General features: G+C 70.9%; 50 protein-coding genes (2 of these 50 running past the window's edge). 18 read left to right on the top strand and 32 right to left on the bottom strand.

Annotated elements, in window-relative coordinates; all coding sequences use genetic code 11:
* A protein-coding gene (locus RNB18_RS29540) for an acyl-CoA dehydrogenase family protein (protein WP_311717167.1) crosses the window boundary here: on the top strand, nt 1-933 show its 3' portion. It extends 177 nt beyond the left edge of the window; 933 of the gene's 1,110 nt are visible here — the last part of the coding sequence; the start codon falls outside the window, past its left edge; its stop codon occupies nt 931-933.
* An 82-nt stretch (nt 934-1,015) separates the two neighbouring features.
* On the opposite strand, the gene RNB18_RS29535 is transcribed toward RNB18_RS29540, so the two are convergent.
* The 4 genes from RNB18_RS29535 to RNB18_RS29520 all read right to left on the bottom strand — a co-directional run bounded on the left by RNB18_RS29535 (nt 1,016) and on the right by RNB18_RS29520 (nt 6,753).
* Entirely contained in the window at nt 1,016-2,452 is a 1,437-nt protein-coding gene (locus tag RNB18_RS29535) for an aldehyde dehydrogenase family protein (RefSeq protein WP_311717166.1), read from the bottom strand.
* Complete coding sequence (locus RNB18_RS29530; protein WP_311717165.1) at nt 2,449-3,981, bottom strand: GMC family oxidoreductase; 1,533 nt, start codon at nt 3,979-3,981, stop codon at nt 2,449-2,451. The genes RNB18_RS29535 and RNB18_RS29530 overlap by 4 nt, the downstream gene beginning before the upstream one ends.
* 185 nt (nt 3,982-4,166) lie before the next feature.
* A complete protein-coding gene (locus RNB18_RS29525; protein WP_311717164.1) occupies nt 4,167-5,498 on the bottom strand; it encodes an MFS transporter in 1,332 nt (443 codons plus the stop codon).
* A 364-nt stretch (nt 5,499-5,862) separates the two neighbouring features.
* Nucleotides 5,863-6,753, bottom strand: a complete 891-nt coding sequence (locus RNB18_RS29520; protein ID WP_311717163.1) for a LysR family transcriptional regulator — start codon at nt 6,751-6,753, stop codon at nt 5,863-5,865.
* A 148-nt stretch (nt 6,754-6,901) separates the two neighbouring features.
* Here RNB18_RS29520 and RNB18_RS29515 point away from each other — a divergent pair, with 148 nt between their 5' ends.
* The 4 genes from RNB18_RS29515 (at nt 6,902) to RNB18_RS29500 (ending at nt 10,404) form a co-directional block, all read left to right on the top strand.
* Nucleotides 6,902-7,348: a nuclear transport factor 2 family protein gene (locus RNB18_RS29515; protein WP_311717162.1), complete on the top strand. Its 447-nt coding sequence runs from the start codon at nt 6,902-6,904 to the stop codon at nt 7,346-7,348.
* 75 nt (nt 7,349-7,423) lie between these two features.
* Complete coding sequence (locus RNB18_RS29510) at nt 7,424-8,620, top strand: NAD(P)/FAD-dependent oxidoreductase (RefSeq protein WP_311717161.1); 1,197 nt, start codon at nt 7,424-7,426, stop codon at nt 8,618-8,620.
* A gap of 63 nt (nt 8,621-8,683) precedes the next feature.
* Nucleotides 8,684-9,517, top strand: coding sequence for an NAD(P)H-binding protein (locus RNB18_RS29505; protein WP_311717160.1), 834 nt, complete (start codon nt 8,684-8,686; stop codon nt 9,515-9,517).
* Between the two features lie 227 nt (nt 9,518-9,744).
* A complete protein-coding gene (locus RNB18_RS29500; protein ID WP_311717159.1) occupies nt 9,745-10,404 on the top strand; it encodes a DUF1772 domain-containing protein in 660 nt (219 codons plus the stop codon).
* A gap of 25 nt (nt 10,405-10,429) precedes the next feature.
* Here the strand turns inward: RNB18_RS29500 and RNB18_RS29495 are convergent, their stop codons facing one another.
* The 7 genes from RNB18_RS29495 to RNB18_RS29465 all read right to left on the bottom strand — a co-directional run bounded on the left by RNB18_RS29495 (nt 10,430) and on the right by RNB18_RS29465 (nt 18,468).
* Entirely contained in the window at nt 10,430-11,386 is a 957-nt protein-coding gene (locus RNB18_RS29495) for an AraC-like ligand-binding domain-containing protein (protein WP_311717158.1), read from the bottom strand.
* A 191-nt stretch (nt 11,387-11,577) separates the two neighbouring features.
* The gene (gene hpaD / locus RNB18_RS29490) at nt 11,578-12,582 is read right to left on the bottom strand and encodes a 3,4-dihydroxyphenylacetate 2,3-dioxygenase (protein ID WP_311717157.1); all 1,005 of its coding nucleotides are present in this window, start codon (nt 12,580-12,582) and stop codon (nt 11,578-11,580) included.
* Nucleotides 12,579-14,066, bottom strand: coding sequence for a 5-carboxymethyl-2-hydroxymuconate semialdehyde dehydrogenase (hpaE, locus tag RNB18_RS29485; RefSeq protein ID WP_311717156.1), 1,488 nt, complete (start codon nt 14,064-14,066; stop codon nt 12,579-12,581). Before hpaE ends, hpaD begins: the two co-directional genes overlap by 4 nt.
* Nucleotides 14,063-14,995, bottom strand: a complete 933-nt coding sequence (dapA, locus tag RNB18_RS29480) for a 4-hydroxy-tetrahydrodipicolinate synthase (RefSeq protein WP_311717155.1) — start codon at nt 14,993-14,995, stop codon at nt 14,063-14,065. Before dapA ends, hpaE begins: the two co-directional genes overlap by 4 nt.
* Complete coding sequence (locus tag RNB18_RS29475) at nt 14,992-16,437, bottom strand: fumarylacetoacetate hydrolase family protein (protein WP_311717154.1); 1,446 nt, start codon at nt 16,435-16,437, stop codon at nt 14,992-14,994. The genes dapA and RNB18_RS29475 overlap by 4 nt, the downstream gene beginning before the upstream one ends.
* On the bottom strand, nt 16,437-17,903 hold the full coding sequence (gene hpaB, locus RNB18_RS29470) for a 4-hydroxyphenylacetate 3-monooxygenase, oxygenase component (protein WP_311717153.1): 1,467 nt from the start codon (nt 17,901-17,903) through the stop codon (nt 16,437-16,439). The genes RNB18_RS29475 and hpaB overlap by 1 nt, the downstream gene beginning before the upstream one ends.
* Nucleotides 17,904-17,964: 61 nt before the next feature.
* Entirely contained in the window at nt 17,965-18,468 is a 504-nt protein-coding gene (locus RNB18_RS29465; protein ID WP_311717152.1) for a flavin reductase family protein, read from the bottom strand.
* A gap of 262 nt (nt 18,469-18,730) precedes the next feature.
* Here RNB18_RS29465 and RNB18_RS29460 point away from each other — a divergent pair, with 262 nt between their 5' ends.
* Nucleotides 18,731-19,276: a MarR family winged helix-turn-helix transcriptional regulator gene (locus RNB18_RS29460; RefSeq protein ID WP_311717151.1), complete on the top strand. Its 546-nt coding sequence runs from the start codon at nt 18,731-18,733 to the stop codon at nt 19,274-19,276.
* A 52-nt stretch (nt 19,277-19,328) separates the two neighbouring features.
* On the opposite strand, the gene RNB18_RS29455 is transcribed toward RNB18_RS29460, so the two are convergent.
* Nucleotides 19,329-22,094: a helix-turn-helix transcriptional regulator gene (locus RNB18_RS29455; RefSeq protein ID WP_311717150.1), complete on the bottom strand. Its 2,766-nt coding sequence runs from the start codon at nt 22,092-22,094 to the stop codon at nt 19,329-19,331.
* A 394-nt stretch (nt 22,095-22,488) separates the two neighbouring features.
* Here RNB18_RS29455 and RNB18_RS29450 point away from each other — a divergent pair, with 394 nt between their 5' ends.
* The 5 genes from RNB18_RS29450 to RNB18_RS29430 all read left to right on the top strand — a co-directional run bounded on the left by RNB18_RS29450 (nt 22,489) and on the right by RNB18_RS29430 (nt 27,417).
* Complete coding sequence (locus RNB18_RS29450; RefSeq protein ID WP_311717149.1) at nt 22,489-23,322, top strand: enoyl-CoA hydratase/isomerase family protein; 834 nt, start codon at nt 22,489-22,491, stop codon at nt 23,320-23,322.
* 210 nt (nt 23,323-23,532) lie between these two features.
* Complete coding sequence (locus tag RNB18_RS29445) at nt 23,533-24,348, top strand: oxidoreductase (RefSeq protein ID WP_311717148.1); 816 nt, start codon at nt 23,533-23,535, stop codon at nt 24,346-24,348.
* A 221-nt stretch (nt 24,349-24,569) separates the two neighbouring features.
* Entirely contained in the window at nt 24,570-24,920 is a 351-nt protein-coding gene (locus RNB18_RS29440; protein WP_311717147.1) for a DoxX family protein, read from the top strand.
* A 204-nt stretch (nt 24,921-25,124) separates the two neighbouring features.
* Entirely contained in the window at nt 25,125-26,405 is a 1,281-nt protein-coding gene (locus tag RNB18_RS29435; RefSeq protein ID WP_311717146.1) for an MFS transporter, read from the top strand.
* 175 nt (nt 26,406-26,580) lie between these two features.
* On the top strand, nt 26,581-27,417 hold the full coding sequence (locus RNB18_RS29430) for a helix-turn-helix domain-containing protein (RefSeq protein ID WP_311717295.1): 837 nt from the start codon (nt 26,581-26,583) through the stop codon (nt 27,415-27,417).
* An 11-nt stretch (nt 27,418-27,428) separates the two neighbouring features.
* Here the strand turns inward: RNB18_RS29430 and RNB18_RS29425 are convergent, their stop codons facing one another.
* From RNB18_RS29425 to RNB18_RS29415, 3 genes are all read right to left on the bottom strand, one after another.
* Nucleotides 27,429-28,253 carry an SAM-dependent methyltransferase gene (locus RNB18_RS29425; RefSeq protein WP_059207439.1) on the bottom strand — a complete coding sequence of 275 codons (825 nt, stop codon included), beginning with the start codon at nt 28,251-28,253 and terminating at the stop codon, nt 27,429-27,431.
* A 208-nt stretch (nt 28,254-28,461) separates the two neighbouring features.
* The gene (locus tag RNB18_RS29420; protein WP_311717145.1) at nt 28,462-31,782 is read right to left on the bottom strand and encodes a S8 family serine peptidase; all 3,321 of its coding nucleotides are present in this window, start codon (nt 31,780-31,782) and stop codon (nt 28,462-28,464) included.
* A 64-nt stretch (nt 31,783-31,846) separates the two neighbouring features.
* Entirely contained in the window at nt 31,847-32,674 is an 828-nt protein-coding gene (locus RNB18_RS29415) for a DUF3152 domain-containing protein (RefSeq protein ID WP_311717144.1), read from the bottom strand.
* A 97-nt stretch (nt 32,675-32,771) separates the two neighbouring features.
* On the opposite strand from RNB18_RS29415, the gene RNB18_RS29410 reads away from it, so the two are divergent.
* The 3 genes from RNB18_RS29410 to RNB18_RS29400 are packed head-to-tail and all read left to right on the top strand — an operon-like array spanning nt 32,772 to nt 35,463.
* Complete coding sequence (locus RNB18_RS29410; RefSeq protein WP_280855996.1) at nt 32,772-33,467, top strand: response regulator transcription factor; 696 nt, start codon at nt 32,772-32,774, stop codon at nt 33,465-33,467.
* Entirely contained in the window at nt 33,464-34,924 is a 1,461-nt protein-coding gene (locus tag RNB18_RS29405; RefSeq protein ID WP_311717143.1) for a sensor histidine kinase, read from the top strand. Before RNB18_RS29410 ends, RNB18_RS29405 begins: the two co-directional genes overlap by 4 nt.
* Complete coding sequence (locus tag RNB18_RS29400) at nt 34,921-35,463, top strand: hypothetical protein (RefSeq protein ID WP_311717142.1); 543 nt, start codon at nt 34,921-34,923, stop codon at nt 35,461-35,463. The genes RNB18_RS29405 and RNB18_RS29400 overlap by 4 nt, the downstream gene beginning before the upstream one ends.
* A 12-nt stretch (nt 35,464-35,475) precedes the next feature.
* Here RNB18_RS29400 and RNB18_RS29395 read toward each other — a convergent pair whose 3' ends face one another.
* The 3 genes from RNB18_RS29395 to RNB18_RS29385 form a co-directional block, all read right to left on the bottom strand.
* Nucleotides 35,476-37,254, bottom strand: a complete 1,779-nt coding sequence (locus RNB18_RS29395) for a SpoIIE family protein phosphatase (RefSeq protein WP_311717141.1) — start codon at nt 37,252-37,254, stop codon at nt 35,476-35,478.
* Between the two features lie 91 nt (nt 37,255-37,345).
* Entirely contained in the window at nt 37,346-37,633 is a 288-nt protein-coding gene (locus tag RNB18_RS29390) for a hypothetical protein (RefSeq protein ID WP_311717140.1), read from the bottom strand.
* Entirely contained in the window at nt 37,630-38,451 is an 822-nt protein-coding gene (locus RNB18_RS29385; RefSeq protein ID WP_311717139.1) for a phytanoyl-CoA dioxygenase family protein, read from the bottom strand. The genes RNB18_RS29390 and RNB18_RS29385 overlap by 4 nt, the downstream gene beginning before the upstream one ends.
* A 70-nt stretch (nt 38,452-38,521) precedes the next feature.
* Here RNB18_RS29385 and RNB18_RS29380 point away from each other — a divergent pair, with 70 nt between their 5' ends.
* On the top strand, nt 38,522-39,397 hold the full coding sequence (locus tag RNB18_RS29380) for an AraC family transcriptional regulator (protein ID WP_311717137.1): 876 nt from the start codon (nt 38,522-38,524) through the stop codon (nt 39,395-39,397).
* Here the strand turns inward: RNB18_RS29380 and RNB18_RS29375 are convergent.
* From RNB18_RS29375 to RNB18_RS29360, 4 genes are all read right to left on the bottom strand, one after another.
* Nucleotides 39,313-40,188: a metal ABC transporter permease gene (locus tag RNB18_RS29375; RefSeq protein ID WP_311717136.1), complete on the bottom strand. Its 876-nt coding sequence runs from the start codon at nt 40,186-40,188 to the stop codon at nt 39,313-39,315. The genes RNB18_RS29380 and RNB18_RS29375 overlap by 85 nt on opposite strands.
* Nucleotides 40,185-40,985 carry a metal ABC transporter ATP-binding protein gene (locus RNB18_RS29370; protein WP_311717135.1) on the bottom strand — a complete coding sequence of 267 codons (801 nt, stop codon included), beginning with the start codon at nt 40,983-40,985 and terminating at the stop codon, nt 40,185-40,187. The genes RNB18_RS29375 and RNB18_RS29370 overlap by 4 nt, the downstream gene beginning before the upstream one ends.
* A complete protein-coding gene (locus tag RNB18_RS29365; RefSeq protein ID WP_311717134.1) occupies nt 40,982-41,923 on the bottom strand; it encodes a metal ABC transporter solute-binding protein, Zn/Mn family in 942 nt (313 codons plus the stop codon). Before RNB18_RS29365 ends, RNB18_RS29370 begins: the two co-directional genes overlap by 4 nt.
* Nucleotides 41,924-42,051: 128 nt before the next feature.
* On the bottom strand, nt 42,052-42,579 hold the full coding sequence (locus RNB18_RS29360) for a CGNR zinc finger domain-containing protein (RefSeq protein ID WP_311717133.1): 528 nt from the start codon (nt 42,577-42,579) through the stop codon (nt 42,052-42,054).
* Between the two features lie 26 nt (nt 42,580-42,605).
* On the opposite strand from RNB18_RS29360, the gene RNB18_RS29355 reads away from it, so the two are divergent.
* A complete protein-coding gene (locus RNB18_RS29355) occupies nt 42,606-43,040 on the top strand; it encodes a GNAT family N-acetyltransferase (RefSeq protein ID WP_311717132.1) in 435 nt (144 codons plus the stop codon).
* On the opposite strand, the gene RNB18_RS29350 is transcribed toward RNB18_RS29355, so the two are convergent.
* From RNB18_RS29350 to RNB18_RS29335, 4 genes are all read right to left on the bottom strand, one after another.
* A complete protein-coding gene (locus RNB18_RS29350) occupies nt 43,024-43,923 on the bottom strand; it encodes an amidohydrolase family protein (RefSeq protein WP_311717131.1) in 900 nt (299 codons plus the stop codon). The genes RNB18_RS29355 and RNB18_RS29350 overlap by 17 nt on opposite strands.
* 128 nt (nt 43,924-44,051) lie before the next feature.
* Nucleotides 44,052-45,320, bottom strand: coding sequence for a vWA domain-containing protein (locus tag RNB18_RS29345; RefSeq protein ID WP_311717130.1), 1,269 nt, complete (start codon nt 45,318-45,320; stop codon nt 44,052-44,054).
* Complete coding sequence (locus tag RNB18_RS29340) at nt 45,317-46,537, bottom strand: AAA family ATPase (protein ID WP_311717129.1); 1,221 nt, start codon at nt 46,535-46,537, stop codon at nt 45,317-45,319. The genes RNB18_RS29345 and RNB18_RS29340 overlap by 4 nt, the downstream gene beginning before the upstream one ends.
* Nucleotides 46,538-46,604: 67 nt before the next feature.
* A complete protein-coding gene (locus tag RNB18_RS29335) occupies nt 46,605-48,017 on the bottom strand; it encodes a hypothetical protein (protein ID WP_311717128.1) in 1,413 nt (470 codons plus the stop codon).
* 121 nt (nt 48,018-48,138) lie between these two features.
* On the opposite strand from RNB18_RS29335, the gene RNB18_RS29330 reads away from it, so the two are divergent.
* Nucleotides 48,139-49,296 carry a cytochrome P450 gene (locus RNB18_RS29330; RefSeq protein WP_311717127.1) on the top strand — a complete coding sequence of 386 codons (1,158 nt, stop codon included), beginning with the start codon at nt 48,139-48,141 and terminating at the stop codon, nt 49,294-49,296.
* A gap of 3 nt (nt 49,297-49,299) precedes the next feature.
* Here the strand turns inward: RNB18_RS29330 and RNB18_RS29325 are convergent, their stop codons facing one another.
* The 5 genes from RNB18_RS29325 to manD are packed head-to-tail and all read right to left on the bottom strand — an operon-like array spanning nt 49,300 to nt 55,256.
* Nucleotides 49,300-50,274, bottom strand: coding sequence for a sugar kinase (locus RNB18_RS29325; protein ID WP_311717126.1), 975 nt, complete (start codon nt 50,272-50,274; stop codon nt 49,300-49,302).
* Nucleotides 50,275-50,309: 35 nt separating this feature from the next.
* Nucleotides 50,310-51,338 carry an L-idonate 5-dehydrogenase gene (locus RNB18_RS29320; RefSeq protein WP_311717125.1) on the bottom strand — a complete coding sequence of 343 codons (1,029 nt, stop codon included), beginning with the start codon at nt 51,336-51,338 and terminating at the stop codon, nt 50,310-50,312.
* Nucleotides 51,335-52,714, bottom strand: a complete 1,380-nt coding sequence (locus RNB18_RS29315) for an MFS transporter (RefSeq protein WP_311717124.1) — start codon at nt 52,712-52,714, stop codon at nt 51,335-51,337. Before RNB18_RS29315 ends, RNB18_RS29320 begins: the two co-directional genes overlap by 4 nt.
* A gap of 38 nt (nt 52,715-52,752) precedes the next feature.
* Nucleotides 52,753-54,042, bottom strand: a complete 1,290-nt coding sequence (locus tag RNB18_RS29310) for a mannitol dehydrogenase family protein (protein WP_311717294.1) — start codon at nt 54,040-54,042, stop codon at nt 52,753-52,755.
* 5 nt (nt 54,043-54,047) lie between these two features.
* Complete coding sequence (gene manD, locus RNB18_RS29305; protein ID WP_311717123.1) at nt 54,048-55,256, bottom strand: D-mannonate dehydratase ManD; 1,209 nt, start codon at nt 55,254-55,256, stop codon at nt 54,048-54,050.
* Between the two features lie 91 nt (nt 55,257-55,347).
* Here manD and RNB18_RS29300 point away from each other — a divergent pair, with 91 nt between their 5' ends.
* Nucleotides 55,348-56,058, top strand: coding sequence for a GntR family transcriptional regulator (locus RNB18_RS29300; RefSeq protein WP_311717122.1), 711 nt, complete (start codon nt 55,348-55,350; stop codon nt 56,056-56,058).
* 4 nt (nt 56,059-56,062) lie between these two features.
* Here RNB18_RS29300 and RNB18_RS29295 read toward each other — a convergent pair whose 3' ends face one another.
* On the bottom strand, nt 56,063-56,736 hold the 3' portion of the coding sequence (locus RNB18_RS29295) for a hypothetical protein (RefSeq protein WP_311717121.1). 100 nt of this gene lie beyond the right edge of the window; 674 of the gene's 774 nt are visible here — the last part of the coding sequence; its start codon lies off the right edge, out of view — the gene reads right to left on this strand; it ends in the stop codon at nt 56,063-56,065.

The following is a 56,736-nucleotide window of genomic DNA, read 5'->3' as shown; positions in this document are numbered from 1 at the left end:
ATCGAGCGGATGTCCGCGGTCGACGCATCGGCGGGCTGGGTCGCGAGCTTCGGCTCGTCGGCCGTCTACCTGGCCGCCCTGCCGCTGGAGACGCAGGCGCTGCTGTACGCCGACGGGCCCGATGTGGTCTTCGCCGGGGGCCTGTTCCCGGTCCGGCCCGCAGAGCGCGTCGACGGCGGTTACCGCGTCTCGGGCCGGTGGCGGTTCGCCAGCGGATGCACGGGCGCGGACGTCCTCGGCGTAGGCATCAAAGCCGGTGACAACGAGGCCGGGCGCCCGCTGACTGCCGTACTGCGGCCCGAACACGTCGAGATCGACGAGAACTGGGACGCCATCGGCCTGCGCGGCACCGGCAGCCACGACCTGGTGGTCCACGGAGTCGTCGTACCCGAGGAGTGGACCTTCGTGCGCGGCGGCAGACCCACTGTCGACGAACCGCTCTACCGCTATCCGACCGTCCCCTACGCCGGCCAGGTCCTGGCCGTGGTCGGCCTCGGTGTGGCCCGGGCAGCCCTCGACCATGTCATGGACCAAGGCGCCCGCTCCACGTACACGGGTGCCCCCAAGCCCGCCGACCGCGCCACCTACCGCATCGCCGTCGGCCAGGCAGAGGCCCAACTCCGGTCAGCGCGCGCCTTCTTCTACGAGAGCACCGAGGACGCCTGGTCCACGGTCGTGGCGGGCGATCCCACGACTCCGGAGCAGGCGAGCCTGTTGCGGCTGGCCTCCGCCCACCTCGCGAAGACCTCCCTCGACGTCGTCCGGGCCGCCTACCACCTGGGCGGCATCGCCGCCATCGCCGGCGGCAGCCCCTTGGAACGCCATCTGCGCGACGCCTCCGTCGTCCCGCAGCATGCCTTCCTGCAGGAAGGCATGTACGACGGCGCGGGTGCGGTCCTGTTGGGCGTGCAGCCGTTCCCCGGCTATCTCTGACCTGCCGATCCTGCCGATCCTGCCGGTGTCCAACGTCTCGTCAGTAGACGCACAGACCCGCGCCTCGTGACGGGCGGGCACCTCAGGCGAGCGAGGTCCACACGCTCTTGACCTCCGTGTACGCGTCGATGGCTCCGCTGCCCATCTCCCGGCCCCAGCCGCTGGCCTTGAACCCGCCCCAGGGGGCCGAGGCGTCCACCGGGTTGGGCATGTTGATGAACACCGTGCCCGCCCGGATGGAGCCCGCCACGCGGTGCGCCGCGCCCACGTCGCGGGTCCATACGGCCGCCGCCAGGCCGTACTCGGTGTCGTTGGCGCGGGCGACGGCCTCGTCCTCGTCGTCGTACGGAAGGACGGACAGCACCGGGCCGAAGATCTCCTCGCGGGCGATGCGCATGTCGTCCCGTACATCCGTGAACACGGTCGGCTGGTAGAAGAAGCCCGGCAGGTCGTCGACCGGGGCCCCGCCGGCGAGCAGCTGGGCGCCTTCCTGGACCCCGCTGCGCACGAGCGCGTGGACGTGGTCACGGTGTTCGTCGGTGACCAGGGGGCCGAGTTCGGTGTCGGGCGCGTTGCCCGCGCCGAGCCGCATCCCGCTGACGGCCTTGCCACAGCGCTCGGCGAACTCGTCGGCGAGGGAGCGGTGGACGAGGAACCGGGTGTAGGCCGCGCACACCTGGCCGCTGTTGAGGAGCGCGCCCTGAAGACAGCCCGCCACGGCCGCGTCCAGGTCGGCGCCGGGCAGCACGAGGCTCGGTGCCTTGCCGCCGAGTTCGAGCGTGACACGCTTGAGGTTGCCCGCGGAGGCCCGGACGATGTCCCTGCCGGTCTCGGTCGAACCGGTGAAGGAGACCTTGTCCACGCCCGGGTGCTCGACGAGGGCCCGGCCCGCCTCGGGGCCACCGGTCAGCAGGTTGATGGCGCCGTCCGGCACACCGGCCTCCCGGCACAACTCGACGAGCCGCACCGTGGTCATCGGGGTCTGTTCCGCGGGTTTGACGATCACGGTGTTCCCGCAGGCGAGGGCCGGTGCGATCTTCCAACTCGCGATCATGAGCGGGAAGTTCCACGGGGTGATCAGCGCGCACACTCCCACCGGCTCGCGCTTGGTGTACTGCAGCACGCCGGGGAAGGACAGCGGCGCCGTCTCGCCGTAGATCTTGGTGACCCAGCCGGCGTAGTAGCGGAAGTGCTCGGCAGCCGCGGCGACGCTGACCGCCATGGAGATGCCGAGCGGCTGGCCCTGGTCGCGGGTCTCCAACTCTGCCAGTTCCTCGGCGTGTTCTTCGATGAGGTCGCCGATGCGCCACAGGATCCGGGCGCGCCGGGCCGGGGTGAGTCCCGCCCACTCCGGGTTCTCGAGGGCGGCGCGGGCGGCCCGTACGGCCGCGTCGGCGTCCGCGGCCCCTGCCAGGGAGACCTGGGCGTGGGGCTGCCCCGTCGCCGGGTCCAGGGTCTCGAACTCCGCTCCGGAGGCCGCGGCTTGCCACTCGCCACCGATGAAAAGGGTGTTGGTCACAGCTGTGCTCCCAGGATGAGGTCGGCGCAGCGCTCGCCGATCATGACGGCAGGTGCGTGGGTGTTGCCGGAGGTGACGGAGGGCATGACGGAGGCGTCCGCGACGCGCAGCCCGGCCACGCCGTGTACGCGCAGCTGCGGATCGACGACCGCCGTACGGTCGATGCCCATACGGCAGGTGCCCACCTGGTGGTGATAGCTGAGGAGGGTCCGCTTGATGTACGCGGCCACCTCCACGTCCGTACGCACGTACGGTCCGGGTGCGACCTCGCGGGCCCGCCAGTCGCCCAGCGACTTCTCCTCGCCGATCTCCCGCACCTGCTGCACGGCCCGCACCATGGCGGCGAGGTCCGACGGCTCGGAGAAGTAGCCGGGATCCAGGGCGGGAGCAAGGGTGGGGTCGGCCGAGCGCAGCCGCAGGCGGCCCCGGCTGAGCGGACGGATCGTCCCGGCGAGGACCGAGAAGCCGTGACCCTCCTCCGGAATGCTCATGTCGGGTACCGGCAGTGGCAGGTGGGACATCAGCGGCTGCAGGTCCGGCACCGCCAGCGCCGGGTCGGACTTGGCGAAGTAGTGGGCCTCCAGTTTGTTGGCCGTACCCTGCGGCACCGGCCGTGCCGACTCCCACACCACCGGAGCGAGGGTGTGGTCGTGCAGGTTGGCGCCCACTCCCGGCAGGTCCGCGGTCACACCGATCCCGAGGGCCCGCAGCTCGTCCGCCGGCCCGACACCGCTGAGCAGGAGCAGCTGGGCCGATCCGATGGTGCCGCCGGACAGGATCACGTCGCCTTCGCAGCGGATCTCCGTCGTACGGCCCTCGCGCAGCAGCTCGACGCCCCGCGCCCGGCCGCCGTCCACCAGGACTCGCGTGACCGCGGCGCCGGTCATCACCGTCAGCAGCGCACTGTCGAGCACCGGCTCCATGAAGGCGGTCCACGCGCTGACCCGCCTGCCGTCGCGGATGTTGCGGTGCAGCAGGTTCACACCGAGCTGGTCCTGGCCGTTGCAGTCGTCGTTGTACGCGATCCCGTAGTCCTGGCAAGCCTCGATGAAGGCGGTGGTGACCGGGTTGGGGGAGTGGTTCCGGCTGACGGGCAGCGGGCCGCCGGCCCCGTGGTAGTACGACGCGCCGTCCTCGAAGTCCTCCGAGCGCTTGAAGTACGGCAGCACCTCGTCGTACGACCAGCCCGCAGCTCCCTGGTAGGCCCAGCTGTCGTAGTCGGCCCGGTTGCCGCGGACGTAGATCATGCCGTTCAGGGCGCTGGAGCCGCCGAGGACCTTGCCGCGCGGCCAGAACACCTGGGTGCCGGAGGAGTGCTGTTGGCGTTCGGTGGTGTACGCGTGGTCCTGCGGGGAGTTCCACAGTTCCCACAGCCGCCCCGGGTCATGGATGGCCGGGTTGTCGTCCCGGTCGCCCGCCTCGATCAGCAGGACGGTCCGGCCGGCGTCCACGAGTCTGCGGGTGAGGGCACAACCGCCGGAGCCGGCGCCCACCACGATGTGGTCGTAAACGGTGTGTGTTGCTCGCATGACGGGAGGGTCACAGGCGGACGGGCTGCCGGCTTGTGCGGCGGTGCACCGTGTCTTGTGGAGGCGGGCACGAACGGCTGAATGCGGGTCGGGACCGGAGCACAGCTCGTCCCCAGACAGCACGCGACGGCCAGGACCACCTCGGTGGTCCTGACCGTCGCGGAGTTCGTGGCAAAGGGGCCGAGTCAGGACACGGCGGCGGCGCTCGTGGTTCGCTCCGCAGCGCCGTCACGGACCGCCGCCGCGTTCTTCCTGCGCAGGACGGCGGGAGCCGTCTCCTTCAGCCCCAGCGCCAGCAGGACGACCAGCCCGGCACCCGCCGCCGAGATGTACATGGCCATCTGAAGCCCCCAGTTGTCGGAGGCCCACCCGGCGATCACCGGAGCGAGGAAACCGCCGGCGAGCTCACCGATGCCCATGACCAGGCCCAGGGCGGTCGCCAGCGCGCCACGGGGAACGGTCTCCGCCGGGATGGTCGCCATGAACAGGGTGAAGCAGCCGAGGCCCGTGTACGTGAGCACGACCACCGCGCCGAGCACCACGGGGCTGCTCACATACACCACGGCCAGGGGGCAGAGCGCGGCCATCACCGTGAAGACGATCAGAGTGTTCTTGCGGCCGAAGCGGTCCGAGATCCCCGGTGTGACGAAGCCCCACACGACCCACGCCACCCCGAGGCAGGTCACGACGCCGCTCATCGTCGCGGGTGAGAAGCCCTTGACCGAGGTCATGTAGACGGGCGCGAACGTGATGATGACGAAGAACCAGGTCATGTACGCGCAGGCGATCAGCACGCAGAGGATGATGTTGCGCTGCCGGAGGATGCTGCCGATGCTCGGCTTCGCCGCTGCATCCACGGCTTCCGCCACGGGCTCCGCCATCACACAGCCACCCGGCGGCTCCTCCCGTACCGACCGCCAGATCCACAGGGCGAGCAGCAGGCCCGGGACGATGGTGATGACGAACGCCAGTCGCCAGCTGTACTGCGTGGCGATCCACACCACCGCGAGCGGGCAGAGGATGCCGCCCAGCAGCCCGGCCGAGGACCCCTGCAGCAGGCCCATGTTCAGCCCGCGCCGGTGCTCCTGTGACGCCTCCACCATCAGGGACTGCGACGCCGGCAGTACGGCACCTTCCGCCAGCCCCATCAGCGCCCTGGCTCCCAGCAGTGCGGCGAATCCGGTGACCAGCCCGCTCGACGCCGAGAGGCAGGAGAAGAGCACCACCGCGATGATGATCACGGGCTTACGACGGCCGAGCCGGTCGGACAGGCGTCCGGAGATCATTCCGGACAGGGCCCAGGTCAGGGCGAGGACTCCGGAGAGCGTGCCCAGGGCGGTGTTCGAGAGGGGGATGTCCTTGCTGATGAAGGGGACGAGGAAGAGAAGTGCCTGCCGGTCGAAGAAGACCAGGCCGAAGCCCAGGAAGAGGATGACGAGCAGCTTGTTCTCGTAGCGGCGGGCGTCGGGGCCGGCGCCTCCGAGCGGAGGGGACGCGGCGGATCGCTTTCTCAGCATGAATGCCTCATTCGTCGGATGAGCGGGTGCCGGAGAGGCAGGAAGGGAGGGCCGTGGGGAGCATTGACAGCACGGGGCTGTCGATCAGCGCAGTGATGCGCTTCGGCCCCGGGGGAGGTCGGGACGTCAGCCCGTTCCTGTGTCCGTGGATGTTCCTGCGTAAGCCGCTCATGGGCGCCCGCCAGGCGGGCCCGTGAGGAGTGTGCGGCTCTCTCTCACGACCGGAGGGTGCACCCCGGCGGCTCACTCCGGCTTGCGTGTTGGTGCACCGGCCCTTGCCGGGGCGGGCACGATCGGCAGATCCGCTCAAGGGCAGCGAAACCGCGCGACCGCCGCTGAGCGCTCCAGCCAGTGCGAGCCGCTGTCACATGGAGATGGGGCCGAGGTCGGCGGCGGTCTGGGCCAGTGCGCGGAGGGTGGGGCCGTCGGCGCTGGATCGCCACGTGAGGGCAAAGTGGATGGTCGGGGCGTCGTGAACGGGGAGGAAGACGATGCCGGGGGGACGGTTGTAGCGGGCGGCGATCTCGCCCAGCGGGTGGACATACCGTCCGGAGGCGACCAGGGAGAGGATCTCGTGGAACGTCCGCGCGACGGGCCCGCGCGGGATGCGGCGGCCGAGCGGCGTACGCGTGGGGACCATGGTCGTGACCCAGTACTCGGGGGCGTCGGGGCCGAAGTCGACGACATGGTTGTCGCCGAGGTCTTCCAGTGACGCGGTGCCGCGCTCGGCCAGCGGATGGTCTGCCGCCACGGCGAGTACGCGTCCTCCGGTCAGCACGGTCGGGCCGACGGTGAGGTCCGGTTCGGCCACCGGAAGCCACAGCACGTGCGCGTCGTGCTCTCCGGTGCGCAGCGCGCCGAACGGGTCGTAGCCGTTGATCTCGCCGAACTGGACATCGCTGCCGGGGTGGCGGGAGCGGAAGGCCTCGATGAGGGGGCGCAGTTCGTGGCCGGCATGGCCGAACACACCCAGATGCAGGGTCTGCCCCGTCCCCGCGCCGGCCGCTTCGGCGCGGGCGAGCCCCTCCCGGAGAAGGTCGACGGCCTGCTGGAGGTCCTCGCGCAGACGCCGGCCGACCGGGGTCAGGGCGACGCGCCGGCTGGTGCGGTCGAACAGGACGACGCCGAGACGCCGTTCCTGTTTGGCGATGGCCTGACTGACGCGGGCCTGGGACACATGAAGCCGCTCCGCGGTGCGGCCGAAGTGCAGTTCCTCGGCCAAGGTCAGGAAGATCTCGATGTCACGCAGCTCCATGCACAACCCCCGTCCATGCATAACCGCCACATTATGAATAGCCCAAGAAACCTTACATTGTTCCGCCTGTCGCCCGCATCGATGCTGGATCCATCACCACCGGACAGGCGGCACCCGCCTGACGCACACATGGATGGGGAGGGAACCGATGGGCGACATGCGGGCCATCACCGATCGCGTGGAGATAGAGGCGCTGCGAGCCGAGCTCACGGACGCGGTGATGATGCGTCACTTCGAGCGCGCCGCCTCGCTGTTCACGCCGGAGGGCGCCATGCGCTGGCCGCACATCGACAAGGAGTTCGTCGGCCGCGAGGAGATCCGCGCGGGGATCGAGTGGGGCCAGTCGCTCTGGGAGTTCTTCGTGCAGAACGTCCACCCGGGCGTCATCCGGCTGGACGGCGACACCGCGGCCGGCCGGGCGTACGTCCAGGAGTTCGGACGGATGCGCGACGGCAGCTCGCATCTGAACCACGCCGTGTACCACGACCGTTACGAGCGCACCGCCGACGGCTGGAAGTTCAGCGAGCGCGCCTACGAGGTCCGGTACCTGGACTCCACCCCGCTCCGCGGCTCGGCGCCGCAGCGCCTCAGCTGATCCGTCCGGCACGCCGTCACGGCGTGCCGAGTCGACAACTCGCGTGCGAATCCCTGAAAGCGGAGGAGAGAAACCATGGCTGAGAACATCGAGGTCGTCGTGATCGGCGGCGGCTACGCCGGCGTCATGGCGGCCAACCGGCTGACACAGCGCGACGACGTGACCGTGACGCTGATCAACGCCCGCCCGGACTTCGTCGAGCGGATCCGACTGCACCAGCTGGCGGGCGGGACGCACCAGGCCGTCAACGACTACCGGAAGGTCCTGGGCGAGAGCGTCCGGCTGGTGGTCGACACCGTGACCCGGATCGACGCGACGGGGCGCGGGGTGCGGCTGGCGAGCGGCGGCACGGTCGGTTACGACTACCTGATCTACGCGGTGGGCAGCGGCAGCGCCGACCCGGGCGTGCCCGGAGCTGCCGAGTTCGCCCACCCGATCGCCACGTTCGAAGAGGCGCAGCGGCTGCGGTCGGTCCTGGGCGCCGCTCCCGCCACGGCCCCGGTGACGGTGGTCGGAGCCGGTCCGACCGGCATCGAGACCGCCGCCGAACTGGCGGAGGCGGGCCGCACCGTGACCCTGGTCTGCGGCGGGCTGCTCGGCCCATACCTGCACCCGAACGGCCGCCGCTCGGTCGCCAAGCGGCTGGCCGGCCTCGGGGTGACCGTGCTGCAGGGCCCCGGCACGAAGGTCACGGAGGTGACCGGCGACACCGTGCGGCTCGGCGACGGCCGTGAGCCGGCGAGCGAGGTCACCATCTGGACCGCCGGGTTCGGCGTGCCGGACCTGGCCGCCCGCAGCGGGCTCAGCACCGACACCCTGGGCCGCCTGCTCACCGACGAGACCCTGACGAGCGTCGACGACGAGCGGATCGTCGCCGCCGGGGACTCGGCGGCACCGTCGGACATGCCGTTCCGGATGAGCTGCCAGGCCGCCGGCCCGCTGGGCGCGCACGCCGCCGACACGGTGCTCAGCCGCATCGCGGGCAAGCGGCCCGCAGCGATCGACCTGGGGTTCGCCGGCCAGTGCATCAGCCTGGGGCGCCGCTCGGGCATCTTTCAGTTCGCCCACAAGGACGACACCGCCAAGCGGCTCCACGTCGGCGGCCGGACAGGCGCGAAGGTGAAGGAACTCGTGTGCAAGCTCACCGTCAAGCAGCTGGTGGACGAGGCACGCAAGCCCGGCTCCCACACGTGGGCCAAGGGCGAGCAGGGCCGTCGGCTGCTGCGGGCCCAGCGCCGCGAGACGGCGGCCACCGCCGAACAGCCCGCCTGAACCGCGATCATCCACCGCCCAGCATCGGTATCGGTACACGCACTAGGAGTTAGGGGTTCAGTCATGATCCTGATTACCGGGGCCACCGGCGTCGTCGGCCGGGAAACCGTCCGCCTCCTGATTGAGGGGGGAGCGAAAGTCGCCGCCGTCACCCGCGACCCGCACGCCGAACTCCCCGCGGGAACACAGCTCGTCCACCCCGCGAAGGTTCCCGCCATCGACGGTGTGGAGGCCATCCTGCTCAGCCCGCGTGCCGCCGGATCCACCGCTGTCGACCTGTTGGCCCGCGCCCGCGAGACGGGCGCGGCACGGGTGGTCGTACTGTCCTCCGTGACCGTGCAGTACCCGGCCGGGCACGCACGCTTCCGGCAGCAGTTCCACGCGGTTGAGGACATCGCCAAGGGGAGCGGCCTGGACTGGACGATCCTGCGCTGCGCCGATTTCGCCGCCAACACCCTGGCCTGGGCCGGGCAGATCCAGGCGACCGGGACCGTGCGGGGGGCCTATCCGCACGCGAGGACCTCGACCGTCGACGAGCGTGACATCGCCGCGGTGGCCGCCCTCGCCCTGACCCACCCGCAGCACCGCGCTCAGACGTATCTGCTCACCGGAGAGCAGTCGCTGAGCCAACCGGAGAAGGTCGCCACGCTCGGCACCGCGCTCGACCGGACACTGTCGTTCGTCGAGGCCGCACCGGACGAGATCCGCCGCGGCATGCTCGCCGCCGGCCTGCCCGACGAGGTACCCGACCGGCTGCTCGGCTCGCTGGCCGACTACGCCCGCGAAGCCGGGCCCACCACCGACACCGTGCGGCGGCTGCTGGGCCGCCCGGCACGCACGTACGCCACCTGGGCGCAGGACCACCGTGCCGCCTTCACCGCAGGCGGACCCCGATGACACTCACCATCGTGGCCGCCACCGGCCGTACCGGACGGCAGCTGGTCGAGCAGGCGTAGCCGGAGGGCATGACGTCACCGCCGTTCCCGCCGCCCACGTGAGCTGCCGGGCGGCCTCCGGACGGTCGCCGCCGACGCGGCGGTACGCGGTGCCGACGCCGTACTGTCCGCGCTCGGCCCGCGAAACCCGCGCACGGACGCGGGCATCACCTCGGCGACGGCTTCTTCATGCGCTACCTGGGAGTCCCGTTGACCCGGGCAATGTTCGGCCGGCACCACGCCGACCTCGCCGTCACCGAGCAGACCCTGCGCGACAGCGGACTGGAATGGACGGTGTCGCGCCCGCCCAGCCACGCACACACCTCGAGAAAGAGCGTGATCATGACGAAGTACGCCCGTTTCGTCAGCCTCGTATGCGCGGGACTGTTCGCCGGATTCCTCACGTCAGTCCTCGTCCTGGAACTCTCGCTGCGCGGCTTCGACAGCACCGTCTACACCCAGGTCCGGCTGGTCGAACTGGACTCCCTCGACAAACTCGCCGTCGCCACACTCCTGCCGGCGCTGATCGCCACAGCGGTACTGGCTTACCGGACCTACCGAACAACCACCGGATGGTCGACCGTGGCCGCACTCGCCCTCCTGGTCTTCGTTCTCGGCCTCACGCTCCTCGTCAACCTGCCCATCAACTCCGACCAGCTCCACTGGAACGCCCAGTCCCCGCCCTCCAACTGGACCGACGTACGGGATCGCTGGCAGATCGCCCACGCCGTTCGGACGGTGGCCGCGGTTCTCGCCTTCGCGGTCCTCGCCCTTGCGGCGCCGTTGCCTCGTACACGTCCTTCAAGCTCGCCGAACACCTCGACGCGGAGAGATCGGCTGCGCGCATGAGGTGAGGGTGTCCAACGTCGGCGCCCTAGGCGCCCAGCGCCGTGCGCCCGGCCCCGCGTGCCTCCGACGGGCTCATGCCGTAGGCGCTCTTGAAGGCGTGGCTGAAGTGGGCGGGGTCGGGAAAGCCCCAGCGGCTGCCCACGGTGGCGACGGGCATATGGGCGAGCGCGGGGTCCGCGAGGTCGCGCAGGCACTCGGCGAGGCGACGCTCCCGGAGCCAGCCCGAGACCGTGTATCCCCGCTCGGCCAGCAGCTTGTAGAGGAAGCGCCGCGAGATGTGGTGGGCGGCCGCGATGCGGTCGGGGCCGAGCCCCGGGTCGGAGAGCCGCTGTTCCATGTACGTGAGGATCCGCCGGGCCAGCAGCTCCCGCCCGTCGTCCTGTTGCGTCACCTCCACGGAGCACCGGTCCGAGAGCATCGCGCCGACCAGGTCGACCACGCTGTCCGCGAGCCGCGGCGTGCCGAGAGCGTCCAGTTGCCGCACCTGCCCGGCCAGTCCGCACAGGAACGGGTGCACCACGGGCCCCAGCCCGTCGCTGCACGACACGGTGGTGGCGATCATGCGGGCCAGGTCGCGCTCGGGCAGCCGGAGCATGACCCGCGGGAACATCAGCACGAGTGTGCGGTACCGCTGGTCGAAGTCGAGTGTGTACGGGTGCCGGGTGTCGTAGATGGCCAGCTCGCCCGGCTTGAGCAGGGCCTGGCGGTCCGCCTGGGTCAGCATGCACTGCCCGGCCAGCTGAAGACTCACCTTGACGAAATCGGCCGGGTCGGAGGCGATGTGCTTACGGGTGTGGGCGACGCCGTGCGGATCCGCGGCCACCACGGACACCTGCACCGCGCCGAGCTGGGCGGTGTGCAGGGAGGCGCGGAAGTCGGGAACCTCGCGCGGCAGCGCTTCCAGCGGCACGAAACTCTGACCGACCACATCCCGCCAGAACTCGAAGCGTCCTGCGGAGGTGTCGTCCGACGGAGTCGTCATCGAGGGCATGGGTCTCCTCTGCGTGCCCTTCGGCAAGCCGGCAGGTAGGCGTGCCGCCGGATACTAACTGTCGTATCCGGTTTTCACATAGTGCGATGAATGCGGTGAATGAGAAGATCCCGTGCCTGGCCAGGCGCGGTGAGGGGGTCCTGGAAGCGCGCGGCACCTCAAGGACCCCACCGCCCGTAGCGTCAGCCGAGGCCGTCCGCACCCACCTGAACCGCGGACTCGTCGAGGACGGTGTCGGTCACGGGCCGCGGACGGCCGTCCAGGTCGAGGACGGGCACGGCCTCCTTGTACCAGGACTCGATGACGGCGTTGCCCCAGAAGTCGCGGCGGCGGTCGTCGCGCACGTTCCAGCGGTACGTCTCGTGGTCCGGGTCACCGGTGTAGTAGTCCGAGGTGTAGATCTCCACGCGGTGGCCGTCAGGGTCCCTCAGATAGAGGTAGAAGGCGTTGGAGACGCCGTGCCGGCCGGGTCCTCGTTCGATGTGGTGCTCTTTGTGCAGCGAGCCGAAGATGTCGGCCGCGCGCAGTACCTGGTGGGACTCGTGGGTGGCCACCCCGACGTGGTGCAGGCGCGGCCCGGCACCCCCCGTGAAGGCGACGTCGTGGACGGTCTGCTTGCGGTACATCCAGGCCGCGTACAGCTCGTGCTCGTCACCCTCGATCGTTTCCGAGCAGCCGAAGCCGAGGGACCGGTAGTGGGCGTAGGCGGCCGGGATGTCGGGGGTGCAGATGTTGAAGTGGTCCAGGCGGGCGATCTCGGCGCCGTGGCGGATGTCGTAGCGCTGGATGAGGCGCTCGGCGCGCTCGATCTCGTGGAAGAACTCCACGGGGAAGCCGAGCGGGTCGATGACGCGGACCGCGTCGCCGACGCCGTGCGTTCCCTCGCCCTTCTTCAACCGCTTGACCGGGCAGCCGAGTCCGGCGAAGAACTTCTCCGCCTTGTCGACGTCCTCGGGAGTGCGGACGCGATAGGAGAGGTGGTCGAGGGCCGCCAGGTCGCCCTTGCGCAGCACCAGTGAGTGGTGGGTGAGTTCGTCCGTGCCGCGCAGGTACAGCGACTCGGCGTCCTCGTACTGGATGTGGAAGCCGAGCATGTCGACCCAGAACCAGCGGGCGGCACCGAGGTCGGTGACGGCGAGCTGGGCGTAGGCGGACCGGACGACGTCGGGGGCGTTCGAGGTGGTCATGATGCGGCTCCGAAGCGGGGAGTGTGCACCTCGGCGAGGGCGACGTGGACGATCTTCGATTCGGTGTAGAAGTCGATGGAGTGCGCGCCGCCCTCGCGGCCGACGCCGGAGGCCTTGACCCCGCCGAACGGAGTGCGCAGGTCACGGACGTTGTGGGAGTTGATCCAGACCATGCCGGACTCGACGGCGTGCGCGATGCGGTGGCCGCGCTTGAGATTCGAGGTCCAGACGTAGGCGGCCAGACCGAACTGCGTGGCGTTCGCGAGTTCCACGGCCTCGGTCTCGTCGTCGAAGGGAGCGATGGCCACGACCGGGCCGAAGATCTCCTCCTGGAAGATGCGGGCGTCGCGTTCGACGTCGGCGAAGACGGTGGGCTGGAGGTAGTTGCCGTCGGCGAGGTGCTCGGGGCGGCTGCCACCGGCGACCAGACGGCCCTCCTTCCTGCCGATCTCCACGTAGTTCAGGACGCGCTCGTAGTGCTCGGGGTGTACCAGCGCGCCGACCTCGGTGGCCGGATCGGAAGGAAGCCCGACGCGTACGTTCGCCGCCCGCTCTGCCAGTCGCCGGGTGAACTCCTCGTACAGCGGGCGCTCGACGAGTACGCGTGAACCTGCCGTGCAGCGCTCCCCGTTGAGGGAGAACACGCCGAACACGACCGAGTCCAGCGCGGCCTCGAGGTCGGCGTCGGCGAAGACGACGACCGGGGACTTGCCGCCCAGCTCCATCGACACCGTCTTCAGGTGCTCGGCGGAGGACCGGATGATGTGCCGGCCCGTGTCGGAGGAGCCGGTGAAGGAGATCAGCGGCACGTCCGGGTGGTCGACGAGGGCCTGGCCGGCCTCCTCGCCGATGCCGTGGACGATGTTCACCACTCCGGCGGGCACGCCCGCCTCTTCGAAGATCTCCGGCCACAGCGACGCGGAGAGAGGGGTCCACTCGGCCGGCTTGAGGATCAGCGTGCAGCCGGACGCCAGCGCGGGTGCCAGCTTCCAACTCTCCAGCATGAAGGGGGTGTTCCAGGGAGTGATCAGCCCGGCGACTCCCACCGGTGTGCGCACCACATAGCTGAACTGGTCGTCGCCCTGCCGGAACGCCTCCTCGCCGAGGGCCACGATGACATCCGCGAAGTAGCGGAAGTTCTCGGCGGCGCGCCGCGCCTGGCCGCGGGCCTGCGTGATGGGCAGCCCGGAGTCGTACGACTCGAAGGCGGCGAGCCGATCATGGCGGGCCTCGACGGCGTCGGCGATCCGGTACAGGACACCCGCGCGCGCCCGGTTGGACAGCCCGGCCCACTCCGGGAACGCGCCCCGGGCAGCCGTCACCGCCCGGTCCACGTCGGCCGCGGAGCCACGCGCGGCCTGTGCGTACGACGTGTTGGAGACCGGGTCGGCGACGTCGAAGGTGCGGCTGTCGGCCGCGTCCACCAGGTCGCCGCCGATCCAGTGCCGGATCACGGAGGGAAGGTGCTCAGGGGTGGTGCTCACTGCGCGGCTCCGATCTGCTGGGTGAGGTCTCCGCCCTCGCGGAGCAGCGCGCGGATCTTCGACAGGCCTGCGTCGGTGGGGGAGGTGAGCGGCGGGCGGACATGGGGCGACGCGATACGTCCCTGCTGGTGCAGGACCCACTTGGCCGGCGCCGGGTTCGTCTCGACGAACAGGAGGTCGACGAGCGGGTGCAGGCGGTAGTGGATATCGCGGGCACCGTCGAAATCGCCCGCCTCCCACAGCTCGTACATCCGAGCCACCGCGCCGGGCGCGAGATTGGCGACGGCCGACACGAACCCGGCACCGCCGAGCGCGAGCAGCGGCAGACAGAGCAGCTCGATGCCCGACCACACCAGCAGTGAGCGCCCGCAGGCGTGCAGCACGCGCGAGAAGTGCTCGAAGTCCTTGGTGGTCTCCTTGACGCCCACGAAGTTCTCGAAGTCGGTGAACAGCCGCTTCACCGTCTCGGGCGCGATGTCGACGGCCGTGCGGGAGGGCACGTTGTAGGCGACGATCGGCAGGTCCGGGAACTCCCGGGCGACGGTCGCGTACCACTGGTACAGCCCCTCCTGCGTGGGGCGCGCGTAGTACGGCGTGATGACGAGAGCGGCATCCGCGCCCAACTCCGCTGCGGCGGCGGTGAGTTCGAGGGTCTCGTCGAGCTTGTGGGATCCGGTCCCGGGCAGGAACGGGACGCGGTCGCCGATCTCCTCCACCGCCGTCCGCATCCCCGCGATCCGCTCGCCGACACTCTGCGCGCTGGGTTCGCCGGTGGAGCCGCCCAGCGAGATGCCGTGCGAACCGGAGTCCAGCTGGAAGCGGATCAGCGCGCGCAGGCTGTCGTGGTCGACGGCTCCGTCCGAGGTGAAGGGGGTGATGGCGGGAGCGATGGAGCCGCGGATGGCGGACGGGTCGCTGCGGAATTTCATGCGTGCTCTCCTTGCGTGCTGTGCTGCTTGCGCCACCGCTCGTACATCTCGTGCCAGTCGGGACCGAGGGGATACAGGCCGTCGATGTCGTGCCCGGCGCGCACCTGCTCGGTGATGAAGCGCTCCCGCTGTTCCTGCTCCCGGCAGTCGGTGATCAGGTCCTCGGCCAGCTCGGGCGGCACGACGACCACGCCGTCCGCGTCTCCCACCAGCAGGTCGCCGGGCTGCACGAAGGCTCCGCCGCAGGCGATCGGCACCCCCGTGTCCCACGGCACATGGCGGCGGCCGAGGACGGAGGGGTGGGCTCCGCCGTGGTAGACGGGCAGCCCCAGTTCGGTGACGGCGACGCTGTCGCGCAGACCTCCGTCGGTGACCACCCCGGCCGCGCCGCGCTGTTGGGCCCGCAGGGCGAGGATGTCGCCGATCGTGCCGGCGGAGGTGTCCCGGCGGGCGTCCATGACCAGCACATGACCGGGTCGCAGCTGCTCGATGGCCCGCTTCTGGGCGTTCATGCCGTTGCCGTACCGCTTGAACAGGTCCTCGCGCAGCGGCAGATAGCGCAGCGTGTGGGCGACGCCGACCATCTTCGTGTCCGGCCGTGTGGGACGTACCCCGTCGATGGACATGTGCGGCAGTCCGCGCCCCCGCAACTGCGCGCTGAGTGTGGCGACCGCGACCGAACGCAGTCCGTCCTCGATGCGTTCGTCGAGCAGTGGCTCGGGTGGGTACGCGGCTCCGTGGGCGGCCTCGCGTTCGGCCGCGTCCGTCCTCGGCATCGCTCCGTACGTCTCCAGGGCGGGCCCGGAGGCGATGGGGTTGCGCAGTCGCCCGGTGGACTGCCCGCTGCCGGTGACCTCGACCTCCACCGTGTCGCCGGGGGAGACGACGGACGCGCCGGCCGGAGTGCCCGTCAGGATCACGTCCCCGGGCGCCAGGGTGACCAGTCTCGACAGATCGGCGACGAGCTGTCCGAAGGGGAAGAGGAGCGTTTCGGTGGTGTCGTCCTGCACGAGTTCGCCGTTGACCCAGGTACGCAACTGGAGTGCGGCCGGGTCGAGTTGGCGCGCGTCCAGCAGGCGCGGCCCGATCGGCGTGAAGCCGTCCGCGCCCTTGGAGCGGAGGTTGGAGCCGCGGTCGGCGTACCGCAGGTCGTAGACCCCGGCGTCGTTCGCGGCGGTCACCCACCGCACGTGGGACCAGCCGTCCTCCGGCCGCACCCGCTGGGCCCGGCTGCCGACGACCAGGGCGATCTCACCTTCGAACCCGAGCAGTTCACACCCCTCCGGGCGGACGATGGCCTCCTTGGTGCCGGCCAGCGACGAGGGGGGCTTGAGGAAGTAGGAGGGCTGAGCCGGGATCCGGCCGCGCTCCTTGGCCCGGCTGGGGTAGTTGAGATGGACAGCGATGATCTTCGACGGGGGGTTCCCCAGGGGGTGCGTCATCAGGAGCGCTCCAGGCTGTGCTGATCCAAGAAGTCCTGGACCTTCGCCTTGTACGGCTCGCGGTCGTACGACTTCACGTACGCGCCGGCCATGCGTACGGGGTCGCCGAAGAAGTAGTACTCGTACAGGGACTGGCGGCTGGAGAAGGCGGAGATGCAGGTGTCCCAGACGAGACGGAACAGCTTCACGCGCTCGGCGCCGGTGAGCGTGGCCGACTGGAGGTAGGCCTCGATGTCGGCGGCCGCCGGGCCGGTGATGTCGAGTTCGGTCGGGGTGGCCATCAGGCCGGAGGCGCCGAGCTTGCGCAGGATCTGCGGGAAGCGCTGGTAGAGCTTGGGGTAGAGGTTGCGGGCGGCGTTGAGGGGGGCCCAGGCCGGGGTCAGCACCCCGTACTCGTTGACCTCGGCGTCGGCTTCCGCCGCGCGCAGGAAGGCGCGCAGTGTCTCCAGGGTGGTGATGATCTCGGCGATGTCCTCCTGGACGTGCTGGAACTGCTCGATGCCGATGGCCTCGGTCAGCAGTGTCACCAGTCCGAGGATGTACTCGGTCTTGGCAGTGGTGCGGGTGACGACCTGGTGGGTCATGTGCACCACGGAGGACGTCTGGGAGTAGAAGCCGTTGCACAGCTCGGCGTCACCGAGGGCGAAGCAGCGCTCGAAGGGCACGTGCACGTCGTCGAAAACGACCACACAGTCCGATTCCTCGAAGCGGGAGGCGAGGGGGTGGTCATGGCGCGGGCGGTCGTAGTCGAGGGGCTCGCGGGCGATGTAGCGCAGGCCGGGGGTGTCGTTGGGGATGGCGAAGGCGTACGAGTACGGCTTGTCCTCGGGGGTGCCGCGGAGCACGGTCGAGGGGAAGACGAGCATCTCGTCGGCGAAGGGGGCGATGGTGGCGAGCATGCGCGCCCCGCGGATCACCACGCCGTTGTCGTCCTCCTTCACGATGCGTGCCGCGAGCTTGCCGCCCGCCTGCTGGGTACCGGCCACCGCCCGGTTGACCTGCGGCGGGATCAGCGTGTGCGTGCACAGCAGATCCTCTTCGCGGGCCTTCTCGTAGTAGCGGCGGATGTTCTCGCCGAAGGCGGGGTCGGCCTGGGCGAACCAGTCGGCGGCCGAGGCGAGCGCCATCAGGGAGCTGTTCATGTAGTCGCCGGTGCGGCCCAGCATGCCGTTGCTGTGGTCGGCCCACACCTTGAACGCCTTACGGCGCTTGACGAGATCCTCGGGTGTGCGCGGAGTGAGGAAGGACGTGCCGACCGGCTCGCCGGAGGTGGGGGAGGCGTACGTGAGGACGTCCTTGTGCTCGTCGCTGTGCTGGAGGTCGTACAGCTCGGCGTAGGTCTGCACCACGTTGCGGAAAGCGGGGTGTTCCTGGATTCCTCCGGTGAGCGTCTCGCCCTGGATGTGCACGGTGGGACGGGACTGGGAGAGGCGTTCGAGGAATTCCTTGCCGGTGCGTGCGGCCATGGTGGTTCTCCTGGGGAGTGCGGTGGGGCCTGAGAGGGCGGTGGGCCGGGCGGAAAAGGCTTCAGAAGAGGTGCTCGATGCCGTCGGTCGACTCGGTCGTCGACGCGAAACGGCTCCAGGCGTAGGTCAGGGCGTCGCCGTCGCGGTGACCGAGGTCGGTGACGCGGCCGAGAACCAGGGTGTGGTCGCCGCCGTCGTACGTGCGCCAGGGCTCGCACTCCACCCAGGCGAGCGGGTCGGCGAGCCGCGGGACGCGCGCGCCCTCCGCCCAGCGGGGCTCCGCGGTGCTCGGGGCCCCGGCGAACAGCCGGGCCAGCTGCTCCTGTTCGGCACCGAGGATGTTCACGCAGAAGGGCCCGTCGGCCAGCTGGTCGTGGCAGCGGGCCCGGCGGGCGACGCTGACCAGCACGAGCGGCGGTTCGGCGGACACGGACGTGAAGGAGTTCATGGTGGCGCCCCGCGGACCGCTGTCGGTCGCGTACGACACCACCGTGACGCCGGTGGCGAAACGGGACATGCAGGCACGCAGTGCGCCGGGGCTGGGGGGAGCGAGTGCTTCAGGCATACGAGGCTCCTTGGGATCGATCGCCCGGGACGCACGGCCGGGAGGAGACCTGTCCCCTGACAGATCCAGGGGACAAAGCAGAACAAGTACTGCTCAGGGCATATAATCAATGCTTTGATTAATTGGGGACCGTACTCCCGTCGGCATCTGGGGGGAAGCCCTCGGGCGAAGGTTTTTCACGGTCCGGAAACCAGGACGGGGTGCCGACCTGTGCCCGCTTCCCGAGTGCGGTCCGTGCTGCCGCCCGACCTAGACTCCGACTGTGACCCAGGAACCGGAACCGCTGGATGCCGACCACCTGCACTTCTGGTCGTTCATCGATTACGCCATCGACCGGGCCTCGCGGGAACTCCCCGGCATCGACCCGCTCGCCATGCGGCTGGTGCTCACCCTCCACCGCGCGGCCAACATGCTCGTCTACGACCTCGAATCCGCCGTACACCGGCCGCGTGGCTGGTCATGGCCCGGCTTCCGAGTGCTGTTCGCCATCTGGCTGTCGGGCCCGGTCGAGGCGAAGAAGGTCGCGGAGCTGTCCGGCATGAGCCGAGCCGCCGTGTCGGCGCTGGTGAACACGCTGGAACGGGACGGCCTGGTGACCAAGGAGCGCGCCTCCTACGACGGGCGCGCGGTCCAGCTCGGCCTCACCGAGGCCGGCCTGCATGCGATCACCACTGCCTTCCAGGCACACAACGCACGTGAACAGGAGTGGGCGGGCGCCCTCAGTGAGGACGAGCAGCAGACCCTCATCGAGTTGCTCGGCAAGCTGACCACGCACTCCGCGCACTTCGACGTCCGGCACCGGACCTGAGGTTTTCCCAGGCCGCGTCGCATTTGGCGACCCCTTCACGGAAGGCGGCCGGTCAGCCGATCAGCTGCAACCCGTCCCCGAAGTCGATGCGCGCGAGGTCGGCGCGCGAGACGATGCCGAGCTTCGGGAACACGTTGGCCAGGTGATGACCCACTGTACGAGGACTGATCAACAGCTGTGCCCCGATCTCACGGTTGGTGAGCCCCTGCGCGGCAAGCCGTGCGACTCTCAACTCCTGCGCCGTGAGGATGGTGTCCCGGGCCGGTGCGGAGTCGCGGCGCAGCTGCTGTCCGGTGAGTTCCTGTTCGGCCCGGGTGCGGGCAAGCAGGGGCGCCGCGTCCAATCGCCGGAAGGTCTCCGCGGCTTCGGCCAGCTGTGTCCGGGCGTCGGTACGACGGCCGGCCCGGCGCAGCCACTCGCCGTACAGCAGGCGCGTGCGGGCGTGGTTGAAGGGCCGCGACTCGGCTCCGGGGACATCCAGCGCGAGCCGGAAGTGCTTCTCCGCCTCTGTTCCGGACGCCAGCAGGGCATGGACAAGGTGCGTCGCGGAGACGGCCCACGCCGCGCGGGTCCGTTCGGCCCACCGCCGCAGCAGCCGCGCCTGTTCCTCGGCCGTCGCCCGCTGCCCGGCCTGGAGGGCGGCCTCGGCGGTGTCCGGCGCGGCGAGCACCGCGATGGTGGCGTTCGCCGCGTGGTGCCCGGGCTCGCTCAGCCGGACCAGTCGGTCCAGCGCCTCCTCGGCCCGGCCGGCGAAGAGCGCCGACATGCCGAGGTTCCACTCCGCGCCGGCGCTGAAGACGAGCACCCCACGCGGCACCCATACCTCGATGAACCGGGCGGCGAACTCTACGACGGTCTGCTCATCGCCTCGCGCGGCTGCCAGCCATCCGAGACCGGCACGGCACTGCGCCGCCAAGTGGTCGTCGCCGGTCCCCTCGGCAACTTGGAGTCCCTCAAGGGCGTTCGCCTTGGCCGAGGTCCAGGAGCCTTGCACGATGTCGAGCGCCACGGTCTGGGCCAGCGCCTGGGTCAGGGCTGTGACCTGGTCCGTGTGCCGCAGCGTGTCGGACTCACGGAGGAGCGCCTCCTGCAGGGCGGATTCGATGCCCCAGGCCACCGCCAGCGGTGCCGGTGGCATCAAGAGCCAGGAACTGCCGCTGAGCCGGGTGAGGATGTCACCGACGGGGGCCACGACCTGGACGCGGTCATCGGCGCCGTCCGCTTGATCCTCCGCCCACCACTGACGCAGCAACGGCATCAGCTCGGCGTTCGGGAAGTCCCCTTGCGGGAGCCGCCGCTCGAGCCGCTGGAGCGCCTCGCGCTGAAGTGCGCCATGACTGGCCGCCCACGCCGCCCGCAGCGCCATGCTGCCGAGCCTGAACGCCTGCCCGGGATCGGCCACCCGCTCCATGTCGCGGGTCAGCTGACGGCAGGCGGTTTCCAGATCGCCGTGCGCGAACTCGATCAGCCCGCGCAACCCCTCGCTGAGATCCGCGACCGTGGCTTCGGAGGAAAACCCTTCGGCCCGCTCCAGCATCCCCCGTGCCACGTCGACGTGACCGGCCTCCCAGGCCGCCCTCGCTCCGTGCGCCAGCCGCCTGGCCGCGTCGTCCGCGGAGGGGGACAGTTTCGCCGAACGCCGCAAGGCACGGGCGGCCGTGGCACAGCCACCGCGCGCCCAGGACCGGTGGGCCGACTCTTCCAGCAGCCGGGCCACCTCCTCATCGGGCCTGCCCACGGCTTCCCAAGCCGCGGCCAGGTGCCAGGGGCGCAGCTCGTCTGCGTTCTCACCGGTCAGCACGGAGGCGAGCGCATGATGAACGGCCTGGCGGTTCGCGGGCGGCGCCTCCTCGTAGACGACCGCCTCCATCAGCTGGTGGCGGAAGCGGATCCGCCCGTCCGAGCGCGTGGTGAGCAGGCCCGAGTGCAGTGCCTCGTCCCACGCGACCGTGTCGAGGCCGAGCACATCACCGGCCTGGCACAGGGTGTTGCGATCGCTACGGTCATCGGCGGCGGCGAGAAGGAGCGCGGTGCGGGCAGGCGGGGACAGCTTCTCGATCCGGGCGCGGAAGGCGCGGCGCAGGCGTGGCCCGACGGCGATCTGCTCATCGGCAAGGGGGTGCGCCGATATGTCGCCGGCCGCCACGGATGTGGTCAGCTCCTGGAGCGCGAGGGGATTTCCGGCTGCCGCGCGGACCGTGCGGCGGATCGCTGACTCGTCGGCCTGCGGAGCGACGGCACGGGCGAGGAGCCGGGCGTCCTGGTCGCCCAGCTCCCGGACCTCCAGGGCCGCCAGTTTCTCCCAGGGGCCCTCGCCGGGGTCGTCGTGTCCGGTGAGGAGCATGACCACGGGCTCGTTGCGCAGTCTGCGCGCGACGAAGGCCAGGCACTGTGCGGACGGCTCGTCGAGCCATTGGGCGTCGTCGGCGACGATGAGCAACGGCCGTTCCTTGGCCAACTCGCCGAGGAGCGTCAGTACGGCCACGCCGATCAGGAACCGGTCCGCCATGTCGTTGCTGGTACCGAGCGCCCCGTTCAAGGCGTTGGCCTGCGGCTCGGGGAGTGTGCTGATCCGGTCCGTCACCGGCCACAGCAATTCGTGCAGACCGGCGAACGTCAGCCCCGACTCCAGGCGAGTTCCCCCGCATCGCAGGACAGTGAAGTCCGCGGCCGCGGACGCGGCCACGTATTCCAGCAGGGCTGTCTTGCCGATGCCGGGGTCGCCCCACAGCACAAGCGTTGCCCCGTCGCCTTGCCGAGCACCGTCAAGCATCCGGTCAAGGGCTGCCTGCTCCTGGCGCCGTCCGTATAGGTCCATTTGCTTGAAAGCTTAATGGGTTGCGGTCACCCGGAGCCACTGCCGGCAGCCCGAGTTCAACGACACAGACCAAATTTTGACGGAGGCGGAGACGGTGACGGACACGGTGACGGATCCGTTTTCCTCGCCTCCTTCGTAGCGTCGGGCGTGATCAGTGCACTCGCGCCCCACCGCAGGAGAAAGACATGGCGACGGCGATCCGGGGTTGGGAGCGTCGGCAGGGCAGCGGCCCAGCTCGCTGTGCCGGACGCGTTACGCCGCCCCGCCCGGACCTCGCCAAGCAGCGCTGCGCACCCAGCCGGCCGACTGACCCGCTCGTCCGTCAAGCCGATCGCTTGGCGCCCCGACGAACACGCATTCCTGACGAACCGTCAGGGTCACCCTTGGAGCGAACATGACGCAACCCAGCACGATCACCGTGGAGCAGCTGACACCAGGTATCCGCAAGGTCACATTCGCGAATCCACCGGTGAATCTCATCGTCGGGGAGACCGTGTCCCGACTGGTCGAGGTCGTCACGGAGCTGAGCGAGGACCCGCAGGTTCACGTTGCCGTCTTCACCAGCAGTACACCCGGCTACTTCTTCAACCACTTCGATCTCGACCGGGTTGCCGACTTCATGCCCTCCGATCCGGAGGCGACGCCGGCGTGGATCGATCTCGTGGTACGGCTGTCCACGGCTCCGTTCATCAGCATCGCGTCCATCCGCGGCAGGACCCGGGGCGGCGGGGACGAACTGGCCCTGGCCTGCGATCTGCGCTACGCCAGCCGCGAGCACGCGGTGTTCGGACAGCCCGAGGTCGGCGGCGGGATCCTTCCCGGCGGCGGGGGCACAGAACGCCTGCCCCGACTCATCGGACGGGATCGGGCTCTCGAAGCCATCCTCAGCAGCGATGACTACGACGCCGACACGGCGGAACGCTACGGATGGGTGACCCGCACCCTCGCCGACGCCGAGTTGGACGACTTCGTGAACGGTGTGGCAACCCGGCTGGCGTCGTTCGACAAAACGGCGCTGGCAGCCGCCAAGGCTCAGGTCAACCGGGCGACGCTCCCGCCCGAGGCCGACCTGCGAGCGGCCTACACGGAGTTCCTGAGCTCCCTGACCTGGCCAGGGGTCCAGGAATTCCTGCCCCAGTTCGAGAAGCTCACTGCCGAAACGGGTCCCGAAGAGCTGGAACTCCGCTTGGGTCACTACCTCGGCATCGCACGTCAGCAGAGCCGGTGAACACCGACGGCGAAGATCCGCTCGCGACCAGCGGGTGACGCCTCAGGGGTCCGCTCGTGATCTTTCCCGTGACGCACCCCGGGTTTCCGGCTCTCTCTCGGATCACTCCCGGATCGCCGGGCGAGACCACTTGCCATCGACCTGACGACTCCCCTATGGTCGTACGAACGTAAGACATACGAACGTACGTCAAAATCTAGGGAGCTCGTGATGGCGACAACTCGGCCGGTGGTGCTGGTGACCGGTGCCTCTTCGGGGGTCGGCAAGGAGACGGCCCGTGCCTTCGCCGCGGCGGGCTTCGAGGTGATCGGGACCGCCCGCAACACCGCGCGGGTCAGTGCGCCCGCCGGGGTGGCCTACCTCGACCTCGACGTGACCAGTGACGAATCGGTCGCCTCCGTGGTCAAGCAGGTGACCGACCGGTTCGGGCGTATCGACGTCCTGGTCAACAACGCCGGCGTCGGCGCCAACGGCGCCGGCGAGGAGTTCTCCGTCGCCCGGACGCAGGAGGTCTTCGACGTCAATGTCTACGGCATCATGCGGATGACCAGGGCGGTGCTGCCGCACATGCGCACGCAGCGCAGCGGACGCGTCATCAACGTCTCCTCCCTCAGCGGGTTCGTGCCCAGCCCGTTCATGTCCATCTACACCTCGACCAAGCACGCGGTCGAGGGCTACTCCGGGTCGCTGGACCACGAGGTCCGCGAGCACGGCGTGCGGATCCTGCTCGTCGAGCCCGGCCCGATCAACACCCCGTTCGGGGACCACAGCGTGCAGGGCGACACCCCGATGCCGCTCTACGCGTCGGGCCGGCGCACCTTCGACGAGGTGCTGGCCAAGAACCTCAGCGGCGGCGACGATCCCGCCACCGTGGCCAAGGTGATCGTCGCGGCGGCCACCGACCGCAACCCGAAACTGCGGCGCACCGCCGGCACGACGGCCGCCGGCATCAGCGTGTTCCACCGCGTCCTACCGGCCCGGATCTTCGACCGCATCGTCCGCAGGTTCAACCGGATGCCGAACTGACAGTTCGGCGCGGGTGGCCGCCGGTGTTTCCCAACGTCCCTTGCTCAGCATCGACGAGATCGCACGCTCCACAGACACCACCCGGCAGGCCTACACCGACGGCGCCCTGATAGACGCCGAACAGCACAACTGATCGCATCGACACCGTGATCGCGGCTCATCGCTTGTCGCCCTGAATTCCTGGACCCATCGACGGTCCCCTTCTTGCTCCGGAGCTCTCCGTGTTCATCGCCTATGCCGTCCTCGCCGTCGTGCTGTCCCTGCTGCTGGTCCTCTCTGCCGTTCCCGACATCACCCGCGACCCGAAGATCACAGAGGGGCTCAAGGCGCTCGGGGTGCCCGACAGTTGGTTCTTGCCGCTCGGCCTGGTCAAGATCGCGGGCGCTCTGGGGCTGCTCGTCGGCATCGCCTACCGACCGTTGGGCATCGCGGCGGCGATCGGCGTCGTCCTGTACTTCCTGGGCGCCGTGATCACACACCTCCGTGGAGGCGACAAGAAGGGAAGCGCCACCCCGGCCGCCATCATGCTTCTTGCCGTGGCGCCGCTGGTACTGGGGTGCGCGACGGTCTGATCGCGCTCCACGATCGCGTTCAGCGCGGAGATCCTGCCGCAGTGGACGCCGCGAGGCGCCCGGTGGCGGCACGGGCAGACGGGCCTTCGGCCGATGAACTGGCCGTCGGCTTGGGACAATTGTGGCTCTCGCTTTGCTCGTCATGCGTTGTTCGCGTCGTCGTCCGGACCTAGCCTCACCTGCGGAACCGTGGGAAGGGCCGACATGCTGAATACCGTTCGGGAACAGGCGAAGGGGCTCACCAAGGACCAGCGCAACGCGTTCGTCGCCGCCTATCTGGGATGGGCGATGGACGCGTTCGACTACTTCCTGGTGGTCCTCGTCTACAGCGAGATAGCCGACGACTTCCATGTCTCCCTCACCGACATGGCCTTCCTCACCACCGCCACCCTCGTGATGCGGCCGGTCGGGGCCTTCGTCTTCGGCATGTGGGCGGACCGCCGGGGCCGCAGGACCCCGCTCATGGTCGACGTGGTCTTCTACTCGATCGTCGGTTTCGCCTGCGCCTTCGCGCCCAACTACGCCGTGCTGCTGGTGCTGCGTCTGCTGTACGGCATCGGCATGGGCGGCGAGTGGGGCCTGGGCGCGGCGCTCGCCATGGAGAAGATCCCCGCCGAGCGGCGCGGCTTCTGGTCGGGCCTCCTGCAGAGCGGCTACTCGCTGGGGTATCTGCTCGCCGCCGTGGCGTTCTTCGTCATCGAACCCGTCTTCGGCTGGCGCGGGTTGTTCGCCTTCAGCCTGGTGCCCGCCCTGGTCGCCCTCTGGGTGCGCAGCCGGGTGGAGGAGAGCGAGGTGTGGGAGAAGAGCGTCAAGCTCAACCGCACCCCCGCGTACCAGGTGTTCAGGGACCCGGCCGTGCTGAAGCGCTTCGTGTACCTCGTGGCGCTGATGACCGCCTTCAACTGGATGTCGCACGGCACCCAGGACATCTATCCGACCTTCGTCAAGAAGGGCCTGGGTCTGTCCCCGGACACCGCCATCGCCATCGCCGTCGTCTACAACATCGGCGCCATGATCGGAGGCGCGCTGCTCGGTGCCTTCTCCGAGCGGCTGGGACGCCGTCGCACGATCATGATCGCGGCGGCCGGTGGTCTGGTCGTGGTGCCCTTCTTCGTGCTGTCGACGACTGTGGGCTGGCTGATGCTCTCCTCCTTCCTGATGCAGATGTGCGTCCAGGGAGCCTGGGGCGTCATCCCCGCGCACCTGACCGAGATGAGCCCGGACGCGATCCGCGGCTTCTACCCCGGTGTCACCTATCAGCTCGGGAACCTGATCGCCGCCCTCAACCTGCCCATCCAGGAAGCCCTCGCCGAACGGCACGGCTATCCGGCGGCGATGGCGTGGACCGTGGTGCCGGCCCTGGCCGTGGTGATCGTGCTGAGCGCCGTCGGCAAGGAGGCCAAGGGCATCCGGTTCGGCGGCTCGGGCACCGCGGGCACCCCGGGCGGCCCGACCCCGAGCACCGCGGCGGCCGACAGCGCGTAGGCACGCTTCCACGTACCGATACGTGCCGGGCCGTCAGCCCCTACGATGGCAACTCGCAGTGCCTGTACGTGTGCACAGTCGAGTTCCACCGCAGGGAGCAATGCCCATGGGCGCCCACAAGTCCGCAGGAACACCGATCGACAGCGGGATCCTGGGCGGGCGGTCGGCCGGGCCCATGGTGCCGCGGCTGCTGCTGGGCGCGCGGCTGCGCAGGCTGCGGGAGGAGCGGGGCGTCTCCCGTGAGGATGCGGGACATGCCATCCGCGGCTCACGGTCGAAGATCAGTCGCATGGAGGCCGGCCGTCACGGCTTCAAGCTGCGGGACGTGGAGGATCTGCTCACTCTCTACGGCGTCACGGGCGAGGCCGAACGTGCCACCCTGCTGACCTTGGTCGAGGAGTCCAACACCCCTGCCTGGTGGCAGTACTTCAACGATGTGGTGCCCGCCTGGATGCAGAACTACCTGGCGGCCGAACAGGCGGCGAGTCTCGTCCGCTGCTTCGAGGTCCAGCGTGTTCCCGTCCTGCTGCAGACCCCCGACTACGCCCGTGCCTCCCTCCGGCTCGCCCACGCGGACGCGTCCCCGGTGGAGATCGAACGACGTGTCGCGTTACGGATGTCCCGGCAGCGGATCCTGCACAGGCAGCCGGCGACCAGGCTCTGGGCGGTGCTCGACGAGGCGGCGCTGCGGCGGCCCGTGGGCGGCAGCTCCACGATGCGCGCCCAGCTCAGGCATCTCATCGAGATCTGCCGGCTCCCGCAGGTCTCCGTCCAGATCCTGCCGTTCCTCTCCGGCGGCCACTCGGCGGAGGGCGGCCCGATCACCATCGTGCGGCTGCCGGGCAGCGAGTTGCCCGACGTCGTCTACCTCGAACAACTCGCCACCGGCCTCTATCCCGACCGTCCCGCCGAGATCGAGTGCTACTGGGACGCCATGAACCGCCTGGCGGTCGAGGCCGAGTCACCGGACGAGACGCCCACGATCCTGCACCGCATCCTCCAGGACACGTGACCCCAGCGGTCTCAGCTCTTGCGAGCGACACCGCCGTACTGGTGCACCTCCGCGGGAAGGCCCCACGCCTCGGTGTCGGGGCGCCAGCGCGAGCACGACGCCACGCCCGGTTCGAGCAGTTCCAGTCCGTCGAAGTAGCGCGCGAGCTGCTCCGGGCTGCGGAGGATGTAGGGGATCGAACCGCCCTCGTTGTACTGCTGGATGGCCTGGACGTAGGCCTCGCTGGTGGCGGTGCTGTCGTACTGCACGAGGAAGCTGCCGGAGGGCAGCCCGGCCACCAGCTCCCGCACAATCGCGCACGCCTCGTCGTGGTCCTCGATGTGGCCGAGGATGCCCATCAGCATGAGGGCGACGGGCTTGTCGAAGTCCAGGGTCTTCCCGGCCTCCCGCAGGATCGTGGCGGGGTCGCGCAGGTCGGCGTCGACGTAGTTGGTGACCCCCTCCGGGGTGCTGGTGAGCAGCGCGCGGGCGTGGGCCAGCACCAGCGGGTCGTTGTCGACGTAGACGATCCGGGACTCCGGGGCCACCCGCTGGGCGATCTGGTGGGTGTTGTCGACGTTGGGCAGCCCGGTGCCTATGTCCAGGAACTGCCGGACGCCCTCCTCACCGGCCAGATGACGGACGGCGCGGGCGAGGAAGTACCGCGCCGCGCGGGCGCCTGTCTCGATGCCGGGGAAGATCTCGCGGAAGGCGTCACCGGCCACCCGGTCGACCTCGTAGTTGTCCTTGCCTCCCAGCCAGTAGTTCCAGATCCGGGCCGACTGCGGCACAGAGGTGTCGATCTTGGGCAAGGCCTCCTGCTCGGACTGCTCGGAGTTCTCTGCCTGATCAGCCATGGACGCTCCTGCGTGTGCGCGACGGGGAAACCCGCCGAACGGTTCGAACACCGGTCGTGGACATCCACGTTAATCCCCGAGGCTCGCCTCATGTGAATCATCGGCCCCAACAGGCCTGGATCTGCTGCCTGTTGGGGCCCAACCGCAGAGGTGTACCCACCTGCCCGGGACAGCGGCGAGGCCGTCCCGGGCAGGTGGGTACCGGGGGTTACGGGGTGGTCAGGTAGGCCCTTTCGATCGTCTGGGTCAGGGTGTTGCCCGCCCGGTCCGTCAGCTCCGCGCGCAGGGAGACGGAGCCTGCCGTCGCCGGGTGCTTCAGCGACAGGTGCGTGCCGCCGACGGACTTGGCGGGCTGCCAGGTCTTCCCGTCGTCGTAGGACACCTGGAAGGCGAGCTTCGCCGGGCGCTGTCCCGCCGCCGCGCCCTCGACGGTGAAGGGCACCTCGAAGCGCTTGCCCGCCTTCGCCGTACTGGCCAGGGTCAGGTCGGGGCTGAAGCGGACCGTCGACAGCGGCAGTGCGGTGAACTCGTCCTCCGGGGCCTTCGCCGAGCGGAAGGTCCACTCCGCGCGGACCCGGGTGCTGACCGGATACACGGCCGGGTCACGGGAGTTGTCCACGGTCAGCTTGTACGTGGTGTCCTCTGCCGGAACCGTGTACTCGGTGAGCCCGTCGGTCGGAGGGATGCCGTAGTCGTCGGCGATCTCCTTGCCGTTCGCCTCCAGTCTGGTCGTCACCGCGGTCGTGTTGCTGGTGCCCCAGTGTCCGGCGCCGTCGCCGAACAGCGGGACATACGCCCTGACGGTGTTCCCCATGCGGGCGACACCGGGGAAGCCCCTGGCCGGTCCGAACTGTCCGGTGCCGGCCAGTGCCGGGCCGAAGACGCCGACGTTGAAGCGCTCCTGGTAGCTGTGACCGGCCTTCCAGATCCGCGGCATCCTCATGAGGAAGTTCTCGAAGACCGACTCCCGGCCCTCGCCCGAGAGCTGCCAGGTGCGCAGGGACCACTTCACACCGTTGTCGAGGATGTACTCGGTGCTCCGGAACGGCAGGTCGCCCCGCATGTCGGTGAAGCCGAACACCAATTCGCCGTCGGGCAGGTGCGGGCTCACCTCGGCCTGGACGCGTCGGCCGTCGATTGCCTCGCCCACTTGGAGGTCGACCTTCGCCAACTGCTTCCGCTCGACCTTGGCGGTGAAGCCGTCCACGCTGCCCTTCCGGTACCAGGCCGCGTGGTAGTTGACCCGGTCGCCGTCCGTGCCCTGACGGCTCCAGCCGCCGGAGTACAGGGCGTTGAGACCGTCCACGGGCTCCCCGCCGCCGAGCCGCCCGAACCGCGAGCCCTTGAAGCTCGGCATCAGGTACTCGAGCGAACCGTCCCGCTTGCCCTCGCCGCGCCCGAAGCCGATCAGGACGGTGGCGTCGGTGTTCTCGGCCTCCGGGTCCGGCATCGTGATGTCCACCGGCTTCGCCTGCCGGGCGTCCACGGTGACGGTCTTGTCGCCGTCCAGCCGGAACCTCGGCTCCACCAGAATGCCGTGGCCGGGCGACGAGGTCTCCGGGTGGATGATCCCGCTGAGGATGTAGTCGCCCTTGGGCAGCCGTACCGTCAGCTCGCCGTCCTGCTCGTCGGCGTACTCGGCGTAGAAGTCGCCGTCGAAATCGGCGACGGCGGTGGCGGCGTCCCCGGTCGGCCGGCCGTTCTCGTCGATGTGCTTGAGCGTCAGGCTGTACGACTCCACCTTGCGCGTCGCGCCTATGGCGGACCGTACCTGGACCTTGCCGTCGGCCGACGCGGCCTGTACCGAACCGCCGAAGCTGCCGTCGGCGCTCCCCGCGCGGGTGTCCGCCGTGACCTCGGCGCTCGCGGTGCCGCCCGCCGGGACGGTGATCCGCTGCGGGGACACGCTGAACATGCCCTCGGCGGCGGGCTTCCCGTCCACCGCGAAGGCGTCGACGGACAGGTCGAGGGTGACCGGCTCGGTGCCGAGGTTGCGGTAGGTGAGCTGCTTGGTGGACGGCTTGTCGTCGTCGTGCGGCCACTGCTGCTCGCCGAAGTCGAGCGGGCCCTGCTCGGTGACGACGTTCTGTTCCAGCGCCCGGACCAGATCGGTACGGCCGGTGCCCTGCTGGAAGGAGCTGTACGTCCCCGGCTTCGCGGAGCCGGTGAGGACCGCCTTGAGTCGCTCGCCGCTCCAGTCGGGATGCTGCTGGGCGAGGAGGGCGGCGGCGCCCGCGACGTGCGGGGTCGCCATGGACGTACCGTCGAGGGTGGCGTAGCCGGGGACGCCGGAGGGGTACTCCTTCTCGATGATGCTGCCGGCCGCCGCCGCTGCCGTGATCTCGACACCGGGCGCGGTCAGGTCCGGCTTGACGCCGCTGTCCCCGACCCGCGGGCCGCGACTGGAGAAGTCGGCGAGCGCGTCGGACTTGTCGACCGCGCCCACGGTGAGCGCGGCGTCCGCGCTGCCCGGCGAGCCGACCGTGCCCTCGCCGAACTCGCCCTCGTTCCCCGCCGCCACGACGAAGAGCGTGTCGGATTCGGCGGAGAGCCGGTCCACGGCCTCCTCCATCGGGTCGGTGCCCGGCAGGTCGGTGCCGCCGAGGCTGAGGTTGACGACGTCCGCCTTCTGGGCCACCGCCCACTCCATGCCGGCGATGATCCCGGAGTCCGAGCCGAAGCCGGTGTCGTCCAGGACCTTGCCGTTGAGGATCTTCGCGCCCGGCGCGACCCCCTTGTACTTGCCCTCGGACTTGGCGCCGGTGCCGGCCACGGTGGACGCCACGTGCGTACCGTGTCCGAACTTGTCGCCGGTACCGTCGGAGCCCGAGAAGTCCTTCTCCTCGACCACCTGGTCCGCCAGATCGGGGTGGGAGGTGTCGACTCCGGTGTCCAGGACGGCGACCTTCACCCCGGTGCCGTCGTATCCGGCGGCCCACGCGGCAGGTGCGCCGATCTGCGGCACGCTCCTGTCGAGCGAGGCCTTGCGCCGGCCGTCCAGCCAGACCTTCTCGACAGCCCCGGACTCCTCAGCGGTGACGGTGTCCCAGAAGTCGGCCGTCCGCTTCTTCGCGGAACGCATCGACTTGCCGTTGACCACCGGCAGCGTACGGCCCATCCGGGCCCCGGCCTCGGTGAACGGGCTCATCGAGGGCGTCTTCTTGCCCTTGAACGTGACGATGAGCGGTACGTCGGACCGGCCCGCGTCGTCGTAGCCGTCCTTGAGCAGCTGGGTCACGTCGAACAGTCTGGCGTCCAACTTCCCCTGGGCGAGAAGCAGTTCGGCGTCACCGGGAACCACCCGGGTGTGTCCGGCGACCTCCCGGATCGAGAACGGCACGTCCTTTCGGCCCGGCGCCCGCTCCACTCCGGAGACCTGGCCCTCGTGACCGACCAGGACCCGGTCGCCGGTGACCAGCGTGACCGTCCGTACCGCGGCGGCCGTACGACCGCGCCCGGTGTCGACGGCGCCCGCGCCGGTCGGGAGACCGGCCAGGACCAGCGTCACGGAGGCCACTCCGGCGGCCATGGCCGCATGTCTGTGGCGTACGCGTAACTCCATCTGAACTCCTGACAGTTGGGGGAACAAGGCGTCACGGGACGGAGGGGCCCGTGAGGAGACGGCCGTCGCTGTCGTACGGCCAGACATTGGGGACGCAGCCGAGCAGGCCCTTGATCTGCTGCATCATCGCGGGGGCCGGCTGCCCCTCGCCGGGGCAGGTCACATGGCCGTGGCCGAGGAAGTGGCCCACCTCGTGGTTGATGATCAGCGAGCGGTACCCGACGACGTCCTTCGGGTAGAACTCGGTCGCCAGCACCCAGCGTCTGAGGTTGACCATCACGTTGTGGTTCACGCTGCAGTTGACCTTGCCGCCGGTGTCGAGACCGCCCTCGGCACAGAACTTGTCGACGGTCGCCGGGGTGGCGAGCCGGACCCGGAAGTCGGTGGGGCCACTGGACACCCGCTGGAACGCCGAGTGGCCGTCGGCCGTCCAGCCGCGCGGGTCCGCCAGGGTCCGCTCCACCTGCTCGGCGACGTCCTCGGGGGAGATCGTGATGCCCTTCTCCACCTCGACCCGGTAGCGCAGGGGCGTGCCCTTGCCGACCCGCCCGCTCCCACCGGGCGCGGTGACGAAGGTCCCCGGACCGCCCTGGGGGAGGGGAGTCGTGGAGGGGCTGGGAGGCGGGCCGGACTCTTCCGGTTCCGGTGACTCAGGTGTCCTTCGGGATTCCGGACTCGCCACGGGTGAGGGCGCCGCGGATGTTCCACTCGCGTCGGACGGCAGCCACGCCACCACCGCGCCACCGACGGCCGCGAAGGCCACCAACGCGGCCAGGCCGCCCATCAGTTGGTTCTTCACGCTCCGCTCGGAGTGCTTCCGGCGACGGCGGCCGGCGGGGTTTCGTCTGTGCGCTGTCACGGTGATCACGATGTGATCGCCATGTGATCGGACCTGGCCCGGAAGGTAACGAACCGATAACCCTCCTCGGGCTCATGATCGTGTGGATACTGTGCGCATGTCACGTGTACTGCTGATCGAAGACGACCCCGCCGTGCGGGAGGGCGTGGCCCTGGCCCTGCGCCGCCAGAACCATGACGTCGCCGCCACCGCGACCGGCGAGGAGGGGATGGACCGGCTGCGGGCCTTCCGGCCGGACATCGTCGTCCTCGATCTGATGCTGCCCGGCATGACCGGCCTGGACGTGTGCCGGGGCATACGTGCCGTCGACCAGACCCTGCCGATCATCATGGCGACCGCACGGGGAGACGAAGTGGACATCGTCGTCGGCCTGGAGGCGGGCGCCGACGACTACGTCGTCAAACCCGTCCTGGCCCGCGTACTCGACGCGCGCATACGCGCGGTCCTGCGCCGGGCGGCCGGAAGCACACCCCGCACCGAGGGCCTGCCCAAGATCGACACCTACGGCGATCTGGCCGTCGACCGGGCCGGCCTGACCGTCGCGCTGAACGGCGAGCCGATCGCCCTCGCGCCCTCCGAGCTACGGCTCCTGCTCACCCTCTCCGCCTCGCCGGGCCAGGTGTTCAGCCGTCAGCAACTCCTCGAAGCCGTCTGGGAGCACGACTACCACGGCGACGCCCGGCTGGTGGACGCCTGCGTCAAACGACTGCGCACCAAGATGTCCGAGCCGCCCCGCGCACCCCGCTACATCCACACCGTGCGCGGTTTCGGCTACCGCTTCGCGGCGCCGTGAGGAAGCGCCGGCTGCGGGGCCTGCGGGCCCGCCTGGTGGTGGCCTTCGGGCTCGTCGCCACCGTCGCGGCCATCACAACCGGGGCCCTGACCTTTCGCGAGGCGCGCACCGGTGTACTCCAGCAGAGCCAGGACGCCACCATCAGACAACTGCGCGCCCAGCTCAACCAACATGCCACCGAACTCGCCGTGCCCCCCGAGGAGTCGGCGCTGCGGGAGTTCGCGCAGGACGTGGCGGCCACCGAGTCGCAGGGCAGCTGGCGGGTGCTGGTGACCTACGGGGACCTCAGCGGCTCCTCCGCCCCGGGAGACCCCTTCACCGAGGTGACGCCCGCCCTGCGTAAGGCCGTCGGATCCAGCCGGGCCACCGTCTTCCAGCGGGTGCGCGGCGAGGGGCGCACCTCCCTCGTCGTCGGCATGTCGATCCTCTTCGGCGGCCGGGACACCGCCGCCACGGTCACCGGAGTCCACGTCTTCCTCGTCGTTCCGCAGACCACGGAACAGGCGTACGTCGACGCCCTGGTGGCCGCTGTCGAACGGGCCATGGTGGCGGCCCTCGCGCTCGCTGTCGTGCTCGCGCTCCTCGCCGCCCGCGGGGTGCTGGTGCCGGTGCGGAAGCTGCGGCTCGCCACCCGCAGGATCGCCGAAGGGCGCCTGGACACCCGGCTCGCGGTCAACGGCTCCGACGAACTCGCCGACCTGTCCCACACGTTCAACGAGACGGCCGCCGCCCTGGAGACATCGGTGGCCGAACTGCGCGAGATGGAGGCCCGGGCCCGCCGCTTCGCAGCCGACGTCTCGCACGAACTGCGCACCCCGCTCGCCGCCATGTCGGCGGTCACCGACGTCCTCGACGAGGACGCCGCCCGGCTGGATCCGGACACCGCCACCGCGGTCAGGCTCATCAGCGAGGAGACCGTCAAACTCGCCCGTCTCGTCGACGACTTGATGGAGATCTCCCGGTTCGACGCGGGCGCGGCGGTGCTGCACCTGGACGAGATCGACCTCGCCGAGTCGATCCGGCGCACCCTCGCCGCCCGCGGCTGGACGGACACGGTGGCAACCGATCTGCCGCCGCCGCACGCGGTACGCGGACGCGTCGACCCGCGCCGACTCGACGTGGTCGTCGCCAACCTGGTCGGTAACGCGCTCAAGCACGGCGCCCGCCCGGTACAGGTGCGGCTGAGCGCCGGCGACGCGGGGGCCGTCATCGAGGTACGGGACAGCGGCCCCGGCATCCCCCACGACGTCCTGCCCCATGTCTTCGAGCGGTTCTACAAGTCGGACACCGCCCGGATCCGCTCCGAGGGCAGCGGCCTCGGTCTGTCCATCACCGCCGAGAACGTCCGCATCCACGGCGGCACCGTCCGCGCGGCCAACCATCCGGCGGGCGGCGCCGTCTTCACCGTAGAACTTCCGCTGCGGCGGGACGAGTCGCCCGAGGAGAACCCGTCATGAAGGCCCTGCGCGGCGTCCCGCTGCTGACGCTCCTCGCGCTCACCTCCTGCGGGATCCCCGCGACCGGAGTGGTGGAGGCCGGCGGTCCCGCGAGCGGGACCCTCCCGCTGACGCCGGTCTACTTCGTCGAGGACGGCGCACTCGTCACGACGCCCCGCACGACCACGCGGCCCGGTGACCCCGAGGCGGCGCTACGCCTGCTGATGGCCGGTCCGCTGGCCGGGGAGGGACGCCTGGACGGCCTCTCCACCGAGGTACCGGGCGTGCCGACCGCGATGGCACTTCCGCCCGCCACCGACGAGCCCGGGAACACCCCCTCGCCGGACGCCCCGACGGTGACGGTGAGGGGGGACGCGATGACGATACGACTCCCCCCGGGCATGGACGGGTTGAGCGACACCGGGGTCCGGCAGATCGTCTGCACGGCCGCCGCCGCGTACCGCCTCACGCGTCCGTCCGACGCCACGGTCACCGCTGAAGTGACCGACGGCGGCGGACGGCGGGTCACGGTGTCGGACGAGGGCTGCCCCGAACGGTGAGGAGGCGGAAGGTCACCGGGGTCGGAGCGGCTCCCGCAGGGTGCGCGCCGCCAGAAGCGTGACGTCGTCCTCCGAGTTGGCCGGGGCCAGCCGGTCGAGGACGGTGTTCAGGATGTCCGGCAGGGCGTTCCCGGCGGCGACGGGTGCGTGGGCGAGGGCGGTGAGGCCCGTGTCGATGTCCTCGCCGCGCCGCTCCACGAGCCCGTCGGTGTAGGCCAGCAGCAGGGTGCCCGGCGGCAGCGGGCAGTGCCGGCTCTCGTATCCGCCGAAGCCCGTGCCGAGGGGAGGGCCGACGGGGAGGTCCGCGAGTTCGGGGGCGGTGCCCGGCCTCACCACCAGGGGCGGGACATGGCCGGCGGTGGCCAGGACGGAGAGTTCGGCGGCGGGGTCCAGGAGGACCAGCACACACGTGGCGACGCGGTCCAGGTCGAGCGCGTGGGCGGTACGGTCCGCCTCGGTGAGCAACCGGTCGGGAGCGAGCCCCTGCAGGGCCAGCGCCCGGAGCAGGGAGCGGTACTCACTCATGGCCGCGGCGGCCCGCACTCCGTGCCCCATGACGTCCCCGACCACGAGCAGGGTGCGCCCGGAGGGCAGCGCGACGGCGTCGAACCAGTCGCCGCCGACCTCGGCACCCCGCCCGGCGGGCAGATAGCGGCTGGCGATCTCCACGCCCGGCCCCGGTATGCGCGGGCTGGCCAGGAAGGCGCGCTGCATCTCCAGTGCGGTCTCGTGCTCGTGGGTGTAGCGCAGGGCGTGGCCGATGCCCGTCGCGGCCCGCGCGGTCAGCAGCTCCAGAAGCTCGGCGTCGTCCGGGGTGAACTCGGGGGAGTCCGCCCTGCGGCCGACGATGACCGCCCCGACGGGTTCGCCGCCGACCATGAGCGGCAGGTAGGCCACGGAGTGCAGCTCCAGGGTCCGGTAGCGCTCCAGCCGCTGCCGCGTGGGGGCGAGCAGACGCACGGTGTCGTCGTCGGGCCGGTTGAGCACCACGGGTTTGTGTCCGGCCAGCACCTGGGACATCGACGAACTGGCCTGGTGGAAGATCACCTCGCCGCTCCTGGTCACGGGGGTGAACGGCTCGGGCGTGCCGGGCGCGGCGGCCACCGCCATGCGGCGCAGCCGCACCGGGACGGGGGTGGCCGGGGCCCTGCGGGTGCCCTCGGGGTCGAGCACGTCCACGGCGGCGTAGTCGGCGAACCGCGGCACCAGCAGGTCGGTCAGCGCCCGGCAGGCCTCGGCCGCGTCGAGCGTGCGGCCGACCCGGGCGGCGGTCTCCTCCAGCAGCTCCAGACGCTCCTGGGCCCGCCTGAGCGACTCGCGCTGCCGGATGCCGTCGGTGACCTCCATGACGACCGCGGCGACACCGAGGATCTCGCCGTCCTCACCCTCGATCCGGTGGAAGGCGCCGAGCCACCAGCGCGGCACGTCCACCTTGTCGTCGGGCGCCCGGCCGTCGAACACGACCGTCTGCGGCAGTCCGGTACGGAGTACCTCGCGGGCCACCTCCGCCGAGGGCCCGGAACCGGGTATCACCTCCGGCATGGGGCGGCCCAGGTGCTCCTCGACGGGCAGCCCGTTGAGCTCGGCCAGGGTGTCGTTGACGTACAGATAGCGCAGGTCCGCGTCCAGTACCGCGACGGCCGCCGGTGTCCCGTCCAGGAACCGGCGGGCCGTCCACCGTTCGTCCGGCACCTGCCCCGTCCCCGCCGCCCGGGCCGCCTCGGACAGCTCCCGCAACGTCCCCGAGGGGAGGAAGGGGGCGGAGGGCGCGGACAGACGGGGATGGGTCATCTGGTCTGATTCCTCGAGAGACAGAAGTCCGATTCGTCGTACTTACGGCGTATTGGACCATATTTGCGGTTTCGAGGCTGTGAGCTGTGTCTCATCCGCCGCTCACGAGCTTCTCGAAGAAGAACTCGTGCTTGAGGAACGACGTCTCGTGCTCGGTCCCCGGATACGGCGGGACCAGCTGCGCGGCCTGGAAGAGCCGCCAGCCGTCCTCCAGAGCGGCGACGCCCGTCTCGTACGGCGGCTCGTCGCTGTCCCCGGTCGTGGGGCGGGTGGTGCCCGTGCCGTCGTAGCGGGCCCAGCCGACGACCCGCGAGTCGAGCGCGGAGGTGTCCAGGTACAGGACGAGAACCTGCTGGCGGAGGGTGCTCGAGAGGGTCACGCCTTGCTCCTCTGTGTGGCGGGCCGGTTGGTGATGCGGGTGGCCCAGTACTCGATGTCGAACGTGGGATCGCCGGTCAGGGCACGCCACAACCTGACCCGGTTGAGGATCTCCAGCCGGCCGGTGGCCTGCTCGTACCAGGGGAAACCGCGCCCCAGTTCCTCCCGGACGGCAGGCGCGTCCAGGTCCGCCATGTCCCACAGCCGCACCTGGGGCACGGTCGGGTTGAAGCGGATCTTGTACATGTGGCGGACGGTTTCGCTGTCGTTGCGCCGCCCGCCGTGCCAGATCCCGTGGTGCAGCAGCACCACCGTGCCGGCTGGGCAGGTCAGCCGGGTCTGGCCGCGCAGATTCTGGTAGCGGCCGGTGTCGGACTCGTTGGTGCGGCGCAGATGGCTGCCGGGCACGATGAGCGTGCCGCCCATCTCCGCGGTGACCTCCTGCGGGTAGTACATGAGCTGGACGTCGAAGGCGTCGGACCGCAGATCGATCACGGCGTCGGCGTGCAGCGGCTGGGCGCTGCCCTCGCGCGGCTCACGGGTGTGCACGAAATGGTGGTCGACGGTCGGATCCGGTCCCACCAGACTCTCCAACGCCCCTGAGACGGCGGGCAGTTCGACGAGCCGGCGGGCGAAGGAGCCGTCGGGGAACGCCTTCGGCACAGGAGTGCCGTACGGCACGGAGGGCAGCCCGGCGGCGAAGACGCCGAGGGCCTCCTCGTTCATCTCCCGGGGCACGATGCCGTCCAGGCGCAGGAAACCGTGGGCCACGAACCGCGCCACCTGGGCGGAGCTCAGCAGCTGTCGTGTGGTTGGCATACGGCAACCGTAGGAACAGTCACCCGGGAAGTAGTGGGCTGTAATCGGCGACCACTGGTAATTTTCCACCATGACCCAGCACGTCGACCTCACCCTCGACCTGCCGCCCCACGTGGAGAACGCGGGCGTCGGCGTGCACGGCTCCGCGGGCCCGCACGACGTGTTCCGGCTTCCACGGCTGTGGCAGCTCCATCTCTACGGCTACTCCGGCACCCTGGAGCTGGGCGGCTCCCGGCACCCGATCCGCCCGGGGCACGTGAGCCTCGTCCCGCCCGACACCGAGGTGCACTTCCACTACCACGCCACGCGCTGCGAGCACCTGTACGCCCACTTCCGGCTGCCGGGCGACGGCGAGCGGCGCCGGGTCCCGGTGATGCAGGACACCGGTGCGGACGCTGCGGTGCTGACCGGGCTGCTGCGGCAGACGGTCGCCGCGAGCACGCAGTCCTCGGCACGGGCCTCCGCGGAACTGTGGACGGTGCTGTGGCGCACGACGGGCCTGACCGCCGCCGGCGAGAACCGTCCCGGCTCCCGGCACCCCGCCCTGCGGACAGCCGTCGCCCACATCGAGGAGCATCTGGCCGGGCCTGTGAGCGTCCCCACCATCGCCCGCGCCGCCGGGGTCTCGCACACCCATCTGACCCGGCTGTTCCGCGAGGACACCGGACACACGGTCGTCGCCTACATCCGGCGCCGTCGCATGGAACGCGCCCGGCACCTGCTCATCGCCTCCACGCTGGCCATCCCGGCGATCGCGGCGACCGTCGGCATCCCCGACCTGCAGGCCTTCAACAAGGCCTGTCGCAAGGAGCTGGGCGCGTCGCCACGGGCCGTACGCGAGGGGCACGGACAGAACCTGGCTCAAGCCGGAGCCGGAGCCGGGGCCGTACGCCGGGCGCCCCAGCGCCGGGTCCGGTATCTGCCGACGGCGGCACAGACGACGTAGAGGACGAATGAGATCGTCGTGACGTACGGGCTGATCGGGATGCTGCTGCCCAGGGCCAGCAGGATGCCGCCCTCGATCGACGTCATGGCGAAGACCACGCTGAGCAGGGGCAGCAGGACCGGTGACGCGGTGACGCGGGCGGCGGCCGCGGCCGGGGTGATCAGCAGGGAGAGCACCAGCAGGGCGCCCACGACCTGCACGGACAGGGCGACCGCCAGGCCGAGCACGATCATGAAGGCGAAGGAGAGCCCGCGCACCGGGACCCCGCGGGCCTCGGCCACGTCGGGGTCGGCGCTGGCGAAGGCGAGCGGGCGCCACATCACCGCGAGGGCGATCAGGACCACCGCGGAGGTGACGAGCAGCCAGGTCGTCTGCGGGGTGTCCACGGCGACGATCTGTCCGGTGAGCAGGCCGAACTTGTTCGCCGCGCGGCCCTTGTAGAGGGCGAGGAAGAGCACCCCGAGCCCCAGTCCGAACGGCATCAGGATGCCGATCACCGAGTTGCGGTCACGCGCGCGCGTGCCGAGCAGGCCGATCGCGCCGGCCGCCAGGAGGGATCCGGTGATCGAGCCCGCCACGATGTTCATGCCCAGCAGCAGGGCTCCGGAGGCGCCGGCGAAGGACAGCTCGCTGATGCCGTGCACCGCGAAGGGCAGGTCACGCATCGCGACGAACACCCCGGCCAGGCCGCCGACCAGGCCCAGGGCCGCCCCGGCGATGAGCGAGTTGCGGACCAGGACGAGGAGTTCGCCGTAGTTCTCGAAGTCGAACATCTGGTGCCAGACACTCATGGGTGGACCTCCTCCGGCACGTGGTGCGCATGGTCGTCGAGGGCGCCGACCACCACGACCCGGCCGTGCACACGAACGACGTCGACCCGGGTGCCGTACAGCCGGGACAGGGACGCGGAGGTGAGGACCTCGTCGGGGGTGCCGACGCGGTGGCCGCCCGGCGCCAGGTACAGCACGCGGTCGACCAGACCGAGCACCGGGTTGATCTCGTGGGTCACGAACACCACCGCCGTGCCGTGGGAACGGCGGCGGGCGTCCACCAACTCGGTGACCGCGCGCTGGTGGTGGAGGTCCAGGGAGAGCAACGGCTCGTCGCACAGCAGGATGCGGGGATCGGTCGCGAGGGCCTGTCCGATGCGGACGCGTTGACGTTCGCCGCCGGACAGCAGGCCGAGCGGGACGTCGGCGTACGCCGAGGCACCCACCGAGGCGAGGATCTCCTCGACGCGCTTGCGCACGGCGGCTGTTCGCAGGCGCGGCCCGAACCGGTGGCCGTCGATGCCGAAGCGCACGAGGTCACGGGCGCGAAGCATCGCCTGCGCGGACAGGGCCGCCTGCTGGGGGACGTAACCGATGTGCCGGGCGGCCTCGCGGGGAGAGCGGCCGAGGACCGTCAACTCCCCTGCGGACAGCGGCTGCCGGCCGAGCAGTGCCCGGACGAAGCTGGTCTTGCCCGCTCCGTTCGGGCCCAGCACGGCGAGGAACTCCCCTGGGTGCACGTCGAGTTCGAGGTCGCTCCAGACCGTGCGCGGACCGTAGGAGAGACGGGCCCCGCGCAGGCTGATGACCGCGCTCACTTGGCCAGTGCGTTCGCGAGCGCGTCGACGTTGCCGGTCATCCAGGCGAGGTAGTTCTTGCCGCTCGGCAGGGTCTCCGTCACCGGGACCACGGGGATGCCGGCCGCCTTGGCCGCCTGCTCGGACTTCTCGGTCTGCGGGCCGGAGGTCTGCGCGTTGTAGACCAGCGCCTCGACCTGCTTGTCGGTGAACAGGGCGAGGGTCTCCTGGAGGACCTTGGGGGAGACGTCGTCGCCCTCCTCGATGGCCTCGCTGAACTCCGTGGGCGTCTTGTCGACGAGCCCGCTCGCTCCGGTCATGTACAGCGGTACGGGCTCGGTGATGGCGATCGCCTCGCCGCCGTGCTCCTTCTTGATCTGCGCCTCCTTGGCCTCCAGCGGCTTCAGGTCGGCCTTGAAGGCGTCGGCGTTCTTCGTGTACGTCGTGGCGTTCGCGGGATCGGCCTTGCCCAGGGCGGCCGCGATGCGGTCGGCGATCTTCGCGACCGTGGGGAAGTCGTACCAGACGTGCTCGTTGAGCTCACCGCCCTTGGGGGCGGTCCTGCCGGAGACCTTCACCGCGTTGATCACCTCGGCGGAGGAGTTGCCGGCGCTCTTGAGCATCCGGTCCACGAAGTCGTCGTAGCCGCCGCCGTTCTCGACGACGACCTTCGCCTTCGACAGGGCCAGCTGGTTCTGGGTGCTGGCCTCGTAGGAGTGCGGGTCCTGGTCGGGGTCGCTGATGACCGAGGTGACGGAGACCTTGTCGGCGCCTATGCGCGAGACGATGTCGCCGTACACGTTGGTGGAGGCGACGACGGCGACCTTGGACGAGGCGGCCGGGGCCGCGGAGGCATTCCCGTCGCTCCCGGAGTCCGAGGAGCTGCCGCAGCCTGCCAGCAGGCTGACGGAGGCGCCGACGAGCAGCATCAAGCGGCGGGAAGACGGGGACGTGGACATGGATCCTCCAGGTGCGGTTCTGATTGCCCCGTCACGCTAGATGGAAATGATTGTCGTAAACAGGTCCGGCGGCCGGTATGTGAAAACCGTTGCCAATAATTGACTCGTCCCTGGTCCGGCCTCGTCCGCTAGCCCGAGGTCGTGGCGCGGGCCCGGTGGCGGCGGACCGCGTCCCGGTTGGCGCAGCGGGGGGAGCAGTAGCGCTGCCGGCCGGTGCGGGAGGTGTCGGCGAAGATCGTGGCGCACTCCGTCACCTCGCAGCGTCGCAGGCGGTGCATGCCGCGTCCCGCCAGGTGCAGGGCGGTGCCCACGGAGATCAGGGAGTACAGCACGTCGCCGAGCGACTGGCCCTCGTCGCGGTAGTGCAGATGCCATCCGGTGCCCACGTGGTTGGTCATCCGCGGATACGCGGCGGCCGTCGCCAGCATGCGGTTGAGCAGTTCGGCGCGCTCCTCCTCGTCCGCGGCGTCGACGACCTTCTCCCACGCGTCCAGCACCTCCCCGGTGCGGACCAGGTCCCTCCGGGTGGCCGGGTCGTCCAGCACCACCCCGGCGGCGAGACAGCGGTCCGCGAGCTCCGTGACGTCGGCCGGGCGCCGGTTGGCCAGATCCGCGGCCAGCTTCACGGGATCCTCGCCGTAAGGGTTGAGATGCACAAGAGCATTACACCAGTGTGGTCGGTATGGGACAAGGCACCGGAAGCTCATCGGCCGTACGGCAGGCGGTGGAGTACGACCTCGTGGAGCTCGTGCGTCTGCAGGCACTGCGATCCGGGGATCTCGACGGCAACGAGCTGGACTCACTGGCCGTGGCGCTGTGGGAGCGGCTCACCGCGGACGACGTGCGCGTCCTGGTGGTGGACGCCGAGGACGAGGGGCTCGCCGCCTGTGGCATCGGCGCCATCGACCGACGCCCGCCCCGACCGGGCGTGCGCGGCGGCCGAACCGGGCACGTCATCGGAGTCGTCACCGATCCGGACCACCGGCGGCACGGCCACAGCCGCACGGTCGTCAGCGGCCTGCTCGCCTGGTTCCGGGACCACGACGTCTCCCGGGTCGAACTGCGCGCTCCCGTCGAGAACGCGCCCCTTCACCGCGCTGTCATTCCTTCCCGGTGAGCAGCCGCCGCGGGTTGGCGATACGGAAGGCGTAGGCCGCCGCTCCGCCGAGCCCGTGGCCGGGGTGCTGCGGCGGCTCCGCGTACGGCCGGTCCGAGCCCTGGACCACGGCGTCCACGCCCAGGGCGCGCACGACGGACTCGACGGCACGCGGCCCGTACGAGGACGTCTCGACGAAGACCAACGGGTCCGGCTCCGTCCCGCCGTCCCCGCGCGCGGCGAACCGCTCCCCGTGCAGCGGGGCGAGCCCGGCCAGCAGCGCGAAGCAGACCCGAAGCCGCGGATGACGGGGACGGCCGTAGGCGCGGAAGGCGAACCAGGCGGCGTGCATCTGCTGGACGTAGGGGACCATCGCGGGCCACCACCCGGGCCCCGCGGAGCCACCGGCCGCGGGCCCCGGGTGCACGAACAGCGGGAGGTCGCGCTCTTCGAGCAGCTCGAGCAGGGGGGCGCACCGGTCGTAACCGGCCGCGTCCGCAAGGGCGTCGGCGGGCAGCTGGAGGCCGGCGAACCCCAGGTCCAGGTAGCCCGCCGTCGCCTTGGCGTCGATGTCCCGCACACAGGCGGCGGCCCACGCCCCGAACGGCGCGGGGAGCGCGGCCGCGCCCTCGTGATAGGCGTCCAGCAGCGGCCGGGCCTCGGCCGCGGGCAGCCACTCCACGCCGATCGGCGCCGAGAGGGAGACGAGCGCGAGGCCGAGGCCGTCGGTGGCGGCGAGTTCCGCGCGCCGGGCCGCGTCGTGGGCGGCGGGCGGGAGGCCGTAGGGCGGCTCGCCGTCCAGATACAGCGTCCAGTCATCCAGATACGGCGGCTCGCGGCGCGCCCTCAAGGCCGTCACCAACGACGGGCTCCACAGATGCTGGTGTACGTCGACATTGGTCATGTCGCTCCTCCCACCCAGGCCCGCGATGTGCTCCGGACTCCCCGGCCCCCATGATCTCGTGGCCGACCACCCCCGCGTCCACCCCGCGGCGACTGCGAGGTCGGCCGGCCTGCTCGGAGCCTTGTGGCTCACCCGGCTCCTGATGCCTGGCCGATCTCCACCACGCGGGCCCAGGCGGGCGGTGAGTCCGGCATGTACTCGGGGTTGTTCTCGCGTCGTGCACGGCTCCTCCCCGGCCGGGGGAACAGACCGATGACGGTACGGCATGAGGGCCGCGCGCTCGGCCAGGGTGTCTGCCCGTCGGTCAGGGCCACGACGACGTCCGGACGGGGCCGCGAGCGCAGCGCCTTCTCGAAGCCCGTGCGCAGATCCGTACCGCCGCCGCCGACCAGCGGGATGCCCTCGGCCCGGCACAGCGGACGCACGACCCCGGCCGCCGCGTCGCACGAGAGCACGTTGACCAGGTCACGTCGGCCGCCCACGGCGTGGGAGATCGCGGCAACCTCCAGGAGCGCGCTGCCCAGTTCGCCGTCGCTGACCGAGCCGGAGGTGTCGATGATCACGCAGACCCTGGGCGGCCGGCGTCGCAGGCTCGGCAGCACCGTGCCGGGCACCCCCGCCGAGCGCCGCGACGGACGGCCGTAGCTGTAGTCGTCGCCCGCGCCGGAGCCGGAGACCGCCGAGCGAAGTGCCGCGCCCAGCAGGTCCCGCCACGGCTGCGGCGGATGGAACGCCTCCTCCGCCCACCGCCGCCAGCCCTGCGGGGTGTCCCCCGGATGCGCCTTGATGCCCTGCGCCACCCGGAAGCGGACCGCGTCCCGCTCCTGCTCGCTCAGGCCGTCCGCCCCTTCGGAGCCCAGGTCCCACTCGCGCTCCAGGCCGTCGGCACCGCTGCCGCAGTCCAGCCAGGACAGGTCGAGGGTGAGCGGCCCGAAGCTGATCCCGCTCAGGTACTCCTCCATCAGCTGTCCCACAGGCAGCCTCAACCGCCCAGGTCGGACGGCGCCTTGGGGCGAGACCAGTCCGTCGCCGTACACGTCGTCGTTGATCTCGCAGTCCGCGGCGATGTTCATCCGCAGCCGGTCCCCGACACCGGTCAGCCCGCGCTCACGGGCCACCCGGTCACCGCGCCCGTGGTGGTCGCGCAGCAGGTGGGACACCTCGTGCACCCATACGCCCGCCAGCTCCTCCACCGGCATGCGGTCCACGAACGCCGGTGAGACATAGCACCGCCAGTGCCGGTCGACGGCCATCGTCGGCACCCGCTTCGACTCGACGGTGTGCAGGGCGAACAGCGCGGTGGCCAGATAGGGGCGGGCCCGGGCGGCGTGCAGACGGGCGGCGAAGAGCTTGTCGCGGTCCAGGTGTCTGCCCTTTTCAGGGGTGTTCGTGCTCATCGGCGGGCCTTGGAGGCGACAGCCGCCCGGTCCGCCCGCCGGGACAGCGCCACCGCCCCGGCGAGCCTCTCGATCGCCGTCGGCACGTCCCAGTCCTGCTGCCGCAGCGAGGCGAGCGTGGTCGCGGGCACGACCACCAGGTCCGGGGCCCCGGTCTCCAGCGCCCGCACCAGCACCGCCCACGCGGAATCCCAGCGGGCCCGGTCCGGACGTGCGCGTACGGCCGCCACCACACCGTCGAGCACGGCCTGCCGCAGGTCTCCCCGCTCGGGCAGGACGGCCCCCGCGGGATCGGCGAGCACGTCCTCCGGGTCCGGGAGGTCCAGCCGGTCCAGACTCGCCAGCAGCTCCAGCCCCGGGCCGTCGCCCACCGTGCCCCGGACCAGCGAGGAGAGCACGTCCCGCGCGGAGCCGGCCGCGGTCGCGAAGGCGATCAGGGACAGGGTCATGTCCCAGCTCCGCGGCGACGGCCAGGGACCGCCCCGCCCGCTCTCGTTGGTGGGCAGCCGGTGCACGAGCGTGGGGCGCGCGGCGAGCAGCCCGCACACCGCGCGGCGGGCGAAGTCCACTGCCTCCGGCAGCTTGCGCGGGTCGAGCCGTGGCAGGGTGGCCCGCGGCCAGGTTCCGCCGAGCCCGCGCACGACGGTCTCGTGGTCGTGGGTCCACTGGAGATGGACGAAGCGGTTGGCCAGCGGCGGGCTCAGCTCCCAGCCGTCGGCCGCCGAGGACCTGGGGTTGGCGGCGGCCACGATCCGCACACCGGGCGGCAGCCGGAGTGCGCCGATCCGCCGCTCCAGGACGAGCCGGAGCAGCGCGGCCTGGACGGCGGGCGGCGCGGTGGACAACTCGTCCAGGAACAGCAGCCCCCGGCCGGCCCGCACCAGCCGTACCGCCCAGTCCGGCGGTGCCATGGGCACGCCCTGGGTGGCCGGATCGTCCCCGACCACGGGCAGCCCCGAGAAGTCGGACGGCTCGTGCACGCTGGCGATCACCGTGGTCAGCGGCAGGTCCAGGGCAGCGGCGAGCTGGGTCAGGGCCGCGGTCTTGCCGATGCCCGGCTCACCCCACAGCAGCACCGGCAGATCGGCGGCCACGGCAAGAGTGAGGGCCTCCAGCTGGGAGTCGGGGCGCGGTTCGGTGGTGGAGTCGCGCAGAAGGGTCAACAGGTCGGCGGCGATGTCGAGTTGAGTGGCGGGAGCAGGGGCGGTCATGGGCATGAGTGATCACCTTTGGGCTAGAAGTGGGTCAGGAGGAGGGGACGGTTTCCCTGTGGGGATGGGGGATTCAGGCCGCGTGACGGGGATGGGTACGCCGGTTCCGGGAGTCACGACCGGTCGGACGCGGCCGGAACCAGGTGGGCCCGGGTCCCGTCAGGCCCGCCCTGAACAGGCCGTATGTGATGCGCCGTAGTGCGGCCGCCTCCAGTTCGTCCCGGAGGGGGCCGGTGCGCAGCAGCGCCTCGGGGCCGAGCAGTCCTTCCACGACGGCCAGGGCGCCGGCGGTGTCGCCGTGCACCAGGCGTTCGCGGACGCCCGCCAGGCAGTGCGGACGGCGGTGTGCCTCGTCGATCGCCTGGAGGCAGGGGAGCGGGGTGCCGGTCAGCGCGACCAGCAGTTCCTCCCGCCGGATCTCGTCCGGGTCGTGGTCCAGCGGGGCCAGCACCCCGTCGACCAGGCCGATCCGGTGTCGGGCTCCCTGGCACTCCACGAGACGCGGTCCCCCCTGCCGGTCCGGGGTGCGGGGTGGTCCGGTGGCCGCGCGGTCCGGTGCCAACGCGGCGGCGACCAGGGGGTGCAGCCGCTCCGCCTCGATAGCGCCGGCGCGCAGCAGTTGGAGGTCGGGCAGCACCCAGGTCGCCGCGTCCGGCAGGACGGGAAGCGCGGAGCCGGTACCGGCTGAGGGAGTCGCCGCGGGACGTATCACGTCGTCGTCCGCGCCGAGCTCCAGCACCAGCCGCTGCCGCCCACCGAGCCGCACCAGCAGGAGTCCGCCGGTCCGTCCTTCGGCCGCTAGCAATATCCGCGCCTCCGCGGCCCACCGGTCGACGGCGCAAACGGGCGGCACCGTCAACTCCGGTCCATCGGCGACAAGTTGACGGTGACTTGACTCACCGGTCCCGTCCCGGTCGCGGACTTCACCGCCCCGGCCCCGCTCTCGCGACTCCCCGGCCCCCGACCGCTCCCACAACTCCCCGACCCTGCCCGCATCCCACAGATGCCGGTGCAGATCCAGTCGGAACCGTCGGTTCGGACGCGGGTGCGGATGTCCTACGGCGTCGGCCGTGGACCGGGACCACAGGGCAAGGCTGATGCGCTGTCCGGCGTCAGCCCAGGCGGGCGCGGTGCGGGCCACGAGATGGACAGGGCCCTCGAGTGCGGTGTACCGCGCCAGCGTCAGGGTCACCCCGGGCCGCAGCAGCCCGTCCGGGGCGATCCTCGGCATGTGCCAGCGCAGCAGGTCGGGAGCGAGGGCGCGGAGATCGGACCGGAGCCGGGACGCCAGTTCCCGGCCGTGATCGCGCGCCACAGCACGGAGGCTGAGATCGACGTCGAAACCCGCGGCGGCACACGCCCCCGCCCAGTCCCCGGCGAGGCGACGGGCGGTCGCGGTCTCGATCATGGAGGCCGGCACGGCGAACTCGCGCACGCGCGGCCAGAAGGATGTACGGATGTCCTCGTTCGCGGTCGAAGTGAGCATCAGCACTCACCTTGCGCGGACGGGACCCCCAATCGTTCAGGAGTGTGAGTCGTCATCGTGGAGCAGCGTAGGCCGCCGCACGCCCATCTGCCACGTATTTTCCGCCGGGTTAGCCTGGAGCGTGATCGGATTCCCGCTCGGCGCCACCACCACGCTGGCCGAACTCGCCAGTGATCCGCATCCGCGGCTGGCCCGGCTGCGTGCCCACGAGCCCGTGTCCTGGCTGCCCGAACTGAACGGCTGGCTGGTGACCCGGCGTGATCTCGCGCTCGACGTGATGCGGGACGCCGAGACCTTCACCGTGGACGACCCCCGCTTCTCGACCGCCCAGGTCGTCGGCCCGAGCATGCTCTCCCTGGACGGCGACGAACACACCCGCCACCGCGAGCCGTTCACCGCGCCCTTCCGCCCGCGTGAAGTACGGGACGGATTCTCCGAGTTCATCGAGCGGGAGACCGACCGACTCGTCACCGCACTCGAACCGGCGGGCGCCGCCGAACTGCGCCGCGGCTTCGCCGGCCCGCTCGCCGTCGCCGTCGTCACCGAGGCACTCGGGCTGGTGGGCGCCGGCACGGACACGGTGCTCTCCTGGTACGACGCCATCGTGCGGACCGTCTCGGACCTCACGGCGGGCCGTACGGCCGGACCTGCGGGCCCGGAGGCGTACGCTGAGCTTCGGACAGCGGTCGAGGCCACGGTCGCCAAGGAGGGCACCACCTCGCTCCTGACCTCCGCCGCGGACCGGCTGGCGCTGCCGGAAGTGGCGTCCAACGCCGCGGTGCTGATGTTCGGAGGCATAGAGACCACCGAGGCGATGATCACCAACGCACTGCTGCATCTCCTCCGGCACCCGGATCAACTCGCCTTGATCCAGGCCGACTCCGCCCTGCTGGACGGAGCGATCGAGGAGTCCCTGCGTCTCGAACCCGGCGCGGCCGTCGTCGACCGCTACGCCACCCGGGACATCACCCTCGGCCCGGCCTCGATCCACGAGGGTGACCTCGTCACCGTCTCCCTGACGGGTGCCAACCGGGACCCCGCCGTCTTCCCCGACCCCGACCGCTTCGACGTCCGCCGCGCGAACGCCCGCCTCCAACTGGCCTTCGCCCACGGCCCCCACTACTGCCTCGCCGCCCACCTGGCCCGCCTGGAGACCCGCATCGCCCTGCGGCACCTGCTCGACCGTCTCCCCGCTCTCCGCCTCGACCCGGCCCACCCCACCGCCCCGTACGGCCTGGTCTTCCGCAAACCACCCACCCTGCACGTGCTCTGGGGATGACCTTCAGCGCGGTGCCGTCGCCGCCCACGCCTCCTCGTCCAGCGCGAGACAGCGGTCGGTCTCCGTGCGCGGCGGCATGACGGGCACGTCGTCCCGGGTGCGCAGCGCGGCCGCGGCGGCCAGATGCCCCAGCCGGAGCCGGTCGCGCTCGGCGCGGTCCTCCAGCACCCCGGCCAGGTAACCCGCCGCGAACGCGTCGCCCGCACCCACCGGTTCGACCACCTTGGTGGGCAGCGAGGGCACGAAGGTCCGCATCCCCCCGGCGTACGAAGTCGCCCCGAACCCGGCGTCCTTGACGACCACGACGGGCGCGGGGGCGAGCAGGTCGGCGATGTCGTCGGGGCGGGCGGTGCCCCACAGCTCCTCGGCCTCGTCCCGGCCGACGAAGACGATGCCGGCGGCGCGGGCGAGCGTCAGCAGCCGCCGGGAGGCCCCGCCGTCGCGCCACAGGGCGGGCCGGTGGTTGACGTCGAAGGAGACGAGCCCGCGCCCCTCCGGCCGGGCCAGGACCGCCTCCAGCAGCCGGTCGCAGCTCTCGGACAGGGCCGCGGCGACGCCCGAGAGATGCACGATCCGGGCCGCGCGAACTGCTGGATGCCGGGCCAGCGACGGGCCCATCGCCGTCGCGGCCGATCCACCCCGGTAGTAGTGCGTACGGGTGCCGCCCGGGCCGGGATCCTTGAAGTAGACCGCCGTCGGACGCTCCGGATCCGTCTCCACGGCGCTCACGTCCACGCCCCGCGCGCCGAGTTCGGCCAGAATGCGCCGGGCGAACGGGTCGTCGCCGAGGCGGCTCAGCCAGGCGGCGCGGTGCCCGAGCCCGGCCAGCCCGCAGGCGACGTTGGACTCGGCGCCGCCGACGGCCATCCTGAGCGTGTCCTGCTCGGCGAGCGGACGGTCGTCCGGCGGACCGAGGACGACCATCGTCTCGCCTACGCACACGACGTCGGCGGGGTGGGACTGGAACGGAAGGGACACGAAGGACTCCTGGGAAGGACGGACACGAAGGACTCCTAGGGAGCCAGCCGCAGCATGACCTTGCTGCTTCCGCCGGCCGGATCGGCGGCCACCGCCAGTGCCTCCTCCGCCCGCTCCAGCGGGAAACGATGGGTGATCAGCGGACTCACGTCGAGCCCGTCCCGCAGTGCGCCCAGCGCCTCGTCGATTTCCTCGACGAACCGGTACGAGCCGATCCAGGTGATCTCCCGGGTCACCAGGTCCCCGAGAGCGGCCGGTACGGCCGTCCCGGGCAGGTTGCCTACCTGCACGACGGTGCCTCCGCGAGCCGCCGCCCGCAGTACGGGGCCGAGCGCGGCCGCCGCCCCGGACGCCTCGAAGACCACGTCCACGTCCTCGGGCAGTCTCTCGCCGGCGGACAGATCACGTGTCTCGTCGGCCCCCATGGCAGCGGCGATTTTCAGGGACGAGGACGCCAGGTCCGCCGCGACGACGGTCTGTGCCCCGTGCAGCCGGGCGGCCGCGACGACGAGCGAGCCGATCGGCCCGCAGCCGTTGACGAGGACCGTACGGCCCCGCAGTGCGGGCACCCGGCCGACGGCGTGCAGCGCGACGGCCAACGGCTCGGCGAGCGCGCCCTGTTCGGTGCCGACCCCGTCGGGCAGCGGCCGGATCTGCGCCGCCGGGACGGTCCGGTACTCGCTGAAGCCACCGTCGGTGTGCGGATCGAAGGCCGCCGAGCCGAAGTAGCGGACGCGCGGGTGGAGATTGGTCCGCCCCGCGATGCGCGCGGGAAGCGCACCGTCGCCGACGAGCCGGGCCGGATGGACGGTCACCGGCTGCCCCTCGTCGAGTCCCGTGACCCCGTCGCCCACCTGGGCGATCCGCCCCGCGACCTCGTGCCCGAGCACCAGCGGGTGGGTGAGCGCGGCGGTACCCGACGCACCCTTCCTCCAGTACGCGATGTCGGAGCCGCAGATGCCGCCCCACTCCATGGCCAGCAGTACCTCGCCCGGTCCCGGCACCGGACGTTCCCGTTCGTCGATCCGCACATCACCGGGACCGTGCACCACGACCGCCCTCATACGGCGTCCTCCAGCCGGACGAGGTCGCGTCCGCGTGTCTCGGGCGCGAGCAGCGCGCTGACGAAGGTGATGAGCGAGTAGACGACGAGCATCGCCGCGATGGGCCACCAGCTGCCGGTGACGGCCGTGAGCGTGGCCGCGAGGACCGGGCCGATCGCGGTGGCGAGGATGCCGCCGATCTCCTTGGCGAGCGCGAGCTGGGTGAACCGGGTACGGGAGCCGAAGAGTTCGGCCATCGTGACGCTCTCCAGGGAGAACAGCCCGAGAACACCGACGTTCAGACCGAGGACCATGCCCAGCATCACGCCCGCGCTCGACCCCGAGGTGATCAGGAGCATCACCGGGAACGCGACGACCACGGTCAGCGCGGTGAGCGCGAGATACAGCGCACGGCGTCCGAAGCGGTCGCCGAGCTGACCCACCAGTGGCACGGTGACGAACCCGAGCAGCGAGCCGTAGACGATCGCGTCCGTCGGCACGGACCGGCCGACCGCGAGGTTGGTGGCGATGTACCCGACGAGGAACGTCTGCATCAGCCCGGAGTTGCCCGCCTGCCCGAACCGCAGGCCCAGCGCGAGGAAGAACGCCTTGCCCTTGCGCTGCCGTATCCCGGCCGCCAGGACATCGCCCTCGTGCGCCGCCGCGATCACCTCCTCCTTGGCCATCGCCACCCCGTCCACCACATCGGGACGCTCCTCGAAGACCGGGCTCTCCTTGAGGCCCCGGCGCAGCCAGAACGCGAACAGCATCAGCACGAAGCTCAGCAGGAACGGCAACCGCCAGCCCCAGGACAGCAGTTGGTCCTCGCTGAGCGTGGCGAGGAGCACCGCCCACAGACCGGAGGCGGCCAGGGTCCCGGAGTTGGTGCCGAGCGACACCAGCGAGGAGACCAGGCCGCGCCGCCTGACGGGGGCGTACTCGGCGAGGAGCACGGTCGCCCCGGCGATCTCGGCACCCGCGCCGAACCCCTGGACCAGCCGCAGCGCGACGAGCAGCATCGGCGCGAGGATGCCGATGGACGCGTAGGTCGGCAGCACGCCGATGAGCGTGGTGGACGCGCCCATCAGCAGGATCGTCAGGTAGAGGACCTTCTTGCGGCCGATCCGGTCGCCCATCCGGCCGAAGTACACGGCCCCGGCGAGCCGGGCGACGTATCCGACCCCGTAGGTGGCCATCGCCGCGATCAGTCCGACGGCGGGGCTGACGTCCGGGAAGAAGATCTTGTTGAAGACGATCGCAGCGGCCAGCGAGTAGAGCTGGAAGTCCATGAACTCCATGGCCGTGCCGAGCCAGCCCGAGACGGCGGCCCGCGCCAGATCTCTCGTGGTCCGCTCGGCGGATGGCGTCCGCTGAGCGGCGGTGACGCTGTCCTTCATCGTGAACTCCGTTGTTCGGGGACGGAAGGTGCGGGGAGTCAGATCTCGATGCGCCCGGCACGAAGGGCGGGCAGCCGGTCCGTGACGGCGGCGGTGAGCGAGTCGTCGTCGGCCAGGTCCGCGGCCCCAACCGACCGCAGGAGGGCCGGGATCGGCTCCTGTGTGGGCAACGCCCAGGCGGCGAGGGCGAGTTCGAGCACCGGTGTATCGGCGCCGCGCCCCCGTAGTTCCCGCAGGGCCGGCAGCCAGCGCTCCCTGACCTTCAGCGGACCGTCGGTGCCGATCTGCCGCAGCAGGTGCCGCATCGCCGGGTTGCGGAACCGTACGACGAGATCGTCGGCGTACGAGAGGGGGTCCGGACCGCCGGCGGGAAGGGTCGGGGAGACCTCCGCGCACAGGGCCCGTACGAGGCGTTCGCCCCAGTCGGACGCCATGGTCTCGGCGATCGTGTCGAGGCCCGCGGCCATGCCCAGACAGGCCAGCGCCGAGTGGGAGCCGTTCAGCAGCCGCAGCTTGGTGAGTTGATACGGCGTCACGTCCGGGACGAGGAGCGCGCCGTCCCGCTCCCACGGCGGTCGTGGCCCCGCGAAGGAGTCCTCCAGGACCCACTGCCGGTACGGCTCGCCCGTGACGGGGAGGGCGTCCTCCAGCCCGAGGGCGTCAAGGGCTCCTGCCCGGTCGGCCTCGCTCGTGGCGGGCACGATCCGGTCCACGACCGTCGCGGGGAAGGCGACGGCCTCGGCCATGCGGTCCAGGATCACCGAGCGGTCCGGCCAGTCGCAGTCCTGTACGAAGTCGCGAAGGACCCCCTTGAGCACAGCCCCGTTGCCCGCCATGTTGTCGCAGGACACGACACTGACCGGCGGTGCCCCCGCGCGCATCCGGGCGGCCAGTCCGGTGGCGAGCCGCTCGATGACCGGGGAGAACGGCGACCGCTGGTAGCCCTTCTCGGTCACGGTCAGGGTCACCACCGTCACGGCGGGGTCCATGAGCAGCGCGTCGACCTTCTCGGCGTCCGGCCCCATGGCCAGGGCGTCGACCACCGAGCCCACGACCCGGCAGCGATTCCCGTCCGGCCGGCGCTCGGTGAGCGAATACAGACAGTCCTGCTCCCGCAGCGCCCGTGCGGTCCGTGCCGACCTGGGCGCGACCGCCGTGATGCCCCAGGGCTCCCCGGAGAGCGCGGCGGCCCGCTCGGTGTACACCGCCTGGTGGGCCCGGTGGAAGGCACCGAGTCCGAAGTGGACGACCCGCGTGCGGAGTTCGGCGGGATCGACCAGGGGCCGCAGCTCGGGCGCGAGCGCCGAGACGGTCGTACGACTCAACATCTCGCTCACCAGTCGTGCACCGACCCGTCGAGGCGGCGGGCGACCGGGAGATAGCGCCGCTGGTAGGGGAAGCGCTCGGCGGCCTTCTCGTCGTACTCGACGCCGAGGCCCGGCTCCTCGGAGGGGTGCAGCATGCCGTCGGCGAAGGTGACGCCCGTGCGGAAGACCTCGGCGGTCTCGGCGGGGTGGCCCATGTGCTCCTGGATGCCGAAGTTCGGCACGGCGAGGTCGAGGTGCACGGCGGCGGCCATGCTGACGGGGGAGAGGTCGGTCGCGCCGTGGGAGCCGGTGCGAACCTGGTGGAGTGCGGCGAGGTCGAAGATGCGCCGCAGGTGGGTGATGCCGCCGGCGTGCACGACGGTCGTGCGGACGTAGTCGATGAGCTGCTCGGTGATGAGGTCCTTGACGTCCCAGATCGAGTTCATCACCTCGCCGACCGCGATCGGTGTCGTCGTGTGCTGCCGGATCAGCCGGAACGCCGACTGGTCCTCGGCCGGGGTCGGGTCCTCCATCCAGAACAGCCGGCAGCCCTCGACGCTCCTGCCGAACCGGGCCGCCTCGATCGGTGTGAGCCGGTGGTGCACGTCGTGCAGGAGGTGGAAGCCGAAGCCGAAGCGTTCCCGCACGGCCTCCAGATAGGTGGGCGCGAAACCGAGGTAGGCCTCGGTGTCCCAGGGCTGCTCGTCCGGCAGGTCGGTCGCGGCGGGCTCGTAGACCGTGCCCTTGCGGACTCCGTAGGTCCCTCCGACGCCGGGCACGGCGGCCTGCGCGCGCACGGCCTTGTAGCCCAGCTCCAGATAGCGCTCGACGTCGTCCAACAGGGAGGGGACGTCGGTGCCGCTGGCGTGGGAGTAGACGAGGACGCCGTCCCGGGAGCGGCCGCCGAGGAGCTGGTAGACGGGCAGGCCCGCGGTCCTGCCCTTGATGTCCCACAGTGCGGTGTCGACTGCGGAGATCGCGGTCATGGTGACGGGGCCGCGCCGCCAGTAGGCGCCCTTGTAGAGGTACTGCCACATGTCCTCGATGCGCGCCGGGTCCCTGCCGATCAGCAGCGGCACCACGTGGTCGCGCAGATAGCTCGCGACGGCCAGCTCACGGCCGTTGAGCGTGGCGTCGCCGAGGCCGACGACCCCGTCGGTGGTGGTGATGCGCAGCGTGACGAACGTACGCCCCGGGGAGGCGACGAACACGTCCACGCGCTCGATGCTGCTCACAGGCCCTCCTTGGTCGCGAAGTGCTTGTATACAAGCAGCTGTCGCGGAGAGTCGCAATACTTGTGCGGTGGTGACGACCTACGATGTGCGCATGGCTCAAACGAACGGGCGGACCAGTCGGCGCGACATCTACCTGAAGCTGCGTCAGCTGGTCCTGACCCTCGAACTCGCCCCGGGCGCCGCCCTCTCGGAGAACGAACTCGCCGCGTCCCTGGGCGTCAGCCGCACTCCGGTGCGGGAGAGCCTGATCCTGCTGGCGCAGGAGGGGCTGGTGCAGGTCTTCCCGAAGATCGGGTCGTTCGTGTCCCGCGTGGACCCGGCACGGGTCGCGGACGCGCAGTTCCTGCGGGAGGCGGTCGAGCTGGCATCGCTGGAGGACCTGCCCGCGGAGCTCGACTCCGGAGTGGTCGAGGAGCTGCGCGACAACCTGAAGCGCCAGCAGCGGGAAGACCTCGGTCTCGAGGAGTTCTTCGCGCTGGACGAGGCCTTCCACCAGGGCCTGATGCGGCTGAGCGGCCACGGCGAGGTCTGGAGGACCGTCGCCGCGGCCAAGGGTCACCTGGACCGGGCACGGCGGCTCGGCCTCCACGAGAACGTGTCCCCTGCCGTGTTCGCCGTCCAGCACCACGAGATCTTCGACGCCGTCGTCGGCGGTGACGTGCCGCTCGCCCGCACCGCGATGCGCACGCACCTGAGGGCCGTCTTCGACGACATCGAACGCATCCGCGCCCACTCGCCCGAACTGTTCGCCGCGGACGCCACGACGGTGCCGGTGCGGCGCAACGTCGTGGTCTGGGAGTGACCGCTCAGCCGGCCTGCTTCACGTCCAGGGACAGGTCGTTGTCGACCGTGTAGTACGGCCGCACGACGATCCCCCCTGCTGTGGCACCCGGGTAGACGAAGACCTGCTTACGGTCCGCCACGTCGTCCAGAAGCCGGGCAAGCCGGATCATCGGGGCTCCGGGAGCGGGCCGTACGAACATGTCCCAGACGCCGTTGTCCAGGGTCTCGTCGGCGACCGTGAAGGAGAAGCTCCGGCCGTCCTGTCCGACCTGCGGCTCGAGCGTGCGCAGGGTCTCTCTGTCCCGCCGCAGCCGCAGCCGCACCTCGGCGCCGGCCGGCAGCGAGGCACCGTGCAGCCGGGCCGAGACCGTCAGTGCCCCGCCGGTGAAGTCCACGCGGTCGACCTCCGCGTGCGCGGGCCGCAGCCAGGTCCGCACCGCGAGAAAGCCGTCCTTGGTGACGTAGGGGACCCGGACGGCCAGCGGCGCGTGCCGGTCCCGCAGGTGTCCGTCGACCAGGACCCGCAGGTCACGCGGGCCCGGACGCAGCCGTGTGCGCTCGGACCCGTCCAGCAGATACACGTCCCACCGGCCCTCCGTGAGCACGGGATCGGCCCCGAGCACGGCACGCGCGCGCCCCTCGTCGGCCGAGTTCAGGTCAAGGACGTGCAGAGTCTCCTCGGGCAGCCCCTTCTTGG

Source organism: Streptomyces doebereineriae, from assembly GCF_031845645.1.
GTDB classification, from domain to species: domain Bacteria; phylum Actinomycetota; class Actinomycetes; order Streptomycetales; family Streptomycetaceae; genus Streptomyces; species Streptomyces canus.
The sequence above is the reverse complement of the archived record's forward strand: the minus strand, read 5'-3'. Positions and strand labels throughout refer to the sequence as shown.

Coding starts and splice junctions, on each gene's coding strand:
- RNB18_RS29530 (WP_311717165.1), bottom strand. CDS start 3,981: ATGCGAGCAACACACACCGTTTACGACCACATCGTGGTGGGCGCCGGC.
- RNB18_RS29525 (WP_311717164.1), bottom strand. CDS start 5,498: ATGCTGAGAAAGCGATCCGCCGCGTCCCCTCCGCTCGGAGGCGCCGGC.
- RNB18_RS29520 (WP_311717163.1), bottom strand. CDS start 6,753: ATGGAGCTGCGTGACATCGAGATCTTCCTGACCTTGGCCGAGGAACTG.
- RNB18_RS29515 (WP_311717162.1), top strand. CDS start 6,902: ATGGGCGACATGCGGGCCATCACCGATCGCGTGGAGATAGAGGCGCTG.
- RNB18_RS29510 (WP_311717161.1), top strand. CDS start 7,424: ATGGCTGAGAACATCGAGGTCGTCGTGATCGGCGGCGGCTACGCCGGC.
- RNB18_RS29505 (WP_311717160.1), top strand. CDS start 8,684: ATGATCCTGATTACCGGGGCCACCGGCGTCGTCGGCCGGGAAACCGTC.
- RNB18_RS29500 (WP_311717159.1), top strand. CDS start 9,745: ATGCGCTACCTGGGAGTCCCGTTGACCCGGGCAATGTTCGGCCGGCAC.
- RNB18_RS29495 (WP_311717158.1), bottom strand. CDS start 11,386: ATGACGACTCCGTCGGACGACACCTCCGCAGGACGCTTCGAGTTCTGG.
- hpaD (WP_311717157.1), bottom strand. CDS start 12,582: ATGACCACCTCGAACGCCCCCGACGTCGTCCGGTCCGCCTACGCCCAG.
- dapA (WP_311717155.1), bottom strand. CDS start 14,995: ATGAAATTCCGCAGCGACCCGTCCGCCATCCGCGGCTCCATCGCTCCC.
- RNB18_RS29475 (WP_311717154.1), bottom strand. CDS start 16,437: ATGACGCACCCCCTGGGGAACCCCCCGTCGAAGATCATCGCTGTCCAT.
- hpaB (WP_311717153.1), bottom strand. CDS start 17,903: ATGGCCGCACGCACCGGCAAGGAATTCCTCGAACGCCTCTCCCAGTCC.
- RNB18_RS29465 (WP_311717152.1), bottom strand. CDS start 18,468: ATGCCTGAAGCACTCGCTCCCCCCAGCCCCGGCGCACTGCGTGCCTGC.
- RNB18_RS29455 (WP_311717150.1), bottom strand. CDS start 22,094: ATGGACCTATACGGACGGCGCCAGGAGCAGGCAGCCCTTGACCGGATG.
- RNB18_RS29450 (WP_311717149.1), top strand. CDS start 22,489: ATGACGCAACCCAGCACGATCACCGTGGAGCAGCTGACACCAGGTATC.
- RNB18_RS29445 (WP_311717148.1), top strand. CDS start 23,533: ATGGCGACAACTCGGCCGGTGGTGCTGGTGACCGGTGCCTCTTCGGGG.
- RNB18_RS29435 (WP_311717146.1), top strand. CDS start 25,125: ATGCTGAATACCGTTCGGGAACAGGCGAAGGGGCTCACCAAGGACCAG.
- RNB18_RS29430 (WP_311717295.1), top strand. CDS start 26,581: ATGGTGCCGCGGCTGCTGCTGGGCGCGCGGCTGCGCAGGCTGCGGGAG.
- RNB18_RS29425 (WP_059207439.1), bottom strand. CDS start 28,253: ATGGCTGATCAGGCAGAGAACTCCGAGCAGTCCGAGCAGGAGGCCTTG.
- RNB18_RS29420 (WP_311717145.1), bottom strand. CDS start 31,782: ATGGCCGCCGGAGTGGCCTCCGTGACGCTGGTCCTGGCCGGTCTCCCG.
- RNB18_RS29410 (WP_280855996.1), top strand. CDS start 32,772: ATGTCACGTGTACTGCTGATCGAAGACGACCCCGCCGTGCGGGAGGGC.
- RNB18_RS29400 (WP_311717142.1), top strand. CDS start 34,921: ATGAAGGCCCTGCGCGGCGTCCCGCTGCTGACGCTCCTCGCGCTCACC.
- RNB18_RS29395 (WP_311717141.1), bottom strand. CDS start 37,254: ATGACCCATCCCCGTCTGTCCGCGCCCTCCGCCCCCTTCCTCCCCTCG.
- RNB18_RS29385 (WP_311717139.1), bottom strand. CDS start 38,451: ATGCCAACCACACGACAGCTGCTGAGCTCCGCCCAGGTGGCGCGGTTC.
- RNB18_RS29380 (WP_311717137.1), top strand. CDS start 38,522: ATGACCCAGCACGTCGACCTCACCCTCGACCTGCCGCCCCACGTGGAG.
- RNB18_RS29375 (WP_311717136.1), bottom strand. CDS start 40,188: ATGAGTGTCTGGCACCAGATGTTCGACTTCGAGAACTACGGCGAACTC.
- RNB18_RS29365 (WP_311717134.1), bottom strand. CDS start 41,923: ATGTCCACGTCCCCGTCTTCCCGCCGCTTGATGCTGCTCGTCGGCGCC.
- RNB18_RS29355 (WP_311717132.1), top strand. CDS start 42,606: ATGGGACAAGGCACCGGAAGCTCATCGGCCGTACGGCAGGCGGTGGAG.
- RNB18_RS29350 (WP_311717131.1), bottom strand. CDS start 43,923: ATGACCAATGTCGACGTACACCAGCATCTGTGGAGCCCGTCGTTGGTG.
- RNB18_RS29345 (WP_311717130.1), bottom strand. CDS start 45,320: ATGAGCACGAACACCCCTGAAAAGGGCAGACACCTGGACCGCGACAAG.
- RNB18_RS29340 (WP_311717129.1), bottom strand. CDS start 46,537: ATGCCCATGACCGCCCCTGCTCCCGCCACTCAACTCGACATCGCCGCC.
- RNB18_RS29335 (WP_311717128.1), bottom strand. CDS start 48,017: ATGCTCACTTCGACCGCGAACGAGGACATCCGTACATCCTTCTGGCCG.
- RNB18_RS29320 (WP_311717125.1), bottom strand. CDS start 51,338: ATGAGGGCGGTCGTGGTGCACGGTCCCGGTGATGTGCGGATCGACGAA.
- RNB18_RS29315 (WP_311717124.1), bottom strand. CDS start 52,714: ATGAAGGACAGCGTCACCGCCGCTCAGCGGACGCCATCCGCCGAGCGG.
- RNB18_RS29310 (WP_311717294.1), bottom strand. CDS start 54,042: ATGTTGAGTCGTACGACCGTCTCGGCGCTCGCGCCCGAGCTGCGGCCC.
- RNB18_RS29300 (WP_311717122.1), top strand. CDS start 55,348: ATGGCTCAAACGAACGGGCGGACCAGTCGGCGCGACATCTACCTGAAG.